Annotated in this window: 53 protein-coding genes and 1 riboswitch (2 of these 54 only partly in view); of the genes, 14 read left to right on the top strand and 39 right to left on the bottom strand. The window is 71.5% G+C overall.

Annotation, left to right across the window (positions count from 1 at the left end):
• The 22 genes from ileS to BMZ18_RS00675 form a co-directional block, all read right to left on the bottom strand.
• Window positions 1-2,293 carry the 5' portion of an isoleucine--tRNA ligase gene (gene ileS / locus BMZ18_RS00570; protein WP_068361229.1) on the bottom strand. It extends 866 nt beyond the left edge of the window, so only the first 2,293 of its 3,159 coding nucleotides appear in the window; its start codon is at window positions 2,291-2,293; the stop codon falls past the left edge of the window.
• A gap of 279 nt (window positions 2,294-2,572) precedes the next feature.
• Window positions 2,573-2,752: a hypothetical protein gene (locus BMZ18_RS00575; protein ID WP_068105390.1), complete on the bottom strand. Its 180-nt coding sequence runs from the start codon at window positions 2,750-2,752 to the stop codon at window positions 2,573-2,575.
• 67 nt (window positions 2,753-2,819) lie between these two features.
• Window positions 2,820-3,683 (bottom strand): DivIVA-like cell division protein Wag31, encoded by an 864-nt coding sequence (gene wag31 / locus BMZ18_RS00580; RefSeq protein ID WP_068100450.1) that lies wholly within the window; start codon window positions 3,681-3,683, stop codon window positions 2,820-2,822.
• A 250-nt stretch (window positions 3,684-3,933) separates the two neighbouring features.
• Window positions 3,934-4,212, bottom strand: coding sequence for a YggT family protein (locus BMZ18_RS00585; protein ID WP_068100448.1), 279 nt, complete (start codon window positions 4,210-4,212; stop codon window positions 3,934-3,936).
• A gap of 159 nt (window positions 4,213-4,371) precedes the next feature.
• A complete protein-coding gene (locus tag BMZ18_RS00590; RefSeq protein ID WP_068100446.1) occupies window positions 4,372-5,037 on the bottom strand; it encodes a cell division protein SepF in 666 nt (221 codons plus the stop codon).
• Between the two features lie 108 nt (window positions 5,038-5,145).
• Window positions 5,146-5,898, bottom strand: a complete 753-nt coding sequence (locus BMZ18_RS00595; RefSeq protein WP_068366371.1) for a YggS family pyridoxal phosphate-dependent enzyme — start codon at window positions 5,896-5,898, stop codon at window positions 5,146-5,148.
• Window positions 5,895-6,629, bottom strand: coding sequence for a peptidoglycan editing factor PgeF (gene pgeF, locus BMZ18_RS00600; RefSeq protein ID WP_068366374.1), 735 nt, complete (start codon window positions 6,627-6,629; stop codon window positions 5,895-5,897). Before pgeF ends, BMZ18_RS00595 begins: the two co-directional genes overlap by 4 nt.
• Window positions 6,626-7,813 carry a cell division protein FtsZ gene (ftsZ, locus tag BMZ18_RS00605; protein ID WP_068100440.1) on the bottom strand — a complete coding sequence of 396 codons (1,188 nt, stop codon included), beginning with the start codon at window positions 7,811-7,813 and terminating at the stop codon, window positions 6,626-6,628. The genes pgeF and ftsZ overlap by 4 nt, the downstream gene beginning before the upstream one ends.
• A gap of 192 nt (window positions 7,814-8,005) precedes the next feature.
• A complete protein-coding gene (locus BMZ18_RS00610) occupies window positions 8,006-8,821 on the bottom strand; it encodes a cell division protein FtsQ/DivIB (RefSeq protein ID WP_068366393.1) in 816 nt (271 codons plus the stop codon).
• A gap of 40 nt (window positions 8,822-8,861) precedes the next feature.
• Window positions 8,862-10,283, bottom strand: coding sequence for a UDP-N-acetylmuramate--L-alanine ligase (murC, locus tag BMZ18_RS00615; RefSeq protein ID WP_068366396.1), 1,422 nt, complete (start codon window positions 10,281-10,283; stop codon window positions 8,862-8,864).
• 74 nt (window positions 10,284-10,357) lie between these two features.
• Entirely contained in the window at window positions 10,358-11,488 is a 1,131-nt protein-coding gene (gene murG, locus BMZ18_RS00620; RefSeq protein ID WP_068366376.1) for an undecaprenyldiphospho-muramoylpentapeptide beta-N-acetylglucosaminyltransferase, read from the bottom strand.
• On the bottom strand, window positions 11,485-13,020 hold the full coding sequence (gene ftsW, locus BMZ18_RS00625) for a putative lipid II flippase FtsW (RefSeq protein ID WP_082895279.1): 1,536 nt from the start codon (window positions 13,018-13,020) through the stop codon (window positions 11,485-11,487). Before ftsW ends, murG begins: the two co-directional genes overlap by 4 nt.
• Window positions 13,017-14,435, bottom strand: a complete 1,419-nt coding sequence (gene murD / locus BMZ18_RS00630) for a UDP-N-acetylmuramoyl-L-alanine--D-glutamate ligase (RefSeq protein WP_068366399.1) — start codon at window positions 14,433-14,435, stop codon at window positions 13,017-13,019. Before murD ends, ftsW begins: the two co-directional genes overlap by 4 nt.
• Window positions 14,436-14,536: 101 nt before the next feature.
• Window positions 14,537-15,616 carry a phospho-N-acetylmuramoyl-pentapeptide-transferase gene (gene mraY / locus BMZ18_RS00635; protein ID WP_068100435.1) on the bottom strand — a complete coding sequence of 360 codons (1,080 nt, stop codon included), beginning with the start codon at window positions 15,614-15,616 and terminating at the stop codon, window positions 14,537-14,539.
• Window positions 15,613-17,094 (bottom strand): UDP-N-acetylmuramoyl-tripeptide--D-alanyl-D-alanine ligase, encoded by a 1,482-nt coding sequence (locus tag BMZ18_RS00640; protein ID WP_068366381.1) that lies wholly within the window; start codon window positions 17,092-17,094, stop codon window positions 15,613-15,615. The genes mraY and BMZ18_RS00640 overlap by 4 nt, the downstream gene beginning before the upstream one ends.
• Window positions 17,091-18,677, bottom strand: coding sequence for a UDP-N-acetylmuramoyl-L-alanyl-D-glutamate--2,6-diaminopimelate ligase (locus BMZ18_RS00645; protein WP_082895281.1), 1,587 nt, complete (start codon window positions 18,675-18,677; stop codon window positions 17,091-17,093). Before BMZ18_RS00645 ends, BMZ18_RS00640 begins: the two co-directional genes overlap by 4 nt.
• Window positions 18,678-18,825: 148 nt before the next feature.
• Window positions 18,826-20,760 (bottom strand): peptidoglycan D,D-transpeptidase FtsI family protein, encoded by a 1,935-nt coding sequence (locus BMZ18_RS00650; RefSeq protein ID WP_244516365.1) that lies wholly within the window; start codon window positions 20,758-20,760, stop codon window positions 18,826-18,828.
• Window positions 20,757-21,566, bottom strand: a complete 810-nt coding sequence (gene ftsL / locus BMZ18_RS00655) for a cell division protein FtsL (RefSeq protein WP_139203704.1) — start codon at window positions 21,564-21,566, stop codon at window positions 20,757-20,759. The genes BMZ18_RS00650 and ftsL overlap by 4 nt, the downstream gene beginning before the upstream one ends.
• Window positions 21,563-22,558, bottom strand: a complete 996-nt coding sequence (gene rsmH, locus BMZ18_RS00660; protein ID WP_068366384.1) for a 16S rRNA (cytosine(1402)-N(4))-methyltransferase RsmH — start codon at window positions 22,556-22,558, stop codon at window positions 21,563-21,565. The genes ftsL and rsmH overlap by 4 nt, the downstream gene beginning before the upstream one ends.
• A 218-nt stretch (window positions 22,559-22,776) precedes the next feature.
• Window positions 22,777-23,208 carry a division/cell wall cluster transcriptional repressor MraZ gene (gene mraZ, locus BMZ18_RS00665; protein WP_068366387.1) on the bottom strand — a complete coding sequence of 144 codons (432 nt, stop codon included), beginning with the start codon at window positions 23,206-23,208 and terminating at the stop codon, window positions 22,777-22,779.
• A 535-nt stretch (window positions 23,209-23,743) separates the two neighbouring features.
• Window positions 23,744-24,196 (bottom strand): SCO2097 family morphological protein, encoded by a 453-nt coding sequence (locus tag BMZ18_RS00670; RefSeq protein ID WP_068366407.1) that lies wholly within the window; start codon window positions 24,194-24,196, stop codon window positions 23,744-23,746.
• A gap of 164 nt (window positions 24,197-24,360) precedes the next feature.
• On the bottom strand, window positions 24,361-24,843 hold the full coding sequence (locus BMZ18_RS00675) for an SAV_6107 family HEPN domain-containing protein (RefSeq protein ID WP_169817771.1): 483 nt from the start codon (window positions 24,841-24,843) through the stop codon (window positions 24,361-24,363).
• Window positions 24,844-25,098: 255 nt separating this feature from the next.
• On the opposite strand from BMZ18_RS00675, the gene BMZ18_RS00680 reads away from it, so the two are divergent.
• The 5 genes from BMZ18_RS00680 to BMZ18_RS00700 are packed head-to-tail and all read left to right on the top strand — an operon-like array spanning window position 25,099 to window position 30,117.
• A complete protein-coding gene (locus tag BMZ18_RS00680) occupies window positions 25,099-25,776 on the top strand; it encodes a GNAT family N-acetyltransferase (protein ID WP_074921662.1) in 678 nt (225 codons plus the stop codon).
• A complete protein-coding gene (locus BMZ18_RS00685) occupies window positions 25,773-27,380 on the top strand; it encodes a phytoene desaturase family protein (protein ID WP_074921664.1) in 1,608 nt (535 codons plus the stop codon). The genes BMZ18_RS00680 and BMZ18_RS00685 overlap by 4 nt, the downstream gene beginning before the upstream one ends.
• A 1-nt stretch (window position 27,381) precedes the next feature.
• Window positions 27,382-28,206: a carotenoid biosynthesis protein gene (locus BMZ18_RS00690; RefSeq protein ID WP_244516366.1), complete on the top strand. Its 825-nt coding sequence runs from the start codon at window positions 27,382-27,384 to the stop codon at window positions 28,204-28,206.
• A gap of 22 nt (window positions 28,207-28,228) precedes the next feature.
• Window positions 28,229-28,957: an LppM family (lipo)protein gene (locus tag BMZ18_RS00695; protein ID WP_371828470.1), complete on the top strand. Its 729-nt coding sequence runs from the start codon at window positions 28,229-28,231 to the stop codon at window positions 28,955-28,957.
• Between the two features lie 2 nt (window positions 28,958-28,959).
• Window positions 28,960-30,117: a glycosyltransferase family 2 protein gene (locus BMZ18_RS00700; RefSeq protein ID WP_244516367.1), complete on the top strand. Its 1,158-nt coding sequence runs from the start codon at window positions 28,960-28,962 to the stop codon at window positions 30,115-30,117.
• Here BMZ18_RS00700 and BMZ18_RS00705 read toward each other — a convergent pair.
• Window positions 30,091-31,068 (bottom strand): methylenetetrahydrofolate reductase, encoded by a 978-nt coding sequence (locus BMZ18_RS00705; RefSeq protein WP_068361413.1) that lies wholly within the window; start codon window positions 31,066-31,068, stop codon window positions 30,091-30,093. The genes BMZ18_RS00700 and BMZ18_RS00705 overlap by 27 nt on opposite strands.
• Before the next feature lie 312 nt (window positions 31,069-31,380).
• Here BMZ18_RS00705 and BMZ18_RS00710 point away from each other — a divergent pair, with 312 nt between their 5' ends.
• The 4 genes from BMZ18_RS00710 to BMZ18_RS00725 all read left to right on the top strand — a co-directional run bounded on the left by BMZ18_RS00710 (window position 31,381) and on the right by BMZ18_RS00725 (window position 36,805).
• Window positions 31,381-32,436 carry a polyprenyl synthetase family protein gene (locus BMZ18_RS00710; RefSeq protein ID WP_068361410.1) on the top strand — a complete coding sequence of 352 codons (1,056 nt, stop codon included), beginning with the start codon at window positions 31,381-31,383 and terminating at the stop codon, window positions 32,434-32,436.
• Window positions 32,433-34,001 carry a phytoene desaturase family protein gene (gene crtI / locus BMZ18_RS00715; RefSeq protein WP_068361402.1) on the top strand — a complete coding sequence of 523 codons (1,569 nt, stop codon included), beginning with the start codon at window positions 32,433-32,435 and terminating at the stop codon, window positions 33,999-34,001. The genes BMZ18_RS00710 and crtI overlap by 4 nt, the downstream gene beginning before the upstream one ends.
• 129 nt (window positions 34,002-34,130) lie before the next feature.
• Complete coding sequence (locus BMZ18_RS00720) at window positions 34,131-35,834, top strand: alpha-(1->6)-mannopyranosyltransferase A (protein ID WP_074921669.1); 1,704 nt, start codon at window positions 34,131-34,133, stop codon at window positions 35,832-35,834.
• On the top strand, window positions 35,831-36,805 hold the full coding sequence (locus BMZ18_RS00725) for a phytoene/squalene synthase family protein (RefSeq protein WP_068100417.1): 975 nt from the start codon (window positions 35,831-35,833) through the stop codon (window positions 36,803-36,805). Before BMZ18_RS00720 ends, BMZ18_RS00725 begins: the two co-directional genes overlap by 4 nt.
• 55 nt (window positions 36,806-36,860) lie before the next feature.
• Here the strand turns inward: BMZ18_RS00725 and BMZ18_RS00730 are convergent, their stop codons facing one another.
• Window positions 36,861-37,229 (bottom strand): Rv2175c family DNA-binding protein, encoded by a 369-nt coding sequence (locus tag BMZ18_RS00730; protein ID WP_068361400.1) that lies wholly within the window; start codon window positions 37,227-37,229, stop codon window positions 36,861-36,863.
• Between the two features lie 121 nt (window positions 37,230-37,350).
• On the opposite strand from BMZ18_RS00730, the gene pknB reads away from it, so the two are divergent.
• Window positions 37,351-39,375, top strand: coding sequence for a Stk1 family PASTA domain-containing Ser/Thr kinase (gene pknB / locus BMZ18_RS00735; RefSeq protein ID WP_068361397.1), 2,025 nt, complete (start codon window positions 37,351-37,353; stop codon window positions 39,373-39,375).
• Window positions 39,376-39,409: 34 nt separating this feature from the next.
• Here the strand turns inward: pknB and BMZ18_RS00740 are convergent, their stop codons facing one another.
• Window positions 39,410-40,795, bottom strand: coding sequence for a class II 3-deoxy-7-phosphoheptulonate synthase (locus BMZ18_RS00740; RefSeq protein ID WP_068100408.1), 1,386 nt, complete (start codon window positions 40,793-40,795; stop codon window positions 39,410-39,412).
• A gap of 70 nt (window positions 40,796-40,865) precedes the next feature.
• Complete coding sequence (locus BMZ18_RS00745; protein WP_068361408.1) at window positions 40,866-41,360, bottom strand: polyadenylate-specific 3'-exoribonuclease AS; 495 nt, start codon at window positions 41,358-41,360, stop codon at window positions 40,866-40,868.
• 38 nt (window positions 41,361-41,398) lie between these two features.
• Here BMZ18_RS00745 and BMZ18_RS00750 point away from each other — a divergent pair, with 38 nt between their 5' ends.
• On the top strand, window positions 41,399-42,646 hold the full coding sequence (locus BMZ18_RS00750) for a glycosyltransferase 87 family protein (RefSeq protein WP_068361394.1): 1,248 nt from the start codon (window positions 41,399-41,401) through the stop codon (window positions 42,644-42,646).
• A gap of 11 nt (window positions 42,647-42,657) precedes the next feature.
• On the opposite strand, the gene BMZ18_RS00755 is transcribed toward BMZ18_RS00750, so the two are convergent.
• The 6 genes from BMZ18_RS00755 to BMZ18_RS00780 form a co-directional block, all read right to left on the bottom strand.
• Entirely contained in the window at window positions 42,658-43,407 is a 750-nt protein-coding gene (locus BMZ18_RS00755; RefSeq protein WP_068100405.1) for a lysophospholipid acyltransferase family protein, read from the bottom strand.
• A gap of 146 nt (window positions 43,408-43,553) precedes the next feature.
• Window positions 43,554-44,537, bottom strand: coding sequence for an ROK family protein (locus tag BMZ18_RS00760; RefSeq protein ID WP_068100404.1), 984 nt, complete (start codon window positions 44,535-44,537; stop codon window positions 43,554-43,556).
• Between the two features lie 15 nt (window positions 44,538-44,552).
• Complete coding sequence (locus BMZ18_RS00765) at window positions 44,553-44,993, bottom strand: hypothetical protein (RefSeq protein WP_068100402.1); 441 nt, start codon at window positions 44,991-44,993, stop codon at window positions 44,553-44,555.
• On the bottom strand, window positions 44,986-46,203 hold the full coding sequence (locus BMZ18_RS00770; protein WP_074921670.1) for an ArsA family ATPase: 1,218 nt from the start codon (window positions 46,201-46,203) through the stop codon (window positions 44,986-44,988). Before BMZ18_RS00770 ends, BMZ18_RS00765 begins: the two co-directional genes overlap by 8 nt.
• Before the next feature lie 38 nt (window positions 46,204-46,241).
• Window positions 46,242-46,676: an SRPBCC family protein gene (locus BMZ18_RS00775; protein WP_068100399.1), complete on the bottom strand. Its 435-nt coding sequence runs from the start codon at window positions 46,674-46,676 to the stop codon at window positions 46,242-46,244.
• Between the two features lie 64 nt (window positions 46,677-46,740).
• Complete coding sequence (locus BMZ18_RS00780) at window positions 46,741-47,151, bottom strand: polyketide cyclase / dehydrase and lipid transport (RefSeq protein ID WP_074921672.1); 411 nt, start codon at window positions 47,149-47,151, stop codon at window positions 46,741-46,743.
• A gap of 173 nt (window positions 47,152-47,324) precedes the next feature.
• Between BMZ18_RS00780 and BMZ18_RS00785 the strand changes: the two genes are divergently transcribed.
• Window positions 47,325-49,130 carry an AMP-dependent synthetase/ligase gene (locus tag BMZ18_RS00785; protein ID WP_074921673.1) on the top strand — a complete coding sequence of 602 codons (1,806 nt, stop codon included), beginning with the start codon at window positions 47,325-47,327 and terminating at the stop codon, window positions 49,128-49,130.
• On the opposite strand, the gene BMZ18_RS00790 is transcribed toward BMZ18_RS00785, so the two are convergent.
• From BMZ18_RS00790 to BMZ18_RS00810, 5 genes are all read right to left on the bottom strand, one after another.
• Window positions 49,118-50,242, bottom strand: a complete 1,125-nt coding sequence (locus tag BMZ18_RS00790) for a glycosyltransferase family 4 protein (RefSeq protein WP_068365848.1) — start codon at window positions 50,240-50,242, stop codon at window positions 49,118-49,120. The two genes, BMZ18_RS00785 and BMZ18_RS00790, sit on opposite strands and share 13 nt — an antisense overlap.
• 17 nt (window positions 50,243-50,259) lie before the next feature.
• Window positions 50,260-51,513, bottom strand: a complete 1,254-nt coding sequence (locus BMZ18_RS00795; RefSeq protein WP_068365842.1) for a peptidase MA family metallohydrolase — start codon at window positions 51,511-51,513, stop codon at window positions 50,260-50,262.
• 35 nt (window positions 51,514-51,548) lie between these two features.
• Window positions 51,549-52,568 (bottom strand): C40 family peptidase, encoded by a 1,020-nt coding sequence (locus BMZ18_RS00800; protein ID WP_068365847.1) that lies wholly within the window; start codon window positions 52,566-52,568, stop codon window positions 51,549-51,551.
• 284 nt (window positions 52,569-52,852) lie between these two features.
• Complete coding sequence (locus tag BMZ18_RS00805; RefSeq protein ID WP_068365841.1) at window positions 52,853-53,437, bottom strand: C40 family peptidase; 585 nt, start codon at window positions 53,435-53,437, stop codon at window positions 52,853-52,855.
• 17 nt (window positions 53,438-53,454) lie between these two features.
• Window positions 53,455-53,619: riboswitch (cyclic di-AMP (ydaO/yuaA leader) on the bottom strand.
• A 115-nt stretch (window positions 53,620-53,734) separates the two neighbouring features.
• The gene (locus tag BMZ18_RS00810; protein WP_244516368.1) at window positions 53,735-53,968 is read right to left on the bottom strand and encodes a hypothetical protein; all 234 of its coding nucleotides are present in this window, start codon (window positions 53,966-53,968) and stop codon (window positions 53,735-53,737) included.
• A 200-nt stretch (window positions 53,969-54,168) separates the two neighbouring features.
• Between BMZ18_RS00810 and BMZ18_RS00815 the strand changes: the two genes are divergently transcribed.
• The gene (locus tag BMZ18_RS00815) at window positions 54,169-55,905 is read left to right on the top strand and encodes a DEDD exonuclease domain-containing protein (protein WP_068365846.1); all 1,737 of its coding nucleotides are present in this window, start codon (window positions 54,169-54,171) and stop codon (window positions 55,903-55,905) included.
• Window positions 55,906-55,953: 48 nt separating this feature from the next.
• The gene (locus tag BMZ18_RS00820; protein WP_068146699.1) at window positions 55,954-56,229 is read left to right on the top strand and encodes an Lrp/AsnC family transcriptional regulator; all 276 of its coding nucleotides are present in this window, start codon (window positions 55,954-55,956) and stop codon (window positions 56,227-56,229) included.
• Window positions 56,230-56,249: 20 nt separating this feature from the next.
• On the opposite strand, the gene trpD is transcribed toward BMZ18_RS00820, so the two are convergent.
• Both trpD and BMZ18_RS00830 read right to left on the bottom strand, forming a co-directional pair.
• Window positions 56,250-57,293: an anthranilate phosphoribosyltransferase gene (trpD, locus tag BMZ18_RS00825; protein ID WP_068365839.1), complete on the bottom strand. Its 1,044-nt coding sequence runs from the start codon at window positions 57,291-57,293 to the stop codon at window positions 56,250-56,252.
• A gap of 57 nt (window positions 57,294-57,350) precedes the next feature.
• Window positions 57,351-57,671: the 3' portion of a hypothetical protein gene (locus tag BMZ18_RS00830; RefSeq protein WP_068365838.1), read on the bottom strand. 159 nt of this gene lie beyond the right edge of the window; the window shows 321 of its 480 coding nt (coding positions 160-480); the start codon falls outside the window, past its right edge; it ends in the stop codon at window positions 57,351-57,353.

Genomic DNA, 57,671 nt, shown 5'->3' on the forward strand with positions numbered 1-57,671 from the left:
CGATCGCGTCGGCGTCCTCGTCCCAGAACCGTTGCCGCGAGCGGCGCACGTACCAGTTGGTGAGGGCATCGCAGAACAGGCGCAGCTCGTCGCACGCTCCGGCGATGTCCACGGTCTCCAGCGCGTCGGTGATGACGCGGGTGCTCTCGGCGAGCTTGGCCAGAACGTACCGATCGAGCACGTGGGTGGAGTCGGTCCGCCACGTCCCGGGCTTCGAGGCGTAGAGCTGCAGGAAGCTCCACGCGTTCCACATCGGCAGCAGCGCCTGGCGCACGCCCTCGCGGATGCCCTGCTCGGTGACCACCAGGTTGCCGCCGCGCAGGATGGGCGACGACATGAGGAACCACCGCATGGCGTCGGATCCGTCACGGTCGAACACCTCGTTGACGTCCGGGTAGTTGCCCTTGGACTTGCTCATCTTGAGCCCGTCCTCGCCCAGCACGATGCCGTGCGCGGCGACGGTCCGGAACGCCGGACGGTCGAACAGCGCCGTTGCGAGCACGTGCAGGGTGTAGAACCACCCGCGGGTCTGCCCGTTGTACTCGACGATGAAATCGCCCGGGTTGTGCGCCGGAGTCTCGGCGGTGCCGTCGAACCAGTCCTTGTTCTCGAACGGGTAGTGCACCTGCGCGAACGGCATCGAGCCCGATTCGAACCAGCAGTCCAGCACCTCGGGAACGCGGCGCATGGTGGACCGGCCCGTGGGGTCGTCCGGGTTGGGACGGGTCAGCTCGTCGACGAACGGACGGTGCAGATCGGTGGGACGCACCCCGAAGTCGGCCTCGAGCTCGTCGAGGCTGCCGTAGACGTCGGTGCGCGGGTAGGCGGGATCGTCGGACACCCACACCGGGATCGGGCTGCCCCAGTACCGGTTCCGGCTGATGTTCCAGTCGCGGGCACCCTCGAGCCACTTGCCGAATTGTCCGTCGCGGATGTGCTCTGGCACCCAGGTGATCTCCCGGTTCAGCTCGACCATGCGGTCGCGGAACCGCGTCACCGAGACGAACCACGACGGGACCGCCATGTAGATCAGCGGCTGGCCGGACCGCCAACTGTGCGGGTACGAGTGCTCGATGGTCTCGTGGCGCACGAGCTTTCCGGCGGCCTTGAGGTCTTTGATGATCACCGGGTTGGCGTCGAAGATCATCAGGCCCTCGTACGGCGGCACCATGGCGGTGAACTTGCCGCCGGCGTCGAGCGGCTGCACCACCTCGATACCGTTCGCCGTTGCGACGTCCATGTCCTCCTCACCGAAAGCCGGTGCGAGATGGACGATTCCGGTGCCCGAGTCCGTGGTCACGTAGTCCGCGGACAGCACGCGATGCGCGTTCGGATGCCCGAGGAAGAAATCGAACGGCGGCGTGTAGGCGAGGCCGATCAGGTCGGCGCCGGTGTGCTCGGACACCACGGTGGGCGACTCGCCGAACTCCCGCGCGTAGTGCGCCAACCGGTCCTTGGCCAGTACGACTCGGCCACCCTCGCCGTCCTCGATCTGGACGTAGTCGATGTCGGGCCGTACGGCCGTCGCGAGATTCGACGGCACGGTCCAGGGCGTCGTCGTCCAGATCAACGCGTCGGCACCGTCCAGCGGCGAGCCGGGCGCGGTCAGGGTCATGCGCACGGTGACGGCGGGGTCCTGACGCATCTTGTAGGCGTCGTCGAGCCGGGTCTCCTGGTTCGACAACGGCGTCTGCTCGTACCAGCTGTACGGCAGCACACGGAAGCCCTGGTAGATCAGCCCCTTGTCGTAGAGCTCCCGGAACGCCCACATAACCGACTCCATGAAGTCGAGATCGAGCGTCTTGTAGTCGTTGTCGAAGTCCACCCACCGCGCCTGACGGGTGACGTAGTCCCGCCACTCGCCGGTGTACCGCAGCACCGACTGCTTGCAGTACGCGTTGAACTCCGCGAGACCCATCGCGTCGATCTGGCTCTTGTCGGTGATACCGAGCTGCTTCTCCGCCTCCAGCTCGGCGGGCAGGCCGTGGCAGTCCCAGCCGAAGCGACGCTCGACCTTCTTGCCCCGCATCGTCTGGAAACGCGGAACCAGATCCTTGACGTAGCCCGTCAGCAGGTGGCCGTAATGCGGAAGTCCGTTGGCGAACGGCGGGCCGTCGTAGAACACGTACTCGCCGGCGTCGGCGTCGGCGCGCGCGTCGACGGACGCGCGGAAAGTGCCGTCGGCCTCCCAGCGTGCGAGGACCTGCTGTTCGAGGTGCGGGAACTGCACGCTGCCCTCGCCGGTCTCGTACGCCACGCGGGGGTAGCCGGGGCGGGACTCGTCGGTGCTCATGGTGGGTACTCCTGTGCCTGCGTCGTCACGGCACGGGGACGAACTCGTCGACGCGCCCGGCGCCGGAGCCGCGGTACCACCCCGCTTGGCCGTCGCTCTCGGCGACGGCCCACTCTCGGTCGAGCTGTGACGGGCTCGTCCCGTCCGGTTCTACTGAGCGCTTCCGCCGCGGTGACCCGCGAGGCGGCGCCGTTCTTCCGGACAGCTCCCCGGTGATGGCCGGATCGTCGCTGGTACTTGATCGTGCGGTGACCCGGCGAGCCGGGTCGAGAAGGGAGTCTACCGCCGTCGACGACGGGGTGTCGCCCGGCGGCCGGACAACAGACCGACGAGCAACAGGATCGCACCGACGAGGCAGACGGCGATGCAGGCCCAGGCCCACACCACCGATCCGGTGATCAGGGAGACGACCAGCAAGGCGAAGCCGACGCCGGCCGCGACCAGCGTCAGAACGAGCACGATCTCACCCGGCCGGTTTCCCTCCCCCCGACCTCACCGGCCGTGGCGGCCGGTGAGGTGATCACCGCTAGTTGTTGCCCTTGGCGTACGAGGACTGGCCGTACGAGCCCTGACCGTTGTCCTTGGTGAAGGGGTCCTGACCGCTGTCGACCGGCAGCGCGGAGGAGCGCTGATCGAGCTCCTGCAGCTGGGACTCCAGGTAGGACTTCAGGCGAACGCGGTACTCGCGCTCGAAGGTCTTGAGACGCTCGATGCGCTCCTCGAGCACGGACCGCTGCTGGTTGATGGTCGCCATGATCTCGGTGTGCTTGCGCTCGGCATCGCTCTCGAGAGCGTCGGCCTTCTCCTTGGCCTGACGCAGCTGCGTCTCCGACCGCGTCTGGGCATCCGCGAGGAGCGCGTCGGCCTTCTGTCGCGCCTCGGACACGAGCGACTCGGCCCGACTCTGCGCCTCGCTGACCAGACGATCCGAGTTCGCGCGGGCGGAGCCGAGGAGCTGCTCCGACTCGGTCTTGGCGTCACCGGTGAGGCGGTCGGCCATCTCCTGCGCGAGGCCGAGGATCTTGGCGGCCTGCATGTTGGAATCGCCACCACCCTGAGCGGCCGCGGCCGGCGCAGCGGCGGGCGCGGGGGCCTGCACCACGGGGGCCGGCTTCGGCGGCTCGGGACGCGGCGCCGGGGCCGGGGCGGGCGCGGCGGCCGGGGCGGGAGCGGGTGCGCTCTGGCGCGAGGACGACGACTTGGCGTCGGCCAGTTCCTGATCGAGCTCACCGACGCGCTGACGCAGATCGGCGTTCTCCTCGATCAGGCGCGAGAGCTCCTGCTCGACGAGATCGAGGAAGGCATCGACCTCGTCCTCGTTGTAACCGCGCTTACCGATGGGCGGCTTGCTGAACGCGACGTTGTGCACATCGGCGGGAGTCAGCGGCATGGAAGGATCCCTTCACGCGTCTCGAGAGCGGTGGAGCATCGACTAGCGACTACGCGGACAGTTCGGTCGCGAGCGACGGGTGTCACCTGCGACGGCGACTCGCGACCGGGCTGGACGCGGCGTCACGGTACGGACAGTTCTTCCCCGAACGATCGGTGTGATCATCGCTCGCGGACATTCGGTTGTTGTGCACTTCGACAAGGTGCCGGCGTGCCCTGACGAGTCATTCTGTCACACCCGACGCGCAGGATCACCCGACGCTCTGCACCACACGCATCAAGATGAACACGATGAACAGCAACACCATGATCGACAGGTCCAGACGCACGCCCCCCAGGTTCAGCGGCGGGATGATGCGGCGGAGGAATTTCACGGGCGGATCCGTCACGGTGAAGATCGCCTCGAGAATCACCACCATGACCCCGGTGGGATGCCAGTCGCGCGCGAAGGACCGGATGAACTCGACCACCACCCGGCCGATGAGCAGCAGCCAGAAGAGGAACAACACGAAGTAGAGCACGGCGAACACTCAGCTCACCGACCCTGCATCGCTCGCAGAGATACGTTCCGACAGCACGCTCACGTCCCGATCATTCGACTCGTCCACGACTCCACTGTGCCAGCAGAACCACACCGCTGCGCCCGGCACCGGGACCCTCGGGCACCGACGCGCTGCGCCGGCACCGGGTCACTGCTGGTTGTAGAAGCCGTTCTCGGCGATACGACGACGCTCCTCGGCGGAGACGTCGACGTCGGCCGGCGAGAGCAGGAACACCTTGGTGGCCACCTTGTCGAACGAGCCACGCAGCGCGAACGCCAGTCCCGCGGCGAAGTCGACGAGGCGCTTCGCGTCGGCGTTGCTCATCTCGACGAGGTCCATGATGACGGGCGTGCCGTCGCGGAACCGCTCGCCGATGGTGCGCGCCTCGCCGTAGTCCCGCGGACGCAGAGTGGTGATGGTGGACACGGGACCCCCGTCGTCGACGGACACGGAACGGCGCGGCTCCGGGCGCGGCTCGGGCCGCGTGTCCATCGCCAGGGCGCCGCGGGTGGACGGTCCGGTGGACCGCAGCGTGGTCGTCCGGCCGCCACCGCGGGCGGACAGCGGAGCGACGGGGGCGGACCGACGCGGGCCGGGGGCGGCGTAGTCGTCACGCCCGGCGGGCTCGTAGTCGTCGCCGCGGCGGGCGCCGGCGTAGGCGGGCTCGTCGTCGTACTCGTCGTCCATCGCCCGCGCATAGCCACCGCGCGAGGACCGACCCACGGGGGCGTCGGTGTCGTCGAGGTAGTCGTCCTCGTACTCGTCGAGTGGGACCATGCCGAAGTAAGCCTTGACTTTGTGGAGCGTGCTCATCGGTCGACCTTCCTTGGCGTGGTGGTGCGAGGTGGGGCGAGAACGCGGGCCGAGCCGGTGCGTCCCGTGTGACTGGCGTGAATCTCGAGGTTCCTGTGGTTCATGCTGTCAAGGCGAGGTTACGGGCCGGGGGCCCAGGATCGCGGTTCCGACACGCACACACGTCGAGCCGTGTCGCACCGCCTCCTCGAGGTCCCCGGTCATGCCCGCCGACAGCCCGGTCGCCGTCGGGTGCGACCGGAGAAGTCGCTGGTGGAGGCCCGCGAGATCGGCGAACGCGGCGTCCGCGTCGGACTCCAGCGGCGGCACCGCCATCAGGCCCGCCAGCCGCAACCCCGACGCCTGCGCGACGGCATCCGCCACCGCGTCCAGCTCGGCGCGATCGACCCCGCCGCGGTGCGTGTCGCCGTCCAGGCTCACCTGGACGTAGACCGCGAGGTCGTCGGTCCGCTCGCCGGCGCCGCGGGCGCGCTCGACGCCACGCTGCAGCGCATCGACCAGCCGCAGACTGTCCACGGAATGCACCTCGTGCGCCCAGCGGGCGACGGCGCGAGCCTTGTTCCGCTGCACGTGCCCGATCATGTGCCACCGGACGTCGTCGCCGGCACTCTCGCGGAGCGAGATCACCTTCGGCGCCGCGTCCTGCTCGCGCGACTCGCCGAACTCGTGGCAACCGAGGTCGCGGAGAATCGCGACGTCCGACGCCGGGAAGAACTTCGTGACGGGTAACAGGGTCACCTCGTCCGCCCCTCGTCCGGCCGCGCGACACGCGTCGGCGAGACGGGATCGGACCGCGTCGAGATGCTCGGCGAGGTACGCCCGCCGCGCGTCGCCCTCGGGGGCGCCGTCACCACCGGTCATCGCCCACCGTCCGTCGTGTCCATCCAGATGACGCCCGCGTGTCGGCCGGTCGGCGCGCCGCGGCGGTGGCTGAACAGGGTGCGGTCGGTGATGGTCTCGCGAGGATCCACCGCGACTCCGGCGACTCCCGCCTCGAGCAGTTGTCGGCGCAGGCCCGCCCGGATGTCGAGGCCGGGCGTGCCCTTCCGGGTGCGGGTCGCGCTTCCGGGTAGGTGCGCCTCCACGTCACGTTGCATGGCCGCCGGGACCTCGTAGTCCTCGCCGCCCGCCGCCGGCCCGAGGAAACCCTCGATCCGCGACACGGACGCGCCGGCCGCCACCATCGCGTCGAGAACGCGGGGGACGATGCCGATCCGGGCACCGATCCGACCGGCGTGCACGGCGGCGATCACCCCGGCCGCGTCGTCGGAGAGCAGGACGGGCACGCAGTCCGCCGCGAGCACCACCAGGGCGAGGTCGCGCTCGGTGGTGACCAGCGCGTCGGTCGCCTCCACCGTGCCTCGGACCGATCCGTCGACCACCGTGACGGTGCGTCCGTGGATCTGGTCCATGAAGACGAGCCGATCGGGCGTCAGACCGATCTTCTCCGCCAGTCGACGCCGGTTCGCCGCGACGTCGGCCGGACTGTCACCGACGTGATCGCCGAGATTGAACGCGTCGTAGGGAGGCTTGGACACGCCTCCGGCGCGTGACGTGGTCACGCGCCGGACGCGGTAGCCGGGGGTGCTCACCGACGCATGAAGGAGGGGACGTCCACGTCGTCGTCGCCCTCGTCGTCGGACACGCGCACCGGATGACCCGTCGCCCGGGCGGCGCGCTCCCCGATCGGCGGCAGCGACGACTTGGCGGGGGCGTCGCGGAACACGGCGGGTCCGTCGTCCTCGCTGTGCAGGTCGCCGGCCCGGCCGGAGCCGACGGTCGCCGCGCGCGGCTGCCCGGGCGCGGCCTCGACGGGACGACGGGCCGGTCCGCTGCCGTCGAAGCCCGCGGCGATGACGGTGACGCGCACCTCGTCACCGAGGGAGTCGTCGATGACGGTGCCGAAGATGATGTTGGCGTCGATGTGGGCCGCTTCCTGCACCAGCGACGCCGCCTCGTTGATCTCGAACAGGCCCAGATCGGATCCGCCCGCGATGGAGAGGAGCACGCCGCGCGCGCCTTCCATCGAGGCCTCGAGCAGCGGGGAGTTGATCGCGGCCTCGGCGGCCTTGATCGCCCGGCCCTCGCCACGCGACGACCCGATGCCCATCAGGGCGCTGCCGGCGCCGGACATGACGCCCTTGACGTCGGCGAAGTCGACGTTGATCAGACCCGGGGTGGTGATGAGGTCGGTGATGCCCTGCACGCCGTTGAGCAGCACCTCGTCGGCGGAGCGGAACGCGTCCATGAGGCTGACCGCCGCGTCGCCGAGCTGGAGCAGGCGATCGTTCGGAATGACGATCAGGGTGTCGCAGGACTCGCGCAGCGACTGGATGCCGGTGTCCGCCTGTCCCCCGCGCCGTTTGCCCTCGAAGGAGAACGGACGCGTGACGACGCCGACGGTGAGAGCGCCGAGCTTACGCGCGATGCTGGCCACGACGGGCGCGCCGCCGGTTCCGGTGCCGCCGCCCTCACCCGCGGTGACGAACACCATGTCGGCGCCCTTGAGCACCTCTTCGATCTCGTCCTTGTGATCCTCGGCGGCCTTACGCCCGACCTCGGGGTCGGCTCCGGCGCCGAGGCCGCGGGTGAGTTCGCGGCCGACGTCGAGCTTGACGTCGGCGTCGGACATGAGCAGCGCCTGCGCGTCGGTGTTGACCGCAATGAACTCGACTCCCTTGAGTCCCTGTTCGATCATGCGGTTGACCGCGTTGACGCCGCCGCCGCCGATGCCGACGACCTTGATTACGGCGAGGTAGTTGTGCGGGGGCGTCATGGGCTCTCGCCTTCCGTGGTTGGTGTGTGCCGTCGAACTTCTCGGGTCGAAACCCTCAACGTGAACCATAGGGTTATAGTTATGTCAAGTAGTCCGACCGGGAAAACGGTAGAGACCGCCCCTCCCGGCGTCCGGGAGGCGCGCCGAGGCGAACGGAGAAATACGGAGAATTCCGGAGATATCCGTGACACCTCACCGGATGGTCGGCAGGTCCGGACTCGAGACGTCGTAGGTCTGTCCGGGCTGCGTGAGCAGTGGCAACGCGATAGACGCCTTGTACTCGCCGTCCTCGCTGCTCCCCCACACCACGACGCGACCGTCGACCAGGGTGAGCGAGACGTTCGAGATCGTCGGTGCGTCGATCTGCGTGACCTGTGCGCGCAGCGGCGGCGGTAGCACCGCCAGGACGTCCAACGCGGTCCTCGTCTCGAGGTTGCCGTACGACGGACTCGCCGCGACCAGCCGCACCACGCCGGGAGGGGGCGGTTCGACGGCGAAATCGACGCCGTTCTCGTCCATCAGGTGCGTGCCGTCCGGCGCGTCGAAGAACACCACCGGCACGCGTTCCTGCACGGTGACCCGCACGGTCGACGGATAGATCCGTTGCACGCGCACCGACGCCACCTTCGGAATGCCGGCCACCCTGGTCGCCGCCGCGTCCGTGTCCACCCGCGGCAGGGGGGTGCCCTCGGCAACCGCCAGCGTGGTCACGATCTCCGCGCGATCCACCGCCGCGTTCCCGGTGACGTCGATGGTGTCGACGGCCCAGATCGGTCCGAACCAGGACACCCCGAGGAACACCGCCGACGCCACGACGGCGACGACGAGGGCGATGCGGCCGCGTCGACCGAGGCGCGGTTCCCGCGTGGACCGGGTTCGCGACGACGTCCGGTCACGCCGCGTGGACGAGGACACCGACGCGCGCGACGCCCTGCCCGACGCGGCGCCGCGCTGCGCACCGACCCGTCGCGGCGACGCCGGGCGCCGTCCCCCGCGTGCGCTCGTCACCGGTCGCACCCGGGCCGAGAGCCGTTCCGGGACACCACGATCAGCGCCGCGGCAGGGTCGAGCGGAGCGCGTCGAGAATCTGCGACCCCAGCATGGTGACGTCGCCGGCACCCATGGTGACCACCACGTCGCCGGCGCCCACCAGGTGGGCGACCTGACGCGGTACCGCCGACAGGTCCGGCTGGTAGTGGACCGGCTTGGTGACCGATCGCGCCACCGTCGCCCCGCTCACGCCCGGGACCGGCTCCTCCCGCGCGCCGTAGACGTCGAGCACCATCACCTCGTCCGCCAGGTCGAGCGCGGACGCGAACTCCTCGGCGAACGTGACGGTCCGGGAGTAGAGGTGGGGTTGGAAGACCACGAGCACCCGGCCCGGACGGTCCGGATCGGCGGTGCGCACCAGATCGGCGGCGGCGCCGAGCACGGCCCGCACCTCCGTCGGGTGATGGGCGTAGTCGTCGAACACCCGCACCCCGCGCTCGCGTCCCCGCAGTTGGAACCGCCGGTGCACCCCGGCGAATCCCGCCAGTCCTTCGACGACCGTGTCCGGATCGGCGCCGAGTTCGATCGCCGCGACCACCGCACCCATGGCGTTGAGCGCCATGTGCCGACCGGGCACGCCCAGGCGCACCGTGCGGTCGCGGTCCTCACCCGCGAGCCGGAAGTGGACAACCCCGCCCGTGTCCTCGGGCTTCCAGCCGAGCAACCGTGCGCCGGTCTCCACGCCGTCGACGGACACGTCGTCGGCGCCGTAGCCCAGCAGACGCACGCCGTCCGGCGCCTGGGAGGCGACGCGGCGCGCGAGCGCGAGCGACCCCGGATCGTCCGTGCACACCACCAGCGAGCCACCCGGCCGCAGGCGCGCGACGAAGTCGTCGAACACCTGCGTGTAGGCGTCCTCGCTGCCGAAGTAGTCGAGGTGGTCGGCCTCGACGTTGGTGACCACCACCAGGTCGGGGTCGTACTGCAGCAGGGAGCCGTCGCTCTCGTCCGCCTCGGCGACGAAGACGTCACCGGTGCCGTGGTGCGAGTTGGTCCCGGCCTCGTTCAGTTCGCCGCCCACGGCGAAGGAGGGGTCCGCTCCGCAGTGCTGCAGAGCCACGACCAGCATCGAGGTGGTCGACGTCTTGCCGTGGGTCCCGGACACCAGGACCGTGCGGAACCCCGTCATCAGGCGAGCGAGCACGGCCGGACGCAGCAGTACGGGAATGCCCCGCTTTCCCGCCGCCACCAACTCGGGATTGGTCTTCGGGATCGCCGCGTGCGTGGTGACGACGGCGGTCGGCCCACCGTCCAGCATGTCCAGCGCCGACGCGTCGTGACCGATGCGGACCTGCGCCCCGCGCGCCCGCAGCGCCTTGACGCCGCGGCTCTCCTTCGCGTCCGAGCCGGACACCGCCCCACCGCGCGAGAGCAGGATGCGGGCGATGCCGGACATGCCCGCGCCGCCGATGCCCACCATGTGCACGCGGGACAGTTCCTCGGGCAGACCCTGCGGGGGTCCTGACGGGGTGGACACGAGCGAGTTCTCCTGGTTCACGAGTGCGACTTCCGCTGCCGGTGCCGACGAGCGGTCTCGAGCACGATGCGGGCCACCTCGGTGGCGGCGCCGCGGTGACCGGCGCCGGCGGCCGCGACCCCCATGCGTCGAACCGCGTCCGGATCGGTGACGAGCGGGATCACGCGCGCGGCCACCACGTCCGGCGTGAGCTCGGCGTCCGCGATCACGACGCCGCCGCCCGCGTCCGCGACGGGGCGGGCGTTGAGTTCCTGCTCGCCGTTGCCATGGGGCAAGGGTACGTAGAAGGCCGGCAAGCCGACGGCCGAGACCTCCGCCACCGTCATCGCCCCGGACCGACACAGGGCGACGTCGGCCGCGGCGTACGCCAGATCCATGCGGCTCAGGTACGGCACGGCGACGTACGGCGCCTCGGGTGTGGACGCGACGTCGAGCGTGTTCTTCGGGCCGTGCGCGTGCAGCACCGACACCCCGGCCGCGGCGAGCGCGGGGGCCGCTCCGGACACCGCCTCGTTGAGGGATCGCGCACCCTGGGATCCCCCGAACACCAACAGCACGGGCCCGTCGGCGGGCAGGCCGAAGTGTGCGCGCGCCTCCGCGCGGACCGCGGCGCGGTCGAGGTCGGTGATGGTGGGGCGCACCGGAATGCCGATCACCTCGGCGTCCGCGCGGCCGCGGGCGTGGACGCCCGACTTCGCGACGGCGGCGAGCACGCGGTCGGCGACGCGCGCGCCTACCTTGTTGGCGACGCCCGCACTCGCGTTCGCCTCGTGGACGATCACCGGAATCCGTCCTCGCGCGGCGAGATACGCGGGCAGGGCCACGTACCCACCGAAGCCGACGACGACGTCGGCCTCCACCCGAGTCAGGACGCGGCGCGTCGCGCGCACCGAGCGAACGACGGTGGCCGGCAGCGTGAGCAGCGGCCGGGACAACCGCCGCGGCAACGGCACCGGCGGGATCAACTCCAGCGGGTATCCGCGGTCCGGCACCAAGGTGGTCTCGAGCCCGCGCTCGGTTCCGAGCGCCGTCACGCGGACCTCGGGATCGAGCTCCCGCAGGGCGTCGGCGACCGCGAGCGCCGGTTCGATGTGGCCTGCCGTGCCGCCTCCGGCGACGACGACGGACACGGGGGCAGGGCGCGTCATCGGCGACGTCTCCGTTCCGGTGATCTCGGGTCGTGGGGCACGGCGGTGCGGCGGCCGGACGTCGCGCCCGGCTGCACACGTCGGGTATCGGACCGGTCACCCCGCGCACGCGGGGCGGCGGCCCGTGGTTGCGGGGCCGTCGCGCGCGGCTGCTGTGCCGCCACGCGTGGTTGCCGGTCGGCGTGGCCGGTGCCGCCGCGGGGCGCGCGGGGCCGGTCCGCTGTGCGGGCGGGCGCGCGGACCGGGCCCGCGGCACCCCGTCCCTGCAGCCGGGCGCGTTGCGCCTCGACCGGGGAGTAGGGCTGCGGGACGGGCAACCGCAGCAGCCGCCCGACCTTGCCGTCGTGGCCGGACGCCAGAGCGGCGACCGCTTCGGGCTCGTGCCGGGAGATGTTGGCCAGCAGTCCGAGCACCAGGAGCGTGATGGCCGTCGAGGTGCCGCCGGCGGACACGAGCGGCAGCTGCAGACCGGTGACGGGCAGAAGGCCGATGACGTATCCGATGTTGATGGCGGCCTGCGCCAGGATCCACACGGTGAAGGTCGCCACGAGGATCTTCATGAACGGATCCGGCACCCGCGCGGCGATGCGCAGGCCCGTGTAGACCAGCAGACCGAACAGGCCGATGACCGCCACGCAGCCGACGAGGCCCAGCTCCTCGCCGATGATGGCGAAGATGAAGTCGTTGTGCGCGTTGGGGAGATAGCTCCACTTGGCCCGACTCTGCCCGAGCCCGAGGCCGAACACGCCACCGTCGGCGAGCGAGTAGAGCGCCTGGCGCGACTGGTAGCCGGCACCCTGCGGATCGCTGCCGGGGTCGAGCCACTGGGTGATGCGTGCGGAGCGGTACCCCGCGGTCATGGCCAGCACGCCCGCGGCTACCGCGAGACCGCCGACGATGGAGACGAACCATTTCAGCGGCAGACCCGCGAACCACAGCAGCGCCATGAGGATGATGCCGAGGGCCACCGTCGTACCGAGATCGGGCTGCAGGACGATCAGACCGAAGATCACCATGGCGGCGGGAACCAACGGGATCAGCAGGCCCTTGAGGTCGGCCCGCTCGGCGCGGCGCGACGCCAGCAGGTGGGCGCCCCACACCGCGAACGTCACCTTGGAGATCTCGGACGGCTGCAGACCGACGCCGCCGATCATGAACCATCCCCGAGTGCCCTGGGCGACCGTCCCGATGCCCGGGATCAGCACCAGGACCAGCAGCACGACGGAGATCACGAACAGCGGGAAGGACCACGCCCGGATGACGCGGATGGGCAACCGCAGGGCGACGACGAACGCGACGACGCCGACGATCGCGAAGATCACCTGGCGAGTGAACATCGTGTAGGCCGAGCCGTCCTCGGCGTAGGCCTCGACGGACGATGCGGACAGGACCATGACCACGCCGAGCGTCGTCAGCATCGCGGCCACGGTCACGATGAGGTGGAACGACGCGAGCGGCCGGTTCAACCAGGTGTCGACGGCGCGGGGTGCGCGCACGGACCAACGGGAGCGAGGCGCCTGCGATGTGCTCATCCCCGGGTCCCCGGCCGTGCGCCGGTGCCCAGATCCGCCTCCGTGAGGTCGGCGACGGCGGCGGTGAAGCTGTCCCCGCGATGGCCGTAGTCCCGGAACTGGTCGAAGGAGGCCGTCGACGGGGCCAGCAGCACGGTGGTTCCGGGCTCGGCACGGTGGGCGGCGGCGCGGACGGCCAGCGTCATCACCTGATCCCCGTTGGTCACATCCGTCTCATCGGCCACAGAGGCATCGTCCCCCGGCGGCACGTGAACCACGGGGACATCCGGCGCGTGTCGCCCCAGCGCGGCCGCGATGGCGTCCCCGTCCCGGCCGAACACCACGGCCGCCACCAGACGGGACCGCACCTCCGTGACCAGGTCGTCCACCTCGGCGCCCTTGAGCAGCCCACCGGCGAGCCAGACGACCCGCTCGTGCGCGAGGATCGACGACCGCGCCGCGTGCGGATTGGTGGCCTTCGAATCGTCGACGAACTGCACCCCGCCGAGCTCGCGTACCGTCGCCGCACGATGGGGACCGACGCGAAACGCCGATAGCCCGCGCGCGACCGCGTCCGCGTCCACGCCCGCGGCGCGCGCGAGCGCCGACGCGGCCAGGGCGTCCTGCAGACCCGCCGGTCCGGGCGGTTCGATCTCCGCCGCCGACACCAGCGGCACGCCGTCGCCGAATGCGCGATCGACCAGCATGCCGTCTTCGACACCGAGATCGCCCGCGGCCGGCCGCGCGGCCGTGAACCCCACCGTCCGCGGAGCCGTCGCCCGCGAGCGCAACGACGACGCCACCGCGTCGTCGAGACCGACGACGGCGACGTCGCCGCGCAGGGCCTGCAGCTTGGCCTCCACGTAGGCGTCCATCCCGCCGTGCCAATCGAGGTGGTCGGCGGCGATGTTCAGCACCACCCCGGCCGCCGGCCTAACCGAGGGCGCCCAGAACAACTGGAAGGAGGACAGTTCGACGGCGAGGACCTCGGCGCGCGGCGACTCCGACCGCAGGGCGTCGAGGACGGGGACGCCGATGTTTCCGCAGGCCAGCGACGGTCGCCCCGAGGCGTCGAGAATCGACGCGAGCATCGAGGTGGTCGTGGTCTTGCCGTTGGTTCCGGTGACCACCAGCCAGGTTCGGGCCGGGCCGTACACCTCGGCGCGGTCGACCCGCCACGAGAACTCGATGTCGCCCCACACCGGCACGCCGACGGTGAGGGCGGTGGTCAGGAGCGGCGCATCGGGCCGGAACCCGGGGCTCGTGATCACCAGGGCGAACTCGCCGACGGCCGCCCGGTCGGGGGCGATCCGGTCCATGAGCACCGTGTCCGCCCCGAGGTCCGCACAGGCGGCCAGGGCCGACTCGTCGGAATCCGCCACCGTGACCCGCGCACCCAGCGTGCCCAGCGTCGGAAGCAGCGCACGCCCAGACACCCGGCCGCCCGCGACGAGAACGCGCCGGTCGCGGAGGTCGCGAGGGTCGGTGACCGCCCCACTGTTCTCACCGGCCCGGTGGTCGGTTGCACCGGCCACGATCAGTCTCCGACCGCGGCGAGGTACTCGCTGTAGAACAGCGCCAGACCCACCGCCGACGAGATGGCCGCGAGCAACCAGAACCGGATGATGACCGTCGTCTCCGCCCATCCCCCGAGTTCGAAGTGATGGTGGAACGGCGCCATGCGGAACACCCGGCGCCGACTGGATCGGAAGACCGCCACCTGGATGACCACCGAGGCCGCCTCGGCGACGAACAGCGCGCCGATGACCACCATGAGCAGTTCGGTGCGGGTGACGATGGAGAGTCCGGCGAGCAGACCGCCGAGCGCCAGCGATCCGGTGTCGCCCATGAAGATCTTCGCGGGTGCGGCGTTCCACCAGAGGAAGCCGATGCACGCGCCGGCCGCCGCCGCACAGATCAGGGCCAGATCGAGCGGGTCACGGACGTCGTAGCAGCCCGGCCGCGGCTCGGTGGTGCAGGACTGGCGGTACTGCCAGAACGTGATGACGGTGTAGGCGCCGAGCACCAGGGTCATCGAGCCCGCCGCGAGACCGTCGAGACCGTCGGTGAGGTTCACCGCGTTGGACCACGCGCTGACCAGCAGGTAGCAGAACAGGATGAAGACGATGCCGCCCATGGACACCGTGGCGATGTCCCGGACGTAGCTCAGCTGCACGCTGCCGGGGGTCAGTCCTCCCGCGCCGTTGAACTGGAGCGCGAGGATGCCGAAGATGACGGCTGCGAACAGCTGACCCACCAATTTCGCCGTCTTGTTCAGGCCCAGGTTGCGCTGCTTGCGGATCTTGATGAAGTCGTCGAGGAAGCCGACCACACCGAGCACGGTGGTCAACCCCAACACCAACAGGGCCGACACCGACGGCCCGTCGGCGTCGTACGCGATACCGATCAGGTGCGAGCCCCAGTAGCCGGCCCACAGGCCGGCGAGGATCGCGACGCCGCCCATGGTCGGGGTGCCGCGCTTGGACTGGTGGCTGGCCGGGCCCTCCACACGGATCTCCTGGCCGAAGCCCTGCCGCGAGAACGCCTTGATGAGAACCGGCGTCAGCAGGATCGCCACCGCCAGCGCGATGCCTCCCGCGAACAGAATCTGCCTCACCGGTTCTCCCCCTGCTCCGCGAGGACCGCCTCCGCGACGGTCCACAGCCGCACCGACTGCGATGCCTTGACCAACACCAGATCACCCGGCGCCACCTGCTCGCGCAGCAGCTCGACCGCCGCGTCGGCGTCGGGAACCAGCACCGATTCGTCGCCCCAGGACCCTTCCATGACCGCGCCCTGGTGCATGCCGTGCGAGGGACGCCCGGTCCCCACGACCACCAGCTTGTCCACCGCCAACCGCACGGCCAGTCGGCCGATCCGGTCGTGTTCGATCACGGAGTCCTCGCCCAGCTCCGCCATCTCCCCGAGCACCGCCCAGGAGCGCCGCGCGCTGCTGCGATCGGCGCGGGCCATCGTGACCAGGGCCTTGAGGGCGGCGCGCACCGAATCGGGGTTGGCGTTGTAGGAATCGTTGATCACCGTGACGCCGTCCGGGCGGGTGCGCACGTCCATGCGCCGCTCCGACGCGGCGCGGGCGTCGCCCAGCGCGGCCGCGATGTCGTCGAGAGCCATCCCGCACTCGAGTCCGACGGCCGCGGCCGACAGGGCGTTCGAGACCTGGTGCTCGCCGTGCACCTGCAAGGCGACCGGGGCGGACCCGGACGCCGTGTGCAGCGTGAACGACGCGCGCGCTTCCGCGTCGAGGACGACGTCCGTCGCGCGCACGTCCGCGCTGCCGCCGTGGCCGTAGGTGACGACGCGTGCGGTGGTCTTCTCGGCCATCGCCGCCACGAGCCGGTCGTCGGCATTGAGGACGGCCACGCCGCCGTCGGCGGCGGCAGGCAGGGCCTGGACCAGCTCGGACTTGGCCTCCGCGATGTTCTCGCGCGACCCGAACTCCCCGAGGTGCGCGGTGCCCACGTTGAGCTCGACGCCGATGCGCGGCGGCGCGATCCGGGCCAGCTCGGCGATGTGCCCGCGCCCGCGCGCCGAGAGCTCCAGAACGAGGAATCGGGTGGTCTCGTCCGCCCGCAGCACCGTCCACGGGTGGCCGAGTTCGTTGTTGAACGAGCCCGGCGGGGCCACCACGGTGCCCGCCCGCTCGAGGACCGCCCGGATCAGGTCCTTGGTGGACGTCTTGCCCGAGGACCCGGTGATGCCGACGACGGTCAGCCCGTTCTCGATCAGTCCGGTCACCGACGCGGACGCCAGCGCGGCGAGCGCCGCCAGCACGGCGGGTCCCGCTCCGGTCGGGTCGTACGCGGGCAGGTCCGGGCGCGGGGTCGGCTCGACGACGACGGCGGGGACACCCACCGGCCGCGTCGCCAGCACCACGACCGCGCCGGCCGCGACGGCGTCGGCGGCGTGATCGTGGCCGTCGACCCGCTCACCCGGCAGGGCGAGGAACACTCCGCCCGCGGTCACCTTCCGGGAGTCGAACTCCACCGTGCCCGTGACCCGGACGTCCGGATCCGGCACGTCGTGCAGAGTCCCTCCGACGATGTCCGCGATCTCCCCGATCGACAGTGCTCTCATGACGTCCCGTCCTCCCCGAGTTCGTCGATGGCTCGAGCCAGCGCCTCACGATCGTCGAACGGATGCACGACGTCGCCGACCTTCTGACCTACTTCGTGCCCCTTGCCCGCCACCAGGACGACGTCACCCGGACGCGCCCACCGCACCGCGTACGCGACGGCGTCGGCACGCGGCGAGATCTCGACGACCTCCCCGCGGGCGGCGTCGTCGACGCCCATCGCGCCGGTGCGGACGGCCGCGCGGATGGCGGCCGGGTCCTCGGACCGCGGGTTGTCGTCGGTGATCACCACCAGGTCGGCCGCCGCGGCGCTGACGGCACCCATCAGCGGACGCTTCTCCGTGTCGCGGTCCCCGCCGGCGCCGACGACGACGGCCACGCGGCCGGTGGTCTGCCGACGCAGGGTGGCCAACGCCACCTCCAGGGCGGCCGGCTTGTGGGCGTAGTCGACCACGGCGAGGAACGCTTGGCCGCGGTCGACCCGCTGCATGCGTCCGGGCACGTCCACGGTGGCCATGGCGTCCACCGCGACCTGCGGGTCGACCCCGACGCGCGCGGCCACGGCGGCACCGACGAGGGCGTTGGCGACGTTGTAGCGACCCGGCAATCGAAGCGTCGCGGACACGACGCGGTCACCCAGGACGGCCTCGAAGGTCTGAGCGCCGTCGGCACGTACCTGCCAGTTCCGGGCGACGGCCGCTGCGCCGCGGGCCTCCCCGTCGGTGGACACGGTGGTCACAGGGCCGGACGCGGCCGCGATGTCGGCCATCCGGCGCCCCCATTCGTCGTCGATGCAGACCACCGACTCGGCCGCGTGCACGTCCGACTCGGCGGCGAACAGGCGCGCCTTGGCCGCGAAGTAGTCCTCGAACGTGTGGTGGAAGTCGAGATGATCCTGCGAGAGGTTCGTGAAGGCTCCGACGGCGAATCGGGTGCCGTCGACGCGGCCGAGCGACAGCGCGTGCGACGAGACCTCCATGACGACGCTGTCGCACCCCCGCTCGAGCATCGCCGCGAACATGGCGTGAAGATGCGGCGCTTCGGGCGTCGTCAGCGCCGAGGGCACGGGGGTGTCACCGATCCGGGTCTCCACGGTGCCGATCAGGCCCGGGGTGCGGCCGCCCGCGCGCAGCGCCGCCTCGACCAGATACGACGTCGTGGTCTTGCCGGACGTGCCGGTGATCCCCACGACGATCATCGACGCCGACGGATCGCCGTAGACCGTCGCCGAGACGGAGCCGAGCACCGACCGCGGATGCGGGTGCACCAGCACCACGACGTCGGAGTGCGCCCCGGCGGAACCACCCGCCGAGTTCGCGACGAGATCCGCACCCTCCGGATCGGTGAGCACCGCGACCGCGCCGCGGGCCACGGCGTCGGCGGCGAACCGGGCTCCGTGGCTGTGCGCACCCGGCAGAGCCGCGAACAGGTCCCCCGGCAGAACGTCCTGTGCCCGCAGCTCGATGCCGGTCACCGAGATCTCCGCCGCCGACGCGCCACCGTGCACGGTCGCCCCGATCGCGTCGGCGAGCCGGCCGATCGGGGTGACCGGGGGCCGCTGCGGGCGGAGGGACGAGCTGGGCACGGTGTGATCGCTCCTGGTTGTCGTGGCGGAACGGCTGTTCACGCGGGGGTCGCGACGCGCCGACTCGCCGGAACGCACCGTTCCGGCGAGAAGGCCGACGCATCAGATTACCGGCGGTGCGACGCGCACCCCGACCGGTCCGGTCCGGTCAGCCCGCCTGCAACACCAGCCGATCCGCCTCCGCGGACAGCGGCACGGCGTCGCGCTGCAGCATCCACGAGGCGATGGAGTGGAACAACGGCGCCGCGGACTGACCGCCGGAGCCGTCCGCGCTGCGCGTGGGCGCGTCGAGCATGATTCCGATCACGTACCGCGGATCGTCCGCGGGCGCGATGCCCGCGAAGGTGATCCAGTAGCTCGAGTTCGAATAGCACTTGCAGTTCGGATCGACCTGCTGAGCGGTTCCGGTCTTGCCGCTCACCTGGTAGCCCTCGATGCCGGCCTGCACACCCGTGCCGCGCTGGTCGCCCGTATCGTTCTGGGTCACCGAGCGGAACATGTCACGCACCGTGCGCGCGGTCTCGGGGCTGACGACCTGCACACCGTCCGGCTGCGGAGTCTCGGTCCGGGTTCCGTCCCGTCCCACCGTCGCGGAGACGATGCGCGGCGGGATGCGCAGGCCGTCGTTCGCGATGGCCTGGTACATGCCCGTCATCTGCAGCAGCGTCATCGACAGGCCCTGTCCGATGGGCAGGTTGGCGAAGGTGCCGCCCGACCACTGGTCGCGGGCGGGAACACTGCCGGCGCTCTCGCCGGGCAGCCCGACCTCGGTGCGCTGACCCAGACCGAACTTCTGCAGCATGTCGGCGTAGCGGTCCTCCCCCACCCGTTGCGCCAACATCAACGTGCCGACGTTCGACGACTTCCCGAACACGCCGGTGGTGGTATACGGCGCGACGCCGTGATCCCATGCGTCCTTCACGGTCGCTCCGGCCATCGTGATGCTCCCCGGAACCTGGAGCACCTCGTCCGGGCGCGTCAGTCCGTCCTCGATGGCCGCCGCGGCGGTGACGATCTTGTTCACCGAGCCGGGCTCGAACGGACTCGACACGGCGAGGTTGCCCATCTGAGCATCGGCGGGGTTGTTGCCGACGCCGATCGACGGGTCGAACGTGCCGTCGTTCGACATGGCCAGCACCTGGCCCGTCTTCGCGTCCAGCACGACGGCCGACGCGTTCTTCGCGCCCGACAGGTTCTTCGCCTGCTGCACCTGCTGCTGCACCTGGTACTGGATGTCGCTGTTCAGCGTGAGCTCCACGGTGGAGCCGTCGATCGCGGGCTGCTGGTCACGCCAGCTTCCGGGGATCACCGCGCCGTCGCTGCCGCGGTCGTAGGTGCGGGAGCCGTCCGTGCCGGCGAGGACCGGATCCATCGAGTCCTCGAGACCGAGCAGCCCGTGACCGTCCCACCCCGTCGCGCCGACCACGTTCGCCGCGAGGGCGCCGCCCGGGTACTCGCGGATGTCCTGGCGTTCCAGACCGACCTCGGGGAATTCCTCGGCGATCGACGCTGCCACCGCGGGATCGACACTGCGCACGAGGTATTCGAAGCTCGAGCTCCCCGTCATCTTGGCGATGAGGTCCTTCTCGGTCACGACGCCGCTCAGTGCGTCGGCGACCCCGGCCGCGATGGCGTCGATGCGATCGTCCGGCTCGGGCGCCGACGGGTCCTTCGCCTTCGCTTCCTCGAGCTCGACACGCACTCGCTGCGGCTGAAAGGTGAGCGCCTTCGCCTCCATGGTGAACGCGATGGGCTTGCCGTCCCGGTCCGTGATGGATCCGCGCGTGGCGGGGTCGACGATGGTCGTCGTCCGCTGACTGGCCGACTGCGCCGACAGCGCGGGCGCGTCGATGCCCTGGATCCACAGCAACTGCACCGTGGCGATGCCGAGAATCAGGAACATGGCGAACCGGCCATAGCGGAAGCGGAAGTCGAACGTTTCCGTCTTCGCACCACCACGGCGGGAGGGACCCCGTCCGCGCGGCGCGGCCGGTCGACCCGGGTACTGCGGCCCGGACCGAGCCGGGTACCGAGGGGCCGGTCCGCGGGAGCGGAGGGGCGGCTCGTCGCGTCGCTGGTTCACTGCGTGCCTCCGGTCGCGGGTGCCACCGGCACGGGCTGTTCGTTCACCGGTCCGGGGTTCTGCGGCGCCGCCGGCTGGGGCGCTGCGGGCTGCGGCGCTGCCGGCTGGGGCGCTGCGGGCTGGGGCGCTGCCGCGGCCGGCGCTGCCGGTGTCGCCGGTGCGGTCGTGGTGGTGGGCGCGGCGCCCCGGTCCATCGGCGTGAGTGCCTCGCCGGGAGTCGCGCCGGGTGCGGCCGCGGCTCCCGTACCGGACCGCGTCGTCGTCGGAGCGGCAGCGCCACGGCCGGGCGAAGCGACGGGCGCCGAGAACGCCGGGGCCGGCGGGCCCGCCGCGGGAGCGGGCGTGCCGATCACCTGGACGACCCCGTCCGGTTGCACCACCAGGCGGGGGACGTCCTTGGTCGGGATCATGCCCAGCTCGGCCGCACGCCGTGCCAGTTCGGGTGCCGAGGCGGCCAGCTCGACGTCGCGCTGCAAGGCGGCCGCCTGCTCGGTCAGTCGCTGGTTGTCCGCGCGCGCGTCGCTCAGCCGGTAGGACTCCTCGGCCGCGCGCGTGCTGAGCAGCAGAGTGCAGGCCAGGCCGATCGCGAGCAGGCCGATGACGGCTGCGACGAACGGGACTCGTGCAGCGACGGCGCGGCGATCGGTCGACGGCGTGTCGACGTCCAGGGCGCGGGCGCGTCGCTGACGTTTCTCGTAGGCACGCCGGGCCGCGCCGGTGCGGGCGGGTGCGGACGGGGAACCGACACGGTCGACCGCGCCGCCCGAACGCCGGGACCCTCCCGTCACATCGACAGGTGCACTCACGACGTCCTCCTCGAAATACGTTCGGCTGCACGCAGACGCACGGGTGCCGCCCGGGGGTTGTCGTCGATCTCGGACTGCGGAGCCTTCTCGGCACCGCGGGTGAGGAGTCGGAACTCGGGAGCGCTCCCGGGCAGCTCCATCGGCAGGCCCTCGGGGGTGGTGGAGCGGGTCAGCGGTGTCAGTTCCTGCTTGACCACGCGATCCTCGAGGGACTGATACGACATGAAGACGATGCGTCCGCCCACGGTCAGGGAGGTCAGGGCCGGCGCGATCGCGTCGTGCAGCGAGTCGAGCTCCGCGTTGACCGCGACTCGAAGCGCCTGGAACGTGCGTTTGGCCGGGTGTCCCCCGGTGCGACGGGTGGCGGCGGGGATGCTGTCGTACAGCAACTCCACGAGCGGTCCACTGGTGGTCCACGGCTGCTCGTCGCGACGCCGCACGATGGCGGAGGCGATCCGTCCCGCGAATCGCTCCTCGCCGTAGGTGCTGAGGATGCGGGCGATCTCGCCGTGCGTGGCGGTGTTGAGGATGTCGGCGGCGGTGCGGCCCGTCGTCGGGTCCATTCGCATGTCCAGCGGCGCGTCCACCGAGTAGGCGAAGCCTCGATCCGCGGAGTCGAGCTGCATGGACGACACACCGAGGTCGAACAGGATGCCGTCGACGCTGCCGACGTGATCGAGGCCGGCGCGATCCAACGCACCCTCGATGCCGTCGTAGGTGGTGTGGACGAGAACCACCCGATCGCCGAACGGGGCGAGGCGCTCACGGGCCATCGCGAGAGCGTCGGTGTCGCGATCGAGGCCGATCAGGCGCAGTCGCGGGTAGGTCTCGAGGAAGTGTTCGGCGTGCCCACCCAGGCCGAGAGTGGCGTCGAGGTAGACGGGGTCACGATCACCCGCGGCGGCGAAGGCCGGTCCGAGCAACTCGTCGGCGCGGTGGAGTCGGACGGGAACGTGAGAGAAGGGGGACGGGGACCCCTGCTGCTCCACCATCTCGATCTCCCGCCGTGTCTCGCCGTGGTCTGCAGTCGTGTCGGTTGCGGTCGGTCTCGCGGTCCGTGGGGAGCGAATGCGCGCGAGGTCCCTGTCCGATCAGGCACCTGGCGTCGGGGAAGTACGTCAGGGTCCTGGTCCGGTACTTGGCGTCGGGGAAGTACGTCAAGGCCCGGTTCGGGCAGAGGCCACGCGGCACTCGCGTCGGCCACGGTCGGCTACAACATTCCTTCGAGCGATTCGTCCACTGCTTGCGAGAAATCTTCTTCGTGCTCCCGGGAGTAGGCGTCCCAGGACGCGGCGTCCCAGAGTTCGAGATAGTCCATCGAGCCGATCACGACGCAGTCCTTGGAGAGGTTCGCGTACTCCCGGTGAGCGGGGCCGATGGTGATCCGGCCCTGTCCGTCGGGGTGCTGCTCGTCCGTCCCGGCCGCCAGGTTGCGGATGTACGCCCGCGCCCGCGGATTCGACCGCGACGCCGCCGCCAACCGCTCCGCGCGCTCGGCGAACACAGCACGGGGGTAGATGGCCAGGCTGTGATCCTGCCCTTTGCTCACCATCACACCTCCTGCCAACTCGTCTCGGAACTTCGCCGGCAACGTGAGCCGGAACTTGTCGTCGAGCTTGGGCGTGTAGGTACCGAGGAACACCCGGCACCTCCCGCTTGCGTCCGTCGCGGCTTGCTCTCTCCGCTGAGGGCCACATTACCCCACTTTCCCCCACTTTCAATCACTTCGCCCCCTCGGAGTGGTGACATGTCATCGAAAGACCAGGTCGCACACGGTGAGTTCTCGTGGGTGACGACGAGAACGGACGGCAGGCCCTGGTTCCGTGACGCTGCTTCGGCCGACGAACAGCGCAGCTCGAGGCGCTTTCCCGTGTGCGAGTGGAGGAAAGTGGGGGCCCGGACGACGTTCGCCGGCTTCGGTGGGGCGTCGTGGGGCGGCGCAGGTGCGCCGGCACCCCGAGCCCGGCACCCGCGCGAGTTTTGCCACACGATCCGCCTCGACACTGCGGATCCGCGGATCTGCCCCGGATCCCGTGGGAAAACTCGCACCCTCGAGCCCCGGTGGGATGCGGTGCGGCGGCGGGCACGCACGAAAACGCCGAACGCGGCGCCTCGTGACGAGGCGCCGCATTCGGCGTGAAGATCAGGGAGTCAGCGCGGACGCCGACCCGTGTCGGTCAGCCCTGGTCGAAGCGGCGTCGGAAACGTTCCTCCATCCGAGCCGAGAAGCCGGGACGCTTGGCACCCCGCTGGCCCGACGTGCCGCGCGTGGCGGGGCCGGAACGACGGGACGAGGACGGCGGTCCCGACGGCTCTGCACCATCGTCGGCATCCGCCTCGGCGGTGGGCGCGCCGGGTTTGCGGACGAGCAGGAGAACACCCGCGCCGAACATGACCGCGAAACCCACCAAACTGATGATGGGGAACCCACCGGGCTTGACAGGAAGCGCGACGCCGGCGATCAGCAGAACCAGACCGACGACGAACAACGCGATGGCTTGGAAGCGGCGGCGAGTCGACGCCGCTCGGATACGTCCGCCGCGCACGGTGGACGCGAACTTGGGGTCCTCGGCATAGAGAGCGCTCTCGATCTGGTCGAGCATGCGCTGCTCGTGCTCGGAGAGTGGCACGGTACCTCCCCCGGCACTGGATGGGATCTCACTCCCGGCCAGAAGTGAGAGGCGGCCGATCGGTCCGGCCACCTGCTGACGATGATACGAGCAGATTCGGTGGCGTACCACCTCGCTGCCACACCAGTATGCGGAAAAATCGGGCGGCGTGGTGGAGCCTCGTCCTACGCGGACTGCGGGACCGCTTCCGACGACGCCGTCAGCAGGTCCTCGACCCGGTGGAGAAAGCGTCCGACCTGGGTGAAGAACTCGTCGGCCTCGGCCGAGTCCATCCGGTCGCCGGACCCCGCCTCGATCGCCGCTCGAACCGACGAGTGGGCCGAGAAGTACGCCGCCCAGTCCGAGAACTCCGGCGCCGCCGACTGCATCCGCACCCAGGCACTGCGCGGCGTACCGCGCTTCGGCGTCGGGTCCACCGCGTCGAGCAGGGCACCGGCACCGCGCAAGGCGGCCACGTACGCCTCGAGGAAGCGATCGGCGGCGGTCGGTGCACCCGCCGCAGTCGCGAGCAATGCATCCGCCCGCCGCAGCAACGCCGCCGAGCGCGGCGGCGGACCCGCCGGTGCCACGGGTGCTGCCGGAGCACCGAAGGGCAGAACCGTGCCGCGAGCGCCGCGGGTGCTCCCGGGAGCGAAACCTGTCGCCATGGGTGGAACCTCCTCGTGTGCTCGATGCTGTGTGCTCGATGACGTGTGCTCGGTGCCGTGCGTGTGCCGTCACCCATGCCAACCACTGCCCGGGGGGCCGCGCATTCCGCTCCGACCATCGGTGCGAAGAAGATCACGCAGGTCCGACACGAACGGCCGGGTTGACGACGCCCGGCCGGGTCCGTCCCGTTCCGTCGAACGTGTGTTCGATATCGACAGTACCGCTCGTCACGCCGACGCGCCAGGGTTCGTCGGATGGGTACCGTGACCGTCGTGCCCGCATCCGCCGGGAGCGGAGACGTCACTCTGCTCGACCTCGACCCGCAACTGATGCGTGCGCGGCTGACCGAGGCGCTCGCGGTGTACGTCGACGCCATGGGCTATCCACCGGGAACGGACCTGCACCGCGCCCCGATGTGGTCCGAACACATCCTGCGGCCGGGATGGCGTGCCGTCGGCGCGCTGCAGGGCGACCGCATCGTCGGCATCGCCTACTGCTACCGGGGCGACCACGGCCAGTGGTGGCATCGCCAGGTCCGCGACGGGCTGCGCCGAGCCGGGTGGAGCCCGGATCGCGCGGAACTCGTTCTCGCGGACTACGTCGAGCTCACCGAGCTGCACGTCGCGCCCGGTGTGCAGGGCGCCGGCATCGGCGGCCGACTGCTCGACGCCCTGCTGGCCGGGAGAAGCGAGCAGCGCGTGCTGCTCTCCACTCCCGAGGTCCACGCCGAGGACAACCGCGCGTGGCGTCTCTACCGTCGGGCGGGTTTCACCGACGTGCTGCGCCGCTTCCGATTCGCGGGCGATTCCCGACCCTTCGCCGTCCTCGGCCGCGAACTACCCCTGGACACGTCACCGTCGGACCACCCTCGTCCGGCCGGACACCCCACCTCCGCCGTCCCCACCACCACCACCGAGGAGCCGACCACGTGATCGACGCCGCCGTCATCGGATCGGGACACAACGCTCTCGTCTCCGCCGCCTACCTCACCGAGGCGGGGTGGTCGGTCCGAGTGCTCGAGCGGGACACCGTCGTCGGCGGCGCGGCGTCCACCGTGGAGCGCTTCCCCGGCCACAAGGTCGACCGCGGGTCGTCCGCGCACATCATGGTGCGGCAGACCGGGATCATCGAGGAACTGCGTCTGGCCGAGCACGGCCTGCGCTACCTGGACTGCGATCCCTGGGCGTTCGCTCCCCCACCTCCCGGCACGGACGAGCCGGGCATCGTGTTCTCGGTGGACCTCGACGCCACGTGTGCGTCGATCGAGGCGGCCTGCGGACGTCGGGACGCGGACGCGTACCGGCGCTTCGTCACGGTGTGGGGCCCGCGCAGCGCCCGGGTCATGCGCTCGTTCGGCGCGCCGCCCACCGGGCGTGCGTTCTTCTCCTCGTTCTGGGGGATGGACGCCAAGGACGGCCCGGCGGCGCTCTCGCGCGAGTTCCTCGCCTCCGGCGACGCGCTGCTCGACCGGTGGTTCGACAGCGAGCGACTCAAGGCCGCTCTCGCCTGGTTCGGGGCGCAGTCCGGTCCGCCGATGTCCGAACCGGGCACGGCCCCGATGGTCGCGTTCAACACACTGATGCACACCACCCCGCCCGGTCGCGCGGTCGGCGGCAGTGGCGCACTCTCCGTCGCCCTCGCGACCAAGATCGAGGCCGACGGCGGCACCGTCACCCTCGGCGACGCCGTCACCTCGGTGAGTCGACGAGGCGAGGGATGGTCGGTGCGCACCGCGAGCGGCGAGGAGGTCCGGGCCCGCACCGTGATCGCCGGGTGCCACGTCCTGACCACCCTGGACCTGCTCGACGCCGGCGGATTCGACACGGCGACCACCGCGTCGTGGCGACGGCAGATCGACGTGGGCCCGGGTATCGGCATGGTGGTCCGGGCGTCGACGTCCGCCCTGCCGCAGTACCCGAACACCGACGTCGCGGACTCCTCGCACGGGTTGCAGCTGCTGGTGCACGACCGCGCCCAGCTGCGTCGGGCCCACGGTGCCGCGTCGGCCGGTGACCTGCCCCCCGCACCGGTCGTGCTGGCCATGAGCTTCAGCGCGGTGGATCCCTCGATCGCCGCACCCGGCGAGCACCAGGTCTCCCTGTGGTCCCAGTGGCACCCCTACCGCCTGGCCGACGGACGCTCGTGGCGCGGCGGATCGCCCGAGGTCGCCGAGCTCGAGGGCGACCGCATCGTCGCCGAGGTGGATCGCTACGCCCCCGGTTTCGCCGACTCCGTCCTGCGCCGCCACACGCAGTCGCCCTGGGACCTCGAACAGGAACTCGGACTGATCGGCGGCAACGTCATGCACGTGGAGATGTCGCTGCACCAGATGATGATGTGGCGGCCGATGCCCGCGCTGGCGGGCATGACCGTGCCGGGCGCGCCGTCCTTCTTCCTCACCGGCGCCTCGACCCACCCGGGTGGCGGTGTGTCCGGGGCGTCCGGCCGCAGCGCGGCGCGCCTGGCCCTGGCCGACCGGGGCGGATCGCCCGTGCGACGCCTCGCCTCCCGCCTCGGCGCGATGGTGGGCCGGTGAGGTGACCACCGCGTTGCGGACCCCGCCGGTGGCCCTCGGCTTCGCGGTGGCGGCCGTCCTGGCCCAGATCGCCTACCCGCTCGCGTCGGGCTCGGTGAAGGACACCATCACGTTCGCCGTGGTGGCCCTCCTCGCCGCGGCGTGCGTCGCGCACGCCACCCGGTCCCGCGGCGGCGGATGGGCCGTCGCGATGGTGGTGATCACGGCCGGCATCGGTCTGATCGCCGAGATCGTCGGCACGCGCACGGGCATGCCGTTCGGGTGCTACTCCTACGCGCAGGATCGGATCGGACCCTCGATCGCCCGGGTCCCGGTGGTGGTGCCGTTCGCCTGGACAGCGGGCCTGTATCCGGTGTGGACGGCGGCCACGGTGATCACCGAGCGCGCTCGGGCCGGCGCGGCGACGCGCATCGGCCTGACGACGGTCGGCGTGGTCGGCTGGGACCTCTACCTCGACCCGCAGATGGTCGCCGACGGCCAGTGGACCTGGTGCAGCGCCTTCTCCGGGCTGCCGGGACTGCCCGGTATCCCCTGGACCAACTACGTCGGATGGTTGCTCGTCGCCTTCTGCATGGCGGTGGCCATGGAGCTGCTCGGGCGCTCACGGTCCGAGCGGCCCGATGTCTCGCGCTCGGTTCCGCTCGCGCTCTTCCTGTGGACCTGGCTCGGGTCCGCCGTGGCCCACGCCGTGTTTCTCCCAGACCTCGGCTGGTCCGCCCTGTACGGCCTGGTCGCCATGGGTGTCGTCGGCGTGCCCTTCCTGCTGGCGGTACGCCGGCGCGACGCCGCGGCGACCCGTCCGCGTGTCGATCGACCCGTGCACTGACGGCGGCCGGTCGGCTGGCACCATGACCGCTGTGGTCACGCCAGCCGAACCTCGCTCCCGCCATCCCGATCGTCGTCGGACGACGCGCCGCCTCGCCGTCGTGACCGTGCTCGCGCTCGCCGCCGTCCTGCTGTCCGGGTGTCTGCGCGCCCAGGTGTCCATGGGCGTGTCCTCCGACGACCGCGTCTCGGGGCGCATCGTGGTGGCGGTGATTCCGTCCGCGGAGGGTGACACCGGGCCGGGTCTCGACGTGCCCGACAGCCTGTCCGGGAAGATTCGCGTCCAGCCGTATTCCTCCGACGGATACGTGGGCAGCGAGGCACTGTTCAGCGATCTGACGTTCGGCGACGTGCAGCAGCTCGGCGGACTGTCCGACCAGGCCAGCGGGCTGTTCCAGCTGACGCTGACCCGCTCCGGCGACCTGGTCGCCCTGTCCGGCCAGGTGGATCTGGGCACCGTGCCCGCCGACGGCAGCGACGTCCAGTTCACCATCGCCTTCCCGGCGCGGGTGACCACCACCAACGGCGCCCGCGAGGGTGACAACGTGGTTTCCTGGGCCCTGCCGGCCGGTGAACGCAGCACGCTGCGCGCCGAGGTGCGGTACTCGGATCCGAACACGCGCAGTTTCGCCGGCTGGGCGGGCATCGTCTTCGGGGTGACCGTCGGTGTCGCCGCAATCGTCGGCGGCATGGCCTACGTGTCGCGGAACCCGTCGCTGCGCACGTCGCGACGCCCGAACGACGCCGGCTGACCGTGTACGGCCGCCTCGTGCGGGCCGGGGCTCTCGCGGCGACGGCCACCGCGGCGTTGGCGGTGGTGAACGCCCGCACGGCACCCGTGGTCGCGCCCCGCCGTGGCGGCGCGGCCGCGGCCACCGAGCGGGTCACCGTGTGCATTCCGGCCCGCGACGAAGCGGCCCGGCTCCCCGATCTGCTCGCCGACCTGCTCGCCCAGCGGACCGCTGCCGCCCTGACCGTCCTGGTGCTCGACGACGAGTCCACCGACGGCACCGCCGACGTCGCTCGGGCCGCCGCCGGCGGCGACCCCCGCGTGCGTGTGGACCGTCGGCGGCCGGACGCGGCGGGCGGCGTCGGCAAGTCCGTGACGTGCATCGATCTCGGTGACCGCGCGCTCACGGAGACGGACCCGACCGTCGTGGTCTTCGTCGACGCGGACGTCCGGCTGACACCGCACGCCGTCGATGCGGCCGTCGCGGAGTTGCGTGAGCTCCGCACCGCCTTCCTCAGCCCGTGGCCGGGGCAGGTGGCCGTGACCCGAGCCGAGCGGCTGGTCCAGCCGCTGCTCTCCTGGTCGTGGTCGGTGAGCCTCTACGTCCGAGGAGCCAACCGCGGCCGTCGTCCCTCGATGGGCGTGGCCAACGGCCAGTTCCTCGTCATGGACGCCGCCGCCTACCGCGCCGTCGGCGGGCACCGATCGACGCGTGGCGCCGTCGCCGACGATCTCGAGCTGGTACGCGAGTTCCGCCGACACGGATTGCCGACGGCCGTCGGGTACGGCGGGCGGGTGGCCACCTGCCGGATGTACGACGACGCCGCGCAGGTGTGGGCCGGCCACGGCAAGTGGCTGTGGTCGCAGTTCGGCCGGGGACCTCTCGCCGTCGCCGTCGGTGCCGTGGTGGCGTCGATCTGGGTGGTGCCGCCCACCGGTCTGCTCGCGTCGTCGCGTCGCACACGCCGCTGGGCCGCGCTCGGCTACGGCGCCGGCGTGGTGTCGCGGCTGGCGTCCCGGCGGGCCGAGGGCAGCCCGGACTCCCTGTTTCGCGACGTCGTGACGTCGAGTTGGCACCCGGCGTCGATCGTGGTGGGGACGGCGCTCGCGGTGTCCAGCGACCGCGGACGGCGCCGCGGCACGCTCACCTGGAAGTCACGCGCTCTCGACACCCGTCGCTGACCCGGTCATCGCCGGAGCCGGCCGGGCGAGCCCGAGGTTCGCCACGACCTCCGACGTCGCCTTGGCGAAGTTCAGGGTGATGAAGTGCAGGCCGGGCGCGCCCTCGGCGATGAGCCGCTCCCCCATCTCGGTGGCCAGCTCGATGCCCACCGCGCGCACGGCGGCCCGGTCCTCCTCGCCGGTCCCCGCGGCGGCGGCCAGGCGCGCGCGCACGGCCGCGGGCAGCTCCGATCCGGAGAGCTCGACGGCGCGGTCGATCGAGCGCATGGAGGTGATGGGCATGATCTCGGGAATGATCGGCTTCGCGCCCTGCTCGGGATCGAATGCGCTCACTCGGTCCCGAAGCCGCAAGTAGTCCTCCACGTCCCAGAACATCTGAGTGATGGAGTAGTCCGCGCCGGCCCGGAGCTTGCCGACGAGGAATCGGGTGTCGTCGTCAAGCGACGGCGACCGGTGGTGCCCACCGGGGAAGGACGCCACACCGACGTGGAAGTCCCCCAGGTCCTTGACCAGTCGGACCAGGTCCTCGGCGTACTCGACGCCGTCGGGATGCTTCTCCCACGGGCCCAGGGGGTCACCGGGCGGATCACCGCGCAGCACGAGGATGTTGGCGATGCCCCGATCGGCGTACGCCCCGACCATCGACCGCAGTTCGGCGACGCTGTGCCCCACCGCGGTGAGATGCGCCACCGGGACCAGCGTGGTGGAGTCGGCCAGGTCGCCCGTGACGCGCACCGTGCGGTCACGCGTCGATCCGCCGGCGCCGTAGGTCATGGACACGAACGCCGGATGCATCTGCTCGAACGCCCGCACGGTCCGCCACAGGCGGTCCTCACCGGCCTGGTCGCGAGGCGGCGAGAACTCGACGGAGAAGGGCACGCTCCCGTGGGTGGCCGCCGCCAGCCGGTCGACGACGGACGGGGTGCGGGACGTGCGTGATCGATCGGTCACGTGCACAGCATAGAAGTGCGTTCCCGAACGGCGGCGGTGTGACCGGCCCCTCGAGCGGGCCGGCGTGTGGGGGTCGTCTGTCGACGCGGGGGTGTCCGAATCAGCACTAGAGTGCGGGCAGGCGAGGTCCTGTCCCGCCGTGCGTCCGCCTCCGTTCACCGGTGCGGGCCTCGAGTGCTCTTACGTCCCTGCGTGCTCCCGGAGGAAACCCTGTCTGCCGCATCTCTCCCGACCACCGGCGTCGATCACGCGCGCGCGGGTGATTCCGCCCCCCTCGTCGGCGACCGCGCCGACTGGCCCCGCGGGTCGTTCGTGAGCGCCGTGGAGTCCGTCCTGGACTCCTTCGTCGAGTCCCGCCGCGCCACGGTCGACAGCGTCGGTCCCGTCTACACCGAGGCGGTCGAGGAGCTCCGCTCGTTCGTCCTGCGCGGCGGCAAGCGCATCCGGCCGGCATTCGCGTGGACCGGCTGGCTCGGCGCGGGCGGCGATCCGTCCGGGCCCGACGCCGACGCGGTTCTGCAGGTCTGCTCGGCTCTCGAGTTCGTTCAGGCCTGCGCCCTGGTGCACGACGACATCATCGACTCCTCGCTGACCCGACGCGGTTTTCCCACCGTCCACGTGACCTTCGCCGAGCGTCATCGCCGGTCCGAGTGGATCGGAGATCCGGCCGCGTTCGGCGAGGCCGTGGCGATCCTGCTGGGCGATCTCGCACTGTGCTGGGCGGACGATCTGATCCGCGAGGCGGACCTGCCGATGGGGACGGTGCGCCGCGTGGGCCCGATGTGGTCGGCGATGCGCACCGAAGTTCTCGGCGGCCAGTTGCTCGACATCGCGGTGGAGGCGCGCAGCGACGATTCGCTCGACGCCGCGCTGCGGATCGACCGCTACAAGACCGCCGCGTACACGGTGGAGCGGCCCCTGCTCATCGGCGGCGCGTTGGCGAATGCGAACGCCGCGTTGCTGGACGTCTACCGCACCTTCGGCGCCGACATCGGCATCGCGTTCCAGTTGCGGGACGACCTGCTGGGCGTGTTCGGCGATCCGGCGGTGACGGGCAAGCCCTCGGGTGACGATTTGCGAGAGGGCAAGCGAACCGTGTTGATCGCGGCGGCGCTGGACGTCGCCGATCGCGACGACCCGGCGGCCGCCGAGACCATCCGCACCGGACTCGGAACCGACCTCACCCCGGCGATGGTGGACGAGATGCGGGAGCTGCTCGTCCAGCTGGGCGCGGTCGAGAACGTCGAGCGCCGCATCACCGATCTGACCGAGTCCGCGCTCGCCGCGCTGTCCGGTGCCGACATCTCACCCGACGCGGCGGACCGCCTCGTCGCCATGGCGCACGCCGCCACCAGGAGAACCACATGACGTCCACCGCCGCCACGGTCACCGGCCCCACCGATCACGTCGTCGTGGTGGGGGCCGGGCTGTCCGGACTCGCCGCGGCCCTGCACCTGCGGGGCACGGGCCGCGAGGTGACCCTGCTCGAACGCTCGGACACCGTGGGTGGCCGCGTCGGGTCGGTCGCCGCTCCGGGCTACCGCATAGACACCGGCGCCAGCGTGCTGACCATGCCGGATCTGATCGACGAGGCGCTCGCCGCGGTGGGCGCGACCCGCGAGTCGACCACGCCGCCTCTGCGTCTGCACCCGCTCCACCCCGCATACCACACGCGGTTCGCCGACGGCACCAGCATCGACGTCCATTCCGACCCCGAGCGCATGGTGGCCGAGGTCGAGCGGACCTGCGGACCCGAGGAAGCCGCACGCTACCGGCGGCTGCGCGGGTGGCTGGCGTCGATGTTCGACGCCGCGTACGACCGCTTCGTCGGCGGCAACTTCGACTCCCCCGTCGATCTGGTGGCCGAGCCGACCTCGCTCCGCAAGACGCTGACGCTGCTGAAGCTCGGCGGGTTCGCGAAGCTGGGCGGCAAGGTCGACGCCTTCGTCCACGACGACCGGCTGCGCCGGATCTTCACGTTCCAGGCCCTCTACGCCGGCGTGGCCCCGGCGAAGGCGCTGGGCGTCTACTCCGTCATCGCCCACATGGACACCTCGCTCGGGGTGACGTTCCCCGAGGGCGGGATGCGGGTCATCGCCGAATCGATGGCCGACGCCTTCACCACCGCCGGCGGCACGCTGCGCACCGAGGCGACCGTCCGCAGCATCGAACAGGGCGGGGGCCGAGCACGCGCCGTCGTCCTCGAGGGCGGCGAGCGCATCGCGTGCGACGCGCTGGTGCTGACGCCCGACCTGCCCGTCGTCGACGCCCTCCTCGGCACGGCGGGGGTGCGGACGCCGCGTCGACGGATCCGTGCGTCGCCGTCCGCGGTGGTCGTCCACGGGCGCGTCCCGGTGTCGGTCACGGAGGCGTGGTCCTCGCGGTCGCATCACGTCATCGACTTCGGCGCGAAGTGGGCCGAGACGTTCCGCGAGCTGACCGCCCGCCGCGGCCGCGGCTCGGTCATGAGCGATCCGTCGCTGCTGATCACGCGTACGTCGCTCACCGATCCGGGCCTGCGCGTGACCACGGACGGGGTCGAGCAGGAGCCGATCTCCGTGCTGGCCCCGTGCCCCAACCTCGACACCGCCCCGATCGACTGGGACGCGGTCACCGAGCCGTACGTGCGCGAGATCCTTCTCGAGATGGAACGGCGGGGGTACCACGGCATCGCCGAACACCTGGTGATCGACCACGTCGACACCCCGACGACGTGGGCCGCGCAGGGCATGATCGCCGGCACCCCGTTCTCGGCCTCGCACGTCTTCCGCCAGACGGGCCCGTTCCGGCGCCGCAACCTGGTTCCCGGCATCGAGAACGTCGTGCTGGCCGGATGCGGCACCACACCCGGTGTCGGCGTCCCGACCGTGCTCATCTCCGGACGTCTGGCCGCCCAGCGGATCGACGCGGCAGCAGGTCGCGCGCGGGCCTGACCGCGACGGGGGGACGCGGGTCGGCGGGTCGGCCCGGTCCGTGCGTGGCGTCGCCCGAGTTGCCTCTAAACTCTCCGACAGGCCGCACGCGGCCGTCACACGTCGCTGTCGAGGTACTCGGGGAGGAACATGTCCACGCCCTCCCTCGGTCGGTCCCCCGCGGGCACCGATCGTCGCGGTGTGCGGGCATTCCTCTCCGGTGCAGCGGGCCGTGCCACGCTGGTCGGTCTCGCCGGTGCCGCACTGATCACGTTCGGCGGCTTCGGATCCGGTGCCGTCCGTCGCCGCGACCCGCTGCTCGAGGAGATGCACCTGTCGTGGCTGCGCTTCGGCCACGGCCTGGTGCTGTCCACCGCGATGGTGTGGATCGGCGTCCTGCTCATGATCGCCGCGTGGGTCCGGCTCGGCCGCGAGACGCTGGCGCACCGCACCACCGTCTCCCGCCTTCGCTGGGTGGTTCCGGTGTGGATCGCGCCGCTGCTGCTCGCGGTGCCGATGTTCAGCCGCGACGCCTACTCCTACCTCGCCCAGGGCGCCCTCCTGCGCGACGGCTTCGATCCGTACGCCGTGGGGCCCGTCGCCAATCCCGGGATCCTGCTGGACAACGTCTCCACCGTCTGGACCACCACCACCGCGCCCTACGGCCCCCTGTTCCTGCTCCTCGGGCAAGGAATCACCTCCCTGACCAATGACAACGTCATCGCCGGCACGATGCTGCTGCGGTTGACGATGCTGCCGGGGCTCGCGCTCACCATGTGGGCCGTGCCGCGGATCGCCCGGCACTTCGGCGCCGACCCGGCCGTCGCGCTCTGGCTCGCGGTGCTGAACCCGCTGGTTCTGGTCCACCTCATCGGCGGCGTCCACAACGAGATGCTCATGGTCGGTCTGATGACCGCCGGCATCGCCGCCGTCCTGGGCCATCGCCACGTGCTCGGCATGGGGCTGGTGGCGGTGGCCGTCGCCATCAAGGCGACCGCGGGCATCGCCCTGCCGTTCCTGGTCTGGATCTGGATGCAGCACGAGCGGACCCGTCTGCGCGCGGAGAACGACGCCCTACGCGAGCGCGGCGAACCCACTCGGCAGGTGCGCACCCTGCAGCTCTTCGTCAAGACCGCCGGCATCGGCTTCACGGTGTTCGCGGGCGTCTTCGTCGTGTCCTCCGTCGTCGCCGGCGTCGGCATCGGCTGGCTGACGGCGCTCAGCGGGTCGGCGAAGATCATCAACTGGCTCTCGCTCCCGACCATCCTCGCCCACTTCGTGACCGTCGGAACCGGCTGGTTCACCGGTGCCCGCCTCGGACCGGTGCTCGAGGTCACCCGCCTGCTCTGCGCCGTCGCCCTGGTGATCGTCCTGGTCACGGCGTGGTGGCGGTCACGGCACTCCGAGCGCAGTGCGCTGCTGGGCATCCTGGTCTCCCTGGTGGCGATCGTCATCCTGTCCCCGGCCGCGCTGCCGTGGTACTACTCCTGGCCGCTCGCCGTCGCCGCCGGACTGACCATGTCCATCACCACGCTGACCGTGCTGGTGGGCCTGTCCGCCTGGCTCATGCTGGTGTTCCAGCCGGACGGCTCGATCGGGCTGTACACCTTCCCCCACGTGGTGCTCGCCATCGTCGCCGCCGTCGTCGCCGCGCTGTCCCTGCGGCAGGTCGATCCGCTGCGTCTGCGCTCGGTCACCCATCCGGAGCCGGACCCGGCGTTCGCGGCGGAGTCCGCGCCCGAGACGGCGCTGCCCGCGGACACGTCGGAGGCAGCCGTCGCAGCGGCGGACCACCACGACACCGTTCCGGTCGCGCCGTCGACCCGGCGGTCCACCCGAGAGGTCGGTACGTGACGGATCTGCTGCGCGAGGGCTACGCCGTCTCCCGTGAGGTCGCGCGCGAACACGGCAAGACGTACTTCCTGGCCACACGACTGCTGCCGCCGGAACGCCGTCCGGCCGTGCACGCGCTCTACGCGTACGCCCGCATGGTGGACGACATCATCGACGTCGACATGATCGCCGAGCGCGACGACGCCGCGGCCGTCGCCGACGACGAGGCGTTGCTGGACCGCATCGACCAGCGGTTCCGGGCCGGGCTCGCCGAGGGACCGGCGGCCGTGGCGCCCGCGCCCGGTGAGCCCGCCACGGACCACGACCGCATCCTCGCCGCCGCGGTGGACACCGCTCGGCGATACGACATCCCGGCCGAGTACTTCACGGCGTTCATGACCTCGATGCGCATGGACGTGCCGTCGTCGAGCATCTACACCGACCGGTACGCCACCCTGGACGACCTTCGGGTCTACATGTGGGGATCGGCGGCGGTGATCGGGCTGCAGATGCTGCCGATCCTCGGCACCGTCGGCCCGGTGGACGAGGCCGCGCCGGCCGCGGCGGCCCTCGGCGAGGCGTTCCAGCTGACGAACTTCGTGCGGGACGCGGGCGAGGACCTCGCCCGCGACCGGATCTACCTGCCCGGCGACGTGCTGGCCGCCTACGGCGTGGACGAGGATCTGCTGCACTGGTGCCGTCGTACCGACAGCGTGGACCCGCGCGTCGCGCGCGCGCTCGCGGACGTCATCGCCACGTGCCGCGCGCTCTATCGCACCGCCGAGCCGGGGATCGACCTGCTGTCGCCGCGGGCCCGGCCGGGCATCCGAGTCGCCTTCGCGCTCTACCGGGACATTCTGGGGGTCGTCGAACGGGACGGATACCGCTCGCTGTCCCGCCGCTCGACCGTCGGGAACGGTCGGCGCGGCGGCGTGGCCGCGCGGGCCGCGGGTCGCGGACTGGCCGCGCGCCTGCTGCCGACGGCGTCCTGAGGGCCGGTCGGAAAGCCACCGACCGGGCCGGTCAGAACGCCACCGACCGGGCCGGTCAGAATGCCATTGCCTGGGCGCGTCGCACGATTTCGCGGGCGTGGTCGCCGTGCAGGACGTCCACGGGGCGACCCGGCAGGCTGGCGTCGTCCTCGAAGAGCCACCGCAGGATCGCGGTGTGGTCGAAACCTCCGTCGAGGAGGACGGACACCGTCCCGGCGAGGTGCTTGAGCGGGTGTCCCTGCGCATCGAGGAACGCGGCGGGAACGGCCACCACGCGGTCGCGGCGCACGGCGACGAGCTTGTTCTCGCGCAGCATCTGGTGCACACGCGTCACGGCGACGCCGAGGGACGCCGCGACGTCGGGAAGGGGCACGACCTGCTCGTCGGCGGGGATCACGTCGTCGCAGTAGGGAATGGCACTCACCGCGCCAACGGTAGTCACGGCGGAGGTCGTGAACCAAGTTCACCGCTCGGACTGACTACCATCGGACGACGGGCCCCGATCGGCCCGTCCTCATCTCCGACGACGAGCAGGAGGCTCCACCGTGGCCGTGTCCGGTCCGTCGCTGCTCGGCGCGTTCCTCGAGCGGCGCTACCGAGTCGACGCTCCCATCGCCCGTGGCGGCATGTCGACGGTGTATCGCGGTCTGGACACGCGTCTCGACCGGCCCGTGGCCATCAAGGTGATGGATCCGCAGTTCGCCGGCGACCCCGAGTTCGTCCGGCGGTTCGAGTTCGAGGCCCGCGCCGTCGCGCGCCTGCACCATCCCGGTCTGGTGGCCGTCCACGACCACGGGCGCGACGGCGACCACGCGTTCCTGGTGATGGAACTGGTCGAGGGCGGCACGCTGCGCGAGTTGCTGCGCGAGCGGGGTCCGATGCCGCCGCACGCCGCCGTCGCCGTGCTCCAACCGGTGCTCGAAGCCCTCGCCGTGGCGCATCGCGCCGGTCTGGTGCACCGCGACGTCAAGCCCGAGAACGTCCTGATCTCCGACGACGGCGACGTCAAGATCGCCGATTTCGGCCTGGTTCGCGCGGTCGCCGCCGCGAACACCACGTCCGCCAGCGTCATCCTCGGCACCGCGGCGTACCTCTCTCCCGAGCAGGTCGCGTCGGGCACCGCCGACGCCCGCAGCGACGTCTACTCGGCCGGCGTCCTGCTGTTCGAGATGCTGACCGGCCGGACGCCGTTCGACGGCGACACGTCGTTGTCCATCGCCTACCAACGCGTCGAGAACGACGTTCCCGCACCGGGTTCCGTCGTTCCGGGAGTGCCGCGCCATCTCGACGCGGTCGTCCGCGACGCCACTCGCCGCGCCCCTGAGGAGCGGTTCCGCGACGCCGGGACGATGGGTGAGGCCCTGCGTTCGGTGACCGCCGCACTCGGGTTGCCGTCGTATCGCGTCCCGGCCCCGGCGCGCTCGGCCGAGCACCTGTCCGCCGAGACGCTGCACGCTCCCCGGCCCTACGCTCCGCAGGCGCCGCGCTCCCCCGACACCGCCATCGTGGCCGTGCCGGCGGCGTCGATCGGCGCCGGCCCGGCGGTGTCGATCGGCGCCCCGTCCCCCACCCGGCACACCAAGATGGTCACCACCGCCGTCCCGCGCGACACGGAGGCCGAGCCCCGTAACGGCGGCGAGTCCACCGGCCGCGGCGTGTTCGCCTACCCGGACTACGCCGCGGATCGTCGGCGGTCGCGCCGGGTCGCGGCCATCTGGGTCGCCATTCTGGTGGTGGCCGCCCTGGTGCTCGGAACGGTCGGATGGTGGGCGGGCTCGGGTCGGTTCACCGCGGTGCCCGCCGTCGACGGACTCGACCGGACGTCGGCGGTGTCCGCGATCGAGGCCGCGGATCTGTCCGCCACCGTCGAGGGGCGGTGGACCGACGACGCGCCCACCGACCGCCTGCTCGGCACCGACCCGCCGGCGGGGTCCCGCCTCGGGCGGGGCGAGACGGTCACCGTCCTCGTCTCGCAGGGACGCCCCACGGTGCCCGATCTCGTCCCCGGCGCCTCGCCCGACCAGGTCGCCGGGGCGCTCGAGGACCGCACGTTCGTCGCCGTCGACGGCGGCGAGGCGTTCAGCAGCTCCGCCGCGCGGGGCGACGTCGCCGCCCTCGATCCGGCGCCGGGCACGGTACTGCCCGTGGGCAGCGAGGTCCGCGTGGTGACCAGCAAGGGCGCGCCGCCGGTCGACGTCCCGGACGTGCGCGGACGCAGTGAGCAGGACGCGCGGGCCGCGCTCGATCGCGTGGGCATCACGGTCTCCGCGGTCGAGGAGGTCTTCGACGCCGACGTCGACCGGGGGTCCGTCGTCGGCACCGACCCGGCGGCCGGCACCGGCGTGACGGCCGGGACCGCAGTGACGCTGCGGGTGTCGACGGCCGTTCCCGTGCCGTCATTGCTAGGCCGCACCGTCGGTTCCGCGCGGGAGGAACTCGAACGGCTCGGTCTCGACGTCCGGGTTCGGCAGGTCACCCGCACCGATCGGTCACTGGTGATCTCTCAGACGCCCGGTCCCTCCGAGCGCGTCGCGCCGGGAGGGACCGTGACGTTGGTGTCGCTGCCCTAGGACAGTGCCGTCGCAGAGCAGCGGCCCGGTGCTCTCAGCCGCGCAGCATCTCCGCCACCAGGAACGCCAGCTCGAGCGACTGCTGGGTGTTGAGGCGGGGATCGCACGCGGTCTCGTAGCGGCCGGAGAGGTCGAGGTCCGAGATGTCCTGGGCGCCGCCGAGGCACTCGGTGACGTTCTCCCCAGTGAGCTCGACGTGGATGCCGCCCGGGTGGGTGCCCAGCTCGCGGTGGACCTCGAAGAATCCCTGCACCTCGTCGACGATGCGGTCGAAGTGACGCGTCTTGTACCCGGTGGAGGCCTCGTGGGTGTTGCCGTGCATCGGGTCGCACTGCCAGATGACCTGATGGCCGGTGGCCTGCACCTTCTCCACGATCGCCGGCAGCATGTCGCGGACCTTGCCGTTGCCCATGCGTGAGATCAGCGTCAGACGCCCCGGCTTGTTGGTGGGGTCCAGCCGCTCGACGTACTCCACGGCCATCTCCGGCGTGGTGGTGGGCCCGATCTTGAGACCGATCGGGTTCGACACCAGTTCGGCGAACGCGATGTGCGCACCGTCGAGCTGACGGGTGCGGTCACCGATCCACAGGAAGTGGGCGGACAGGTCGTAGAGCTTGGGGTGCTCGTCGTCGTTGTCGAGGCGCAGCATCGCCCGCTCGTAGTCCAGCACCAACGCCTCGTGCGAAGCGAAGATGGTGGCCTGCTTGAGGTTCGGGTCGGTGACACCGCAGGCGTCCATGAACTTGAGGCCGTTGTCGATCTCGGACGCGAGCTGCTCGTACCGGGCGCCCGCAGGAGAGTTCTGCACGAACTCGCGGTTCCAGTCGTGCACCTTGTACAGGTCGGCCATGCCCGCGCCGGTGAGCGCGCGCACCAGGTTCATCGCCGCGCTCGCGTTGGCGTACGCGCGAACCAGGCGCGACGGATCGTGCGCACGCACCGCCTCGTCGGCGACCAGCGAGTTCACCATGTCACCGCGGTAGGACTTCAGGCCCAGGGCGTCGACGTCGGACGACCGCGGCTTGGCGTACTGGCCGGCGATGCGCGCGACCTTCACCACGGGCATCGACGCGCCGTAGGTGAGCACGACCGCCATCTGCAGCAGGGTGCGGATGTTGCCCTTGATGTGGGGCTCGGTGTTGTCGACGAAGGTCTCCGCGCAGTCACCGCCCTGGAGCAGGAACGCCTCGCCGCGCGCGACGGCGGCCAGCTCGGCGGACAGGGCCTCGACCTCGCCGGCCACCGTGATGGGCGGCACGCTCTCGAGCACCGTGCGCATGGCCTCGGCCTGATCGGCCGGCCAGTCCGGCTGCTGCGCGGCCGGCTTGGCCAGCGCCGCGGCGAGCTGCTCGCGCAGAGCCTCCGGGAGCGGCGGGAGCTCGGGCAGGCGTTCGATCGGAACGTCGACAGTCCAGTTCACGACACCAGGATAGTGGTGACCGGTCACGGTCCCGATTCCGGGCCGAGCCCGGTCCGAGCGCGCGGGCGGATCAGCCCGCGGCGGCGCGGGCGGCCTCGACCGCGCGGAACTTGGCCAGGTTGTGCCGTGCGTCGGCCAACGCGTCGTGCGCGTCGTCCGGTGCGTCCGGCAGCGCCGGCGACCCGTGCTCCTGCCAGTACTGCTTGAGCTCGCGGGTGAAGCGCGGCATCACCCGCGGCAACGCCGTCATCGGACCCCACAGCTGACACAGCGCCACGTGGTCGTACGCCGCGACCCAGGCCCACATCTCGACGTCGTCGACCCCGCCCGCGGTGACGAAGTCCAGGATCTCGTCGCGGATCCGAGCGCGGGACTGCCAGAGCGACGACGAGAACGGCGGCAATTTCGGCAGGACGTTGCGGCGAACCCAGGGACCGGCCCGCTCCGGGTCGAACTCCGCCGACACCGCGTAGTATTCACGGCCGTCCTCGGCGACGATGCCGATGGAGACCAGATCGATCGTGCGACCATCCTCGATGAACTCGCAGTCGTAGAAATAGCGCACGGTGGCCACCCTATCGGCCGGCCCCGGAAGGACCACGCATGCGGAGCTCCCCCGCGCCGACCGCCGACGTCGGCGACCCGCCCCGGTGGCGTCGGCCCCTGGTGGTGGCGGCCAAGGTCCTCACCGTCGTCGCCCTGCTGGCCGGCATCGCGTTCAACCTGATCGGCCTGCCGCCGCTGCGCGAGTGGGGCGAGATCTATCGTCTCGACCTCGACGTCTACCGCATCGGCGGCCGCGCGCTGCTCGACGGCGTCGACCTCTACGGCGTGCTGCCCGCGACCAGCGTCGACATCCCCCTGCCGTTCACCTATCCCCCGATGGCGGCGCTGGCCTTCGCCCCCATGGCGGTGCTCCCCCTGACCGTGGCGTCCACCGTCATGACGCTGATGACGATGGTCCTGCTCGCGGTGACCGTCGCCGTGACGGTGCGCTCGCTGGTCACCCTCGGCCCGGCCGACACCGCGTGGGTCGCCGCCGCGGGCACGGCGGCGGCGTTCGCGCTGGAGCCGGTGTGGTCGACGTTCGACTACGGCCAGATCAACGTCGTCCTGATGTGCCTGGTCGTGCTCGACGTGCTCCCCCGCCGCACCCTCTGGCCGCGCGGGCTGCTCGTCGGGTTCGTCACCGCCATCAAGCTCACGCCGGCGGTCTTCGTCCTGTACTTCCTGCTCGCTCGCCGGTTCCGCGCCGCCGCGACCGTGGTGGTGTCCTTCCTCGCGTTCACCGCCCTCGGGTTCGTCGCCACCCCCGACGGCTCCGTCCGGTACTGGACCGACGTGCTCGTCGACTCCGATCGCATCGGCCATCCGGGGTACGTCGCCAACCAGTCGCTCACCGGCATGCTCGCCCGTCTCGGACTGGACGACGGGCCCCGCACCCTGGTCTGGATCGCCTGCAGCGCCGTCGTCGGCATCGTCGCCGTCGTCGCCATGCATCGCGCCCTCGCGGCGCACGACCGACTCACCGCCCTGTGCGTCAATGCCGTTCTGGGACTGCTGGTCTCACCGGTGTCGTGGTCGCATCACTGGGTGTGGTCGGTGCCGATCCTGCTGCTGTGCATCCACTCCGGCCTCACCCGCCGGTCCGTCGCCCTCCCCGCCCTCGGAGTGGTCGGCGCGCTGGTGCTGCACTACCCCGCCCATTGGCGCCTCGGCCCGGGCCGATGGGACGGCCTGAGCTGGCCGCTGTGGGATCAGATTCAGGCGTCGTCGTACGTGTGGTGGGGTGTGGCATTCCTGGTGGTGGCGGCCGTCCTGCCGCGGCGCGAGACCATCGCGGAGCGGTAGGCCGCCGCCGACTATCCCGCGCGGCTGTCCGGAATGCGCGCGGCGCCGTCGGCACCGGCCGCAGCGTCCGATACCGGTGTGGCCGACTCCGGAGTGGCCTTCATGCTGGCGGCGTAGACGTCGACGTACTGCTGGCCGCCGAGCTTCATCAGCTCGTACATGACCTCGTCCGTGACGGCTCGCTCGACGAAGCGGTTGCCCGCCATCCCCTCGTAACGCGAGAAGTCGAGCGGCTTGCCGATCCGGACGCCCACCTTGGTGGGGCGCGGAAGCTTCGAGCCGATGGGGTTCATCTTGGCCGTGCCGATCATGGCGACGGGGATCACGGGCACGCCGCTCTCGAGGGCCAACCGCGCCATGCCGGTCTTGCCCTTGTACAGCCGATCGTCCGGCGACCGCGTGCCCTCCGGGTAGATGCCGAGCAACTTGCCGTTCCGCAGAACGCGCAGACCGGCGTCGAGCGCGTCCTGGGCAGCGGAAGCTCCGGTGCGGTCGATCGGGACCTGGCCGACGGAGCTGAAGAACCAGCGCTGGAAGCGGCCCTTCGCACCCCGGCCGGTGAAGTACTCGCTCTTGGCCAGGAACGTGATGCGGCGGGGGACCACCAGGGGCAGGTAGAAGGAGTCCAGGACGGCCTGATGGTTACTGGCCAGGATGGCCGGACCGTCGACCGGAATGTTCTCCAGCCCCTCGACCTTCGGCCGCCCCAACAGGTGCAGCAGCGGACCGAGGAGAACGTACTTGAAGGTCCAGTACCACATTCCCGACACGCCTTTCGTCGAACAGCCGCCTCGAGATCCGCGGCGATCACCGAGCGTTACGCGTCACGACTCTACCGCCGGTTTATGACACCAGCCACAGTTCCGGCGTGCGGTCGGACACATCTCACACGGCCGTTACCGTGCGGTCATCCGCGGGACGCGCCCACTTCCACGCGGGCGAGTTCGGCGGCGCCGATCATGCCCGCGGCCTCCCCCAGTTGTGTGCCGCGGATGCGCGCGAGCGGACGATGCCCGGCCCCGGTGATCTGCGCCGCGTAGTGCTCGCGGGCGGTGTCGAGGAACAGCGCCGACGACGTGGCGACGCCGCCGGCGATGACCATGCGGTCGGGGTCGTAGACGTCCGAGACCAACGCGAGGCCGATGCCGAGCCAGCGCGCGAACTCCGACATGGTCTCGATGGCGACCAGGTCCCCGTCCTGCGCGGCGCCCGCGATGCGGCGGCCGGTGAGGGATCCGGGGTCGAGGAACGCCTCTCTCGCCAGCACCGTCGAGCCCCGCGGATTCGCCGCGAGGAGCTCGATCGCGGTGTCCACCAACGCCGTTCCGCTGCAGTACCGCTCCCAGCATCCGCGCTTGCCGCACGCGCACTGACGGCCGTCGGGCACCACCTGCAGGTGACCGAGCTCCGGCGCGATGCCGTAGCTGCCCCGGTAGAGCTTGCCGTCGATCAGCAGGGCGGCGCCGATGCCGGTGCCGATCGCGATCATGACGACGTTGCCGCCGCCCGCTGCGGCACCGAACCGGTGCTCGGCCCAGGCCGCCGCGTTGGCGTCGTGTTCGAGGATGACCGGGATGCCGAGGCGTTCGGTCATCTCGCGTGCGACCGGCCGGTTGATCCACGGCAGGTGCGGCGCGAACCGCACGACGGTGCGGTCGGAATTGATGAACCCGGCGACGGCGAGTCCGACGGCGGCGATGTCGTGGCGGCTCGCCAGCTCACGCACCGCGCGGTCGATGCCGTTCTCGAGCGCGCGCGACTCCTGCGGCGTCGGGGCCTGGGTGCTGTCGAGAACCTGCCCGTCCACGTCGACCACCGACGCGCGAATGCTGGTGCCGCCCACGTCGATTCCGATGGTCAGCGGCTTGGCTCCGTGGCCCTGGTTTCTCACTGTCGTGCTCGGTCCTCACTGCGTCGGCGGCGTCGGGCGCTCCCGGTCGGGTTGCGACGTCGTCGTCACGGTAATCGGCTGGTAGCCGCCGGGGCGAACCGACGGCGTCGACGCGCCGGGACCGCCGGTCCCCGACTCGTCGGCGTCCGTCGTCTGCGCGGCAGGGGACGCGGGTCGGGCCGAGGTCGAGGCAGCAGTCGAGGAATGGTCGTCGAGGTAGGCCCGCACGACGGCGGCCAGGGCGTCGAACTCGGTGGCGACGAGGCTCAGCAGGTCGTGCCGTTCGCCTCGCAGCGCCGCGGCCAGGGCGCAGAGGGGGCACCAGGAGCAGCCGTCCCAGTGCGGCGCCTCGGGGTCGTCGAGTCGGCGCAGCGCCGGTTCGACCCGGTCGATCACGAGCTCGGCGAGGATGCGCAATTCGGTCACGAGGTCGCGGGTCTCGCGCTCGTCAGCCATCCCCGGTCCCCGGCGTCGTCGGGACGGGTGTGGCGAGGTTCTCCGGCCAGACGGCGGCGTCGGGCGTGAAGCGCACCGTGAGGACACCCGCGTCGAACGCGGCCCCGACGACCGTGCAGCGGCGCAGAACCGACGCCAGCCGCAGCCGACGTCGCGCTCCCTGCGCACTCACGATCATGTCGTCCTCCACGCGTCCGACCGCCACCGTGGACGCGTCCACGTAGGGCAGCGGCACCCTCATCACGTACACCGAGTCGAGACCGGTCCCCGACTCGTGCTCGGTCCGCGGCGTCAGCGCCGGCACCGATCCCGGCCCGCGCGGGACCACGTCGCCGATCTCGTCGGCCACGGCCGCCAGAGCCGTCGACCCTACCGGCTCGCCGGGGTGCTCGGTCACGACGCCGATGCGCACCCCCGGTAGGGACAGCTCGGCGTCCCGGACGGCGGCGAGATGCTCGGCCCGTCGGCGCTCGGCCCAGTAGACGGCGGGGTGGGTGCCGAGCACGGACGTCGGGACGGCCCCTCCGAGATCGGGCTGCACCCCGTCGATCACCAGCCCGCTCACGGCGACGCCGTGGAACACGGTCGACGCCAGCAGGTCTCGGGCCCCGGCGACGGACCGGGCGCGAGGAGCGGCGACGACCAGCGCGTCGGTCCGATCCGGATCGCCCAGGGCGGCGCCGATCCGCGTCACCGTCTCGGCGATCCGATCCACCACCTGCACCAACACCGCGGCCCGCAGATCGCCGCTCGTCGCCGCGACCACCCGCGCGTGCTGCGGCCAGATCCGGTCGAGGTAACCGGCCACCGACGCGGGCGTGGCGACGACGTCCACCCACTCCCCCGCGGACGGGCCGTCGACGACGACGTGGTCGACGTCGTCCCGGTCGGCGAGACGGACCACCTCGGCGAGGGCGGCAACGGTCTCCGCGACGGGAACTCCGGTGAGTTCCTCGGCGTCGGGCAGGGACGGGCCGGCGCCGTGGTCGTGGCCGCCCGCGGCCAGCGCGGCGAGGGTGCGGTATCGCTCCTCGACGAGGCCCGACGCGTCGAGACGCACGGCCTCGGGCAGGTCCGCGCCGGTCCCGAGCAGGGTCGCCGGGTCGTGCCCGTCGAGGCAGGTGAGCACGACGCGCGCCCCCAGACGACGAAGCCGGGTCGCCAGGGCCGCGGCCACGGTGGACTTGCCGGCCCCACCCGGCCCCACCACGAAGGTGAGCCGAGCGGGCGATCCGGGCGCCGCGGCGGTCAGCCCTCGACCCTCTTCTTCAACTCCTTCAGGGCGGTGTCGGTGATGACCTTCTCCGCCTTGCGCTTGAAGAGGCCGATCATGGGGATCGCGAGGTCGACCGTGAGTTCGTAGGTGACCTCGGTGCTGCCGTCCCCGCGGTCGGCGAGCCGGTAGGAGCCCTCCTGCGACTTCTGCATCTGGCCCTCGACCAACCGCCACGACACCGACTCGTCACCAGCCCAGTCGTATTCGAGTTCGTAGGTGTCCTTGACCATGCCGGCGTCGAGCACGAACCGCACGCGGCGGGCGCGTCCGTTCGGACCGTCCTCGAGCACCTCGACGGACTTCGCCGCCTCCACCCAGTCGGGGTAGGCCGGGAAGTCCGCGATCACCGCCATGATCGCAGCGGGCGTCCCACCGACGACGATGGATTTCGTGGTCTTGTCTGCCATGCGTGCCCCTAGTTTCCGCGCGCGCGTGATCGCGGCGTCGGCACCATGATCGACGGTGCCACCGTCAGCTCCTGACGCCGGGGTCGGTTCCGGGTGCCGAGGCGGTGTGGCGGGGCGGCTCACCCGGCGCCCGCCCGGCCTCGAGCATGGCCTTGATCTCGAACGACATGGCCTTGCCCGCCACCCGTCGGGCGCGATCGAGCGCGGGGGCGGATGCCGTCCGATCGGTGGGTTCGGCGTGCAGGAAGTAGTGCAGGATCGCGCCGTCGAGGGACGGCTCGAGCCAGACCTCCATCGTGCCCACCAACTCGCCCGCGACGGACCATCGGACGCCCTTGTCCCCGCGATCGTCGGTCACCGCCACCGCCAGGCGCGGGAACCACGCACGCCACCGCCGGGGGTCGCCGACGACGGCCGCGATGGCGGCGGGAGGGGCTGCGACGAACGTCTGGTCCGCCACCTGCACGCTGCTCATGGGCTCCAGCGTCTCATCCCGGCGTCGGCCGTCCACCGGGACCCGTGACGGGTCACATGGCGACGGGTTTAGTGTGATGTCTCGTCCGAACCGCGTGATCGGTCCGACCGGGCGCATCCCGCCGATTCCACCCCGATCACACCCCCGACCACCCCCGACCACCGGAGCCGTCCGTGCGTGAATACCGCGTCCCCGCATCGTTCTCCGTCGACGACGACGATTCCGCCGTCGACTCCGTGTTCGCGCACGAACGGTCGCGCCCGAACGCCGTCGTCTATAGCCGTCAGGGACGGTCGTGGACCGACGTCACGGCGGCCGACTTCGCCGCGCAGGTGCGCGCCGTCGCCAAGGGTTTGATCGCGTCGGGCGTCGAGCAGGGCGACCGCGTCGCCCTCATGTCCGCCACGCGATTCGAGTGGCCGTTGCTGGACTACGCGATCTGGGCGGCGGGCGCGGTCACCGTGCCGGTCTACGAGACGTCATCGGCCGTTCAGGTGCGCTGGATCCTCGAGAACTCCGGCGCCCGGGTCGCGATCGTCGAGACGGTGGCGCACTCGAACATCCTCGCCGAGGTCCTGCCCGACCTCCCGCACGTGGAGCACACGTTCCAGATCGAGGTCTCGCCGGAGAAACAGGGCGCCGTGGAGGTTCTCACCGAGGCGGGCGCCGACCTCGGCGACGACGCGGTGGCCGCCCGCGTGGCGGCCCTGAAGTCGTCGGACCCGGCGACGCTGGTCTACACCTCGGGCACCACCGGTCGGCCCAAGGGCTGCGTCCTGAGCCACGCGAACCTCCTCGCGGAGAGCCGCGGCATCGCGGCCAGCGCACTCGGCGAGATGTTGACCGAGGGGCGCACCACGCTCATGTTCCTGCCCATGGCGCACGTGCTCGCCCGAGCGGTGTCCATCGCGGCGTTCGACCGGGGCGCGACGCTCGGCCACACCGCCGACATCCCCCGACTCGTCGAGAGCTTCGGGGCGTTCCGTCCGCACTTCATCCTCTCGGTGCCCCGCGTGTTCGAGAAGGTCTACAACACGGCCCGTCAGAAGGCGCACGGCGACGGCAAGGGCAAGATCTTCGACGCGGCCGCCGACACCGCCGTCGCGTACAGCCGGGCTCTCGAGAAGTCCGGTCCCTCACTGGTGCTGCGCGCCAAGCACGCGCTGTTCGACCGGCTCGTCTACGGCAAGTTGCGGGCGGCGCTCGGCGGGCAGTGCGAGCTGGCCATCTCCGGCGGTGCGCCGCTCGGAGAGCGTCTCGCACACTTCTACCGCGGCCTCGGCATCACCATCTACGAGGGTTACGGCCTGACCGAGACCACCGCCGCCGCGGCCGTGAACACACCGGGCAACCAACGGATCGGCACCGTCGGCAAGCCGCTGCCCGGCAACGCCGTGCGCATCGCCGACGACGGCGAGATCCTGCTGTCCGGCGGCGTCGTCTTCGGCGGCTACTGGAAGAACGACGACGCGACGGCCGAGGCGCTGACCGACGGCTGGTTCCACACCGGCGATCTGGGCACCGTCGACGACGACGGGTACATCGCCATCACGGGCCGCAAGAAGGAGATCATCGTGACCGCGGGCGGCAAGAACGTCGCCCCCGCCGGTCTCGAGGACTCGCTGCGGGCGAGCCCGCTGATCGGCCAGGCGATGGTCGTCGGCGACCAGCGTCCGTTCATCGGCGCGCTCATCACCGTCGACCCGGAGGCATTCCCCGGGTGGAAACAGCGCAACGGCAAGGACGAGTCGGCGACGGTCGCCGATCTGACCACGGACCCGGACCTCGTCGCCGAGATCGACGCGGCCGTCGCCGAGGCCAACAAGACCGTCTCGCACGCCGAGGCCATCAAGAAGTACCGCGTGCTCGCGGTCGACTTCACCGAAGAGGGCGGCGAGCTCACCCCCACGATGAAGCTCAAGCGGAACGTCGTCGCCGAGTCCTACGCGAGCGACATCGAGGCGCTCTACAGCAAGTGAGCCAACCGGGCCGCGAGGTCGTCCCACCGCCACTCGGTGGTGACGAACTCGCGGCCCGCGGCGCCCATCGCGGCCGCGGCGTCGCGGTCGCGCAGCACCTCGACGACGGACCGAGTGACGTCGTCGACATCCGTGCCGTCCACCGTCCGCCCCGTCACGCCCTCGATCACCGTCTCCGGCGCGCCGCCCGAGCGACCGGCCACCACGGGAACCCCGGACGCCGACGCCTCGAGGAACACGATCCCGAGGCCCTCGACGTCGAGTCCGGCACCGCGAGTGCGGCACGGCATCGCGAACACGTCGGCGATCGTGTGGTGGGCGGCCAGTTCGTCCGCGGGAACCGACCCGGTGAACACCACGTGCTCGGCCACCCCGCACGCCGTCGCCAGCCGTCGGAGCGCATCGCCGTACGGTCCGCCGCCGACGATGACCAGCACCGCGCCGTCGATCTGCTCACGGATGCGGGCCAGCGCTCGAATCAGAACGTCCTGACCCTTGCGCGGCACCAGCCGTGACAGGCAGAGGACGGTCGGGCGGTCCCCCAGCCCGTAGCGGGCGCGGAGCTCCGCACGAGCGGCGTCGTCGGGGCGGAACACCGTCGAATCCACGCCGGGCGGCACGTGCTCGAGCGCCGCATCCGATCCGAAGGCCGACGCGAACCGTCCCCGGGTGTAGCGACTGACGTAGGTGACGACGTCCGTGGTCGACCCGATGCGCCGCAGCGTCTGTCGCGCCGCGGGCAGCATCGACCACCCCACCTCGTGCCCGTGCGTCGACGCCACCACGCGCGACGCGCCCGCCCGGCGCAGATGCGGACCCAGCACCGCCAACGGCGCCGCGGCGCCGAACCACACCGTCTCGCACCCCCGCTCCCGCACCAACCGAGCCGCTCGACGCGCGACGAGCGGCGTGGGCAGCATCAGCGTCGTCGGGTGCCGCACCACCTCGAACGGCTGCTCCGCGTCGAACCGCACGTGCGTGTCCCCACGCCACCGCGGCGCGTAGACGACCAGGCTCTCCGGGGGCAGGAGCCGCGCGAACGTGTGCAGGTAGGACTGGATCCCCCCGCGGCGAGGCGGGAAGTCGTTGGTGACCAGCAGGGTTCGGCGCACCGACCAACCGTAGACCGTCAGGCGGACCCCGCCACTCTCCCTGCGACCCAGTTGCCCCACTCCATCAGGAACCTCTCCGTCGGCAGACCCAGCGTTGCCGACAGGGCGGCGTCGAGGCGCGTCGGGTCCGTGGGACCGCCGGCGAGCGCGCGGTAGAGCGCGAGCAGCCGGGCTTCGCCGAACCGATCCGCGACGAACGACGCGACCGACCACGCCGACTCGTACGCAATGGACCCGCGCGATCCCCCGGCGCCGAAATCGTCGTCCTCCGGCAACACCGTCGGCGGCCCGCCGACCCGCACCACCGCGGTCAGCGTCGGGGCGATCTGCGCGAACTCCAGCCCGGAACCCCGGTACCCGGAGTAGTCCGCGACCCCCTCGAGCACCCACAGCGGAGCACCCTCCCCGGTGATCGTGCGCAGCGCCACGTGCGTCAGTTCGTGCTGGAGCACCGTGCGGCGGGTCGAGTCGGTCAGCCGCTCCGGCGCGGACGCGCCGAACACCACCCGCTGACCGGTCACCAGACCACCGCGCACCGGGTCAGCGATGGTCGACGCCGCCACGGCGGGCGTCGTCGACCCGTTCGCCAGCGCTGTGAACTCCACGTCCGACCCGGCGACCGTCACCACGGCGCGGCGACTCCAGCCCTCGCCCGCGAAGTCCGTCACGGCGGCGACCGCGGCGGGAAGGTCGGCCGCCAGCGCCTCGAGGAACGCCCGCTGCTCGGGGTGACCGACGACGATCGAGGTGGTCGACCCGGTCGGCACCCGCAACGTCTCCACCGGGCCGAAGTCCCAGGGCCCTCGCCACGTCGTACGGCCGTACTGCGGCAGATCCGCATCCGACACGATCCGCCACTCGTCGCCGCGGCGAGCGACGACCAGCGACACGTCGCGGCGCGTGGGCGCGGTGTCGGCGTCGGCGTAGGCGTAGCGCAGAGCCACCCGCGGGGCCCAGACCTCGGTCGCGTCCACAGCGTCCGCCAGGTCGGGCGGCACCGGAGTCTCCGGTTCGTCGAGAATCTCGTATCCGAAGTCGGACAGCGGCACCGTCGCCACCACGTCGGCGCGGGCCACCTCACGCTCGGCGAACGCTGGATCGGCGGCGGGGTCGAGGACCGCGCGGACGGCGTCGTCGTCACCCGATCGGACCGCGGTAGCCCATCGATCGAGGAGGTCGCCGACCGCGGCGCGTCGTTGCTCGTCCGCGCTCGGCGCAGCCGCGGGTCGATCGGGTTCGACGGCGGGCTCGGCGCACGCGCCGAGCAGCATCAGAATCAGCAGCGCCGCGAGAGCGCGCGTCGCGGTCAGTATCGGCGGGCGCCGTAGAACGGCCAGGACGCCATCGACTCGACCCGCACGGGGACGCCGAAGGTGCTGGCGTGTAACACGTTTCCGTTACCGGCGTAGAGCCCGACGTGCGTGGCGCCCGGATAGAAGAGCACCAGGTCGCCCGGCTGCAGGTCCTCCTTGCTCACCGGGGTTCCGCCGGCCGCCTGCGCCTGACTGGACCGCGGCAGCGTCTTGCCGACCTGCTTGTACGCCCAGACGACGAGCCCGGAGCAGTCGTATCCGTCCGGCCCGGTGGCGCCCCACACGTAGGGCTTGCCGATCTGCGTGAGTGCCGCCTGCAGCGCCCCCGCCTGCGATCCGGGCGTCAAGGAGTTCAGGATGACCGAGGGGTCGAACCCGGGCGGGAACGCCGACCCGGCGAGCTGGGCCTTCTCGTCGGCCGAGAGGGCTCCGAACGCGGCGACGACATCCGCGATCTCCGTCTGCAACGTGCTCTGCTTGCTCTGCAGATCGTCGCTGACCGCCTTGGCCTGCTCGGTGGCGGCGCGGGCGTCCTCGGCGGACCGGGCCGAGGCCTGCTCGGCGGCGGCCGCGGCGTCGGAGGTCGCGCGGAACCCGTCGACCACGGCGGCCGTGTCCTTGGAAATGACGTCGAGGGCCGCCATCTGGTCGAGAAGTTGTTGCGGAGAATCACTGATCATCACCGCGAACAGGCGGTTGGTGCGTGCGCCCTGGTAATTCGCGCGGGCGATCTTGTCGACGTCCGGGCGCAGGGTGTCGAGCTGCGCGCGGGCGGCGTCGGCGGCGGCGCGGTCGGCCGCCAGCCGGTCCTCGGCCTCGCGCTGCGCGGCGGTCTTCGCGTCGAGCTCAATCTGCGCGTTGTGCATCGCCTCGGTGGTCAGCTCCGACTGGTGGGACAGGTCCGCCAGTCGGGCCATGGCCTCGGAGGCCGACGTACCGGGTACGGGGTCTGCCGCGGCCGGGGCAGCGGTGAGATCGGACGCGGCCGGAGCCACGGCCACGGCGGCGGCCATGGCCACGGCGACTGCGAGACCACCGACGGTGCGACGGAACGGGGCCGGAGACGACACGGGCGGAGCTACTCCTTCGTCGAGTGCCGGACATCCGGCTGCCGAGGGGTGTCGATCGACGGGACGCCGGGGGCGCCCGGGTCGATCACGAGCAGGTTACGACGCCGCGGAGTTCCCGTCCCGGCTTCCGGAAACCTGGCAGGAATCGGGCTCGACGTCGTGAGAAACGACGAAAACCGAACCGGTGGTCGGCTCGGTCTTCGTCGATCGTCTCGTGGGTCGAGCGATCAGGCGTAGCGACGGGCGCCGTCGTACGGCATCGACGACAGCGGCACGACCTTGACGGGCTGGCTCTCGGTCGACGCGTGGACGACGTTGCCGTTGCCCACGTAGATGCCCGAGTGCGAGCCGCCGTAGAAGGAGATGACGTCGCCCGGCTGCAGCGCGTCCTGCGACACGGGGGTTCCGGCGGCGGCCTGGTCGTAGCTGGTACGGGGCAGCTCGATACCGGCCTGCTGGTAGGCCCACTTCACGAGGCCGGAGCAGTCGAAGGCGTTGGGGCCGGCAGCACCCCAGACGTAGGGGGCGCCGACCTTGCTCTCCGCGGCCTGCGCGGCCTGGGCTCCGGCACTCAGGACGGGAGCCGGCGCGACGGGAGAGGGGATCTGCGGCAGCGCAGGAGCCTGCGGCAGCGGGGGCAGCTGGCTCAGGATCTGGTCCGGAACCTCGACGGTGCCGATGCCGGGGATCTCGACGGGCGCTGCGAAGGCGGGGGCAGCAGGAACTGCGATGGCGCCGGCCGTGAGGGCGCCGGCGACGAGCACGTTGCGGACGGGCCGCGTGGCAGTGCTGGGCTTGCGGTGTTTCGCCACGAGAAAGAGGTACTCCGTTTCTTCCTGTCATCCGCCGACCGAGTTAGCTGACGGGTTCGGGCTGGGAAGATCAGCCCTACCCGGCGAGACGCTGTCGCGTCGCGTCGGGATTCACCCCGGTGTAACGGTGGGTTCCCGGCTCGGACGCCCGGAAGAGGCGTCCGATTGAGCGGTGACATTGCGACGCAGTCCGCGGGTGGATCTGCTCGACTCCGCAATGTCTCGGAAAGATTACGAAACCGTCTCCGCGATGTCGAGTCGGCTCGTGACGTGTCGCAAAACGATCACGGTCGCCGACTACCCGGCGACGTGCTCGGACCCGTGCCCCGACCCACCTGCGGCCCTGCCCGTCGTCCCGGTTCCACCCCCGCGAACCAAACGCAGCCGAGGGATCAGGCCCCCGTCGGCGAGCACCCGCATCGCCTCCTGTTCGTCCTGCTCGAGCCGCAATCGGCGGGCATGGGCGAGCCCGCCGACGGGCGCGACGTCCGACCCCGACGGCACCGCGGGCACGCCCAGGAGCACCGACATCACGCAGTCCGAGCACGCGTCTCCACGCACTGAGCAGTCGCCGCAATCGACAATCATGTGATCTCCGTCTCATCGTGATGGTGGGCCGTCCGGGTGGTGTCACAACGGCTCCGTGACCGACGAGGCGGACGCTAACCCCACCCACCGACACGATCGCGACAGGACGGTCGCTGTCGGTGGCCCGTTCTACGGTGCGCGGCGTGGGAAGAACGAGACCGGACGGCGGGGTCGCCGTCGACGGACAGCTCGCGTTCGACGAGCTGGACACGCCGCTGCGGGACACCACGTTCGTCGTGGTCGACCTCGAGACCACCGGGGGTCGTCCGGGCGAGGACGCCATCACCGAGATCGGCGCCGTGAAGATCCGGGGCGGTCGCGTGCTGGGCGAGATGGCCACCCTCGTCGATCCCGGCCGCAGCATTCCGCCCGCCATCGTGCAGCTCACCGGTATCACCTCCGCGATGCTCGTCGACGCCCCGCGTATCGAGCGGGTGCTGCCGGCGTTCCTGGAGTTCTCGCGCGGCTGCGTGCTGGTCGCCCACAACGCGCGGTTCGACACCGGCTTCCTGCGCGCGGCCGCCATGCGCATGGATCTCGCCTGGCCACGGTTCCAGGTGCTCTGCACGGTGCAGCTGGCCCGGCGGGTCCTCACCCGTGACGAGGCCCCGTCGGTCAAGCTGTCCTCGCTGGCCACCCTGTTCACCTCGTCCACCCGGCCCACGCACCGGGCGCTGGACGACGCTCGCGCCACCGTCGACGTCCTGCACGGTCTCATCGAACGGGTGGGCAACCAGGGGGTGCACAGCTACGCCGAACTCGTCGACTACCTGCCCACGGTCACCGCGGCGCACCGCGCCAAGCGGACGCTCGCCGCAGGACTCCCGCACGCACCGGGGGTGTACCTGTTCCGGGGCCCGTCGGACGAGGTGCTGTACGTCGGGACGTCGAAGAACCTCCACCGTCGGGTGCGGACCTACTTCACCGGCTCCGAGACGCGGGGGCGGATGAAGGAAATGATCTCGCTGGCCACGCGGGTGGACCACGTCGAGTGCAGCCACGCCGTGGAAGCGGGGGTGCACGAGTTGCGTCTCATCAGCGCCCACACGCCGCCCTACAACCGGCGGTCGAAGTACCCGCGCAAGGGATGGTGGGTCGCGCTCACCCGCGAGTCGTTCCCGCGGCTGTCGGTGGTGCGTACCCCCGCCGCCGGGGCGATCGGCCCGTTCGCCCAGCGCACCACCGCCGTCGAGAGCGCCAACTTGATCGCCGAACACCTCCGCCTCCGCTCGTGTACCCGTCGCATCCGCGCCGCCGACGTCCATCACTGCGAACCGGAGGCGGTCGGCGGGTGCACCGCGGCCGGGGAACCCGCCACCGCCGCCGAGTACGCACCCCTCGCCGACGCGTTCCGCCGCTTCGCCGACGGCGCGGACCTCGCGGTGATCGAGGAGGCCGTGGCGCGCATCGACGCCCTGTCCGAGGACCTTCTGTTCGAGACCGCCGCCCGCCTGCGTGATCGCACGGCAGCGTTGCTGACGGCGCTGCGGACGGTGCAGCGCCTCGGCGCACTCGCCGCCGTAGGGCAACTCGTGGCAGCACGGCGCGCCGAGGACGGCGGCTGGGAGTTCGTGGTGGTCCGGCACGGCCGGCTCGCCGCCGCGGGCGTGTCACGACGTGGCGTGGCCCCGATGCCGGTGGTGGAGGCCCTGATCGCCGGGGCGGAGACCGTGATTCCCGACGACACTCCCCTGCGCGGCACCACCCCCGAGGAAGTGGCACTCCTCGCCCGGTGGCTGGACTCGGGCGGCGTCCGCATCGTCGACGTCACCGACCGGTGGTCCGAGCCCGTCGGCGGAGCCGGTCGGTGGGCCCCCTGGGTCGCCACCGTGCGGGACGTGGGACGCCGCGAGCGAGAACGGACGATGGCGTGGGCGTGAGCGCGGAGACGGCCGTACGCGAGTACGCAGGCGAACTAGGCTGGCGCCATGATCACCGCCATCGTTCTGATCCATTCCGAGGTCCACACCATCCCGGAGACCGCCCGCGCGGTGGCGGACGTCGCGGGAGTCACGGAGGTCTACTCCTGCGCCGGCGACGTCGATCTGATCGCCGTGGTCAAGGTCCGGTCGCACGACGAGATCGCCGACGTCGTCACCGAACGCATCAACCGCATCGCCGGTGTCGTGCGCACCGACACGCACATCGCCTTCAAGTCGTACTCCAGCGCCGACGTCGACGCCGGGTTCTCGATCGGCGAGTAGGTCCGGATCGGTCGCGCCTCTCAGGACGCGGTGAAGGCGGCCCAGCGCTCCAGCAGCGCCGCCGCCGCCCCGGAGTCCAGTGCCTCTCTCGCGGCGGTCGTCGCCTCCGCGAGGGCATCCACCAGCGGGCCCTCGACGCCGCGATGAGCCGCGATGGCGCCCGCCGCGTTCAGTATCACGGCGTCACGTACCGGGCCGCTCTCGCCGGCGAACACCCGTCGGGCCACCGCCGCGTTGGTGTCGGCGTCGCCGCCTCGCAGCTCCTCCAGCGACACCCGCGCCACCCCGAGATCCCGCGGATCCAGGATCTCGGTCCGGATCTCGCCGCCTCCCACGATGCGCACCGTCGTCGTGGTCGACGTGGTGATCTCGTCGAGCCCGTCGTCCCCGCGCACCACCAGCACCGAGTTCCCGCGCGTCGCGAACACCCCCGCGACGGTGTCCATCAGATCGGGAAACGCACAACCCACCAGTCCGGCGCGCGGGGCGGCCGGGTTGGTCAGCGGCCCGAGCACGTTGAACACCGTCGGGATGCCGATCTCCTTGCGGGCCGCCGAGGTGTAACGCAGCGCGGGGTGGAACACCGGCGCGAAACAGAACCCGATACCCAGCGCGCGCACGCTGTCGGCGACGCGCTCCGGCCCCTGGTCGATGCGCACGCCCAGCGCCTCGAGCACGTCGGCTCCGCCGCTCTTCGACGACGCCGCCCGGTTGCCGTGCTTGACCACGCGAACACCGGCCGCGGCGACCACCACGGACGCCATCGTCGAGATGTTCACCGTGTTCGAGCGGTCGCCGCCCGTGCCCACGATGTCGACGACGTCGTCGTCGATCGGGACGCGGCGCGCGTGACCCAACATCGACGACGCGAGGCCACCCAGTTCCGCGGCAGTCGGGCCCTTGATCTTCAGCGCCACGCCGAACGCCGCGATCTGCGCCGAGGTGGCGTTGTCGGACATGATCTCGTCCATCGCCCAGGCCATGTCGTCCGCCGTCAGGTCGTGTCCCGAGGCCAGTTCCCCCAGGACGGCCGGCCAGGTCCTCGGCACGTGCGGCGCGTTCATGGGCGCGAGCCTAATGGGCGTCGATCCACCTCGAACGCCGGATCCCTGGTCCGCCGATCACGAGGACACGGCCGCGGCCGGGTCGGGTTGGAGAGCGTCCCAACCGAGCACCCGACCGCCTCGACGCTGCGCCAACCCCGCCATCCGGGACCGTTCCTGCGAGCAGTGCAGCGCGTCGAGGACCTGCACGCGCTGCAGGACCAGGACTGTCAGGTCCTCGCCCGGTCCGGGGGCGACCGGCGGGGTGTCGGCGAGCGGGCCGGACGTCGCCTCGGCGTAGTCGTCCTGCCCGGCCACGGCGACGGCATCCGCGACGTGCTCGGCCGGCAGCAGCAGATGATGCCGCAGGACCGCCTGCTCCTCGGAACGCCAGGGCGG

Origin of the sequence: Rhodococcoides kroppenstedtii (genome assembly GCF_900111805.1) — a bacterium.
Classification (GTDB): Bacteria; Actinomycetota; Actinomycetes; order Mycobacteriales; family Mycobacteriaceae; genus Rhodococcoides; species Rhodococcoides kroppenstedtii.

Bases quoted from the DNA above. Each gene is read 5' to 3' on its own strand.
- BMZ18_RS00675 (WP_169817771.1), bottom strand. From the start codon at position 24,843: ATGGCGACAGGTTTCGCTCCCGGGAGCACCCGCGGCGCTCGCGGCACG.
- BMZ18_RS00765 (WP_068100402.1), bottom strand. From the start codon at position 44,993: ATGGCTGACGAGCGCGAGACCCGCGACCTCGTGACCGAATTGCGCATC.
- BMZ18_RS00640 (WP_068366381.1), bottom strand. From the start codon at position 17,094: ATGAGAGCACTGTCGATCGGGGAGATCGCGGACATCGTCGGAGGGACT.
- BMZ18_RS00595 (WP_068366371.1), bottom strand. From the start codon at position 5,898: ATGACCGGTGGTGACGGCGCCCCCGAGGGCGACGCGCGGCGGGCGTAC.
- BMZ18_RS00680 (WP_074921662.1), top strand. From the start codon at position 25,099: ATGGGTACCGTGACCGTCGTGCCCGCATCCGCCGGGAGCGGAGACGTC.
- BMZ18_RS00750 (WP_068361394.1), top strand. From the start codon at position 41,399: ATGCGGAGCTCCCCCGCGCCGACCGCCGACGTCGGCGACCCGCCCCGG.
- BMZ18_RS00695 (WP_371828470.1), top strand. From the start codon at position 28,229: ATGACCGCTGTGGTCACGCCAGCCGAACCTCGCTCCCGCCATCCCGAT.
- BMZ18_RS00795 (WP_068365842.1), bottom strand. From the start codon at position 51,513: ATGCTGCTCGGCGCGTGCGCCGAGCCCGCCGTCGAACCCGATCGACCC.
- crtI (WP_068361402.1), top strand. From the start codon at position 32,433: ATGACGTCCACCGCCGCCACGGTCACCGGCCCCACCGATCACGTCGTC.
- BMZ18_RS00720 (WP_074921669.1), top strand. From the start codon at position 34,131: ATGTCCACGCCCTCCCTCGGTCGGTCCCCCGCGGGCACCGATCGTCGC.
- BMZ18_RS00755 (WP_068100405.1), bottom strand. From the start codon at position 43,407: ATGTGGTACTGGACCTTCAAGTACGTTCTCCTCGGTCCGCTGCTGCAC.
- ftsZ (WP_068100440.1), bottom strand. From the start codon at position 7,813: ATGACGCCCCCGCACAACTACCTCGCCGTAATCAAGGTCGTCGGCATC.
- murG (WP_068366376.1), bottom strand. From the start codon at position 11,488: ATGACGCGCCCTGCCCCCGTGTCCGTCGTCGTCGCCGGAGGCGGCACG.
- BMZ18_RS00800 (WP_068365847.1), bottom strand. From the start codon at position 52,568: ATGGCCGCCGCCGTGGCCGTGGCTCCGGCCGCGTCCGATCTCACCGCT.
- trpD (WP_068365839.1), bottom strand. From the start codon at position 57,293: ATGAACGCGCCGCACGTGCCGAGGACCTGGCCGGCCGTCCTGGGGGAA.
- BMZ18_RS00775 (WP_068100399.1), bottom strand. From the start codon at position 46,676: ATGGCAGACAAGACCACGAAATCCATCGTCGTCGGTGGGACGCCCGCT.
- BMZ18_RS00820 (WP_068146699.1), top strand. From the start codon at position 55,954: ATGATCACCGCCATCGTTCTGATCCATTCCGAGGTCCACACCATCCCG.
- ftsW (WP_082895279.1), bottom strand. From the start codon at position 13,020: ATGAGCACATCGCAGGCGCCTCGCTCCCGTTGGTCCGTGCGCGCACCC.
- murC (WP_068366396.1), bottom strand. From the start codon at position 10,283: ATGGTGGGCATCGGCGGCGCGGGCATGTCCGGCATCGCCCGCATCCTG.
- BMZ18_RS00810 (WP_244516368.1), bottom strand. From the start codon at position 53,968: ATGTCGGTGCTCCTGGGCGTGCCCGCGGTGCCGTCGGGGTCGGACGTC.
- BMZ18_RS00780 (WP_074921672.1), bottom strand. From the start codon at position 47,151: ATGAGCAGCGTGCAGGTGGCGGACCAGACGTTCGTCGCAGCCCCTCCC.
- BMZ18_RS00590 (WP_068100446.1), bottom strand. From the start codon at position 5,037: ATGAGCACGCTCCACAAAGTCAAGGCTTACTTCGGCATGGTCCCACTC.
- rsmH (WP_068366384.1), bottom strand. From the start codon at position 22,558: ATGGTGGAGCAGCAGGGGTCCCCGTCCCCCTTCTCTCACGTTCCCGTC.
- wag31 (WP_068100450.1), bottom strand. From the start codon at position 3,683: ATGCCGCTGACTCCCGCCGATGTGCACAACGTCGCGTTCAGCAAGCCG.